The sequence below is a fragment of the Acinetobacter sp. YH12249 genome, assembly GCF_013417475.1.
GTDB lineage: Bacteria > Pseudomonadota > Gammaproteobacteria > Pseudomonadales > Moraxellaceae > Acinetobacter.
On record NZ_VPDX01000002.1, the window covers coordinates 173,015 to 220,156 of the forward strand.

The 47,142-nt window shown below is 41.6% G+C and carries 46 protein-coding genes, 1 rRNA gene and 1 riboswitch (1 of these 48 running past the window's edge); of the genes, 21 read left to right on the top strand and 26 right to left on the bottom strand.

Translation table 11 applies throughout. The annotated features are described in order from the left end of the window. From FTV25_RS02045 to FTV25_RS02065, 5 genes are all read right to left on the bottom strand, one after another. On the bottom strand, window positions 1-740 hold the 5' portion of the coding sequence (locus FTV25_RS02045; RefSeq protein ID WP_180002050.1) for a PilT/PilU family type 4a pilus ATPase. Its footprint begins 457 nt before the window's first position; the window shows 740 of its 1,197 coding nt (coding positions 1-740); it begins with the start codon at window positions 738-740; its stop codon lies beyond the left edge, outside the window. Between the two features lie 403 nt (window positions 741-1,143). Next, window positions 1,144-2,322, bottom strand: a complete 1,179-nt coding sequence (locus FTV25_RS02050) for a PilT/PilU family type 4a pilus ATPase (RefSeq protein WP_180002051.1) — start codon at window positions 2,320-2,322, stop codon at window positions 1,144-1,146. Between the two features lie 255 nt (window positions 2,323-2,577). Next, on the bottom strand, window positions 2,578-3,627 hold the full coding sequence (locus tag FTV25_RS02055) for a 3-deoxy-7-phosphoheptulonate synthase (protein WP_180002052.1): 1,050 nt from the start codon (window positions 3,625-3,627) through the stop codon (window positions 2,578-2,580). Between the two features lie 538 nt (window positions 3,628-4,165). Then, on the bottom strand, window positions 4,166-4,690 hold the full coding sequence (locus FTV25_RS02060; RefSeq protein ID WP_159122907.1) for a hypothetical protein: 525 nt from the start codon (window positions 4,688-4,690) through the stop codon (window positions 4,166-4,168). Between the two features lie 230 nt (window positions 4,691-4,920). After that, the gene (locus FTV25_RS02065) at window positions 4,921-6,033 is read right to left on the bottom strand and encodes an S-(hydroxymethyl)glutathione dehydrogenase/class III alcohol dehydrogenase (RefSeq protein WP_166138145.1); all 1,113 of its coding nucleotides are present in this window, start codon (window positions 6,031-6,033) and stop codon (window positions 4,921-4,923) included. A 120-nt stretch (window positions 6,034-6,153) separates the two neighbouring features. On the opposite strand from FTV25_RS02065, the gene FTV25_RS02070 reads away from it, so the two are divergent. The 3 genes from FTV25_RS02070 (at window position 6,154) to FTV25_RS02080 (ending at window position 9,072) form a co-directional block, all read left to right on the top strand. Beyond that, complete coding sequence (locus FTV25_RS02070) at window positions 6,154-7,707, top strand: phospholipase D family protein (protein WP_180002053.1); 1,554 nt, start codon at window positions 6,154-6,156, stop codon at window positions 7,705-7,707. Between the two features lie 263 nt (window positions 7,708-7,970). Further along, on the top strand, window positions 7,971-8,408 hold the full coding sequence (locus tag FTV25_RS02075) for a hypothetical protein (RefSeq protein ID WP_180002054.1): 438 nt from the start codon (window positions 7,971-7,973) through the stop codon (window positions 8,406-8,408). 172 nt (window positions 8,409-8,580) lie between these two features. Further along, window positions 8,581-9,072 carry a pyridoxamine 5'-phosphate oxidase family protein gene (locus FTV25_RS02080; protein WP_180002055.1) on the top strand — a complete coding sequence of 164 codons (492 nt, stop codon included), beginning with the start codon at window positions 8,581-8,583 and terminating at the stop codon, window positions 9,070-9,072. Between the two features lie 60 nt (window positions 9,073-9,132). Here FTV25_RS02080 and FTV25_RS02085 read toward each other — a convergent pair whose 3' ends face one another. From FTV25_RS02085 to FTV25_RS02115, 7 genes are all read right to left on the bottom strand, one after another. Continuing rightward, entirely contained in the window at window positions 9,133-9,717 is a 585-nt protein-coding gene (locus tag FTV25_RS02085; RefSeq protein WP_034704166.1) for a uracil-DNA glycosylase family protein, read from the bottom strand. Between the two features lie 32 nt (window positions 9,718-9,749). Next, on the bottom strand, window positions 9,750-10,460 hold the full coding sequence (locus FTV25_RS02090; RefSeq protein WP_180002056.1) for an SGNH/GDSL hydrolase family protein: 711 nt from the start codon (window positions 10,458-10,460) through the stop codon (window positions 9,750-9,752). A 158-nt stretch (window positions 10,461-10,618) separates the two neighbouring features. Further along, complete coding sequence (locus FTV25_RS02095) at window positions 10,619-11,677, bottom strand: fatty acid desaturase (RefSeq protein ID WP_125278627.1); 1,059 nt, start codon at window positions 11,675-11,677, stop codon at window positions 10,619-10,621. Between the two features lie 411 nt (window positions 11,678-12,088). After that, window positions 12,089-12,832, bottom strand: coding sequence for an SDR family oxidoreductase (locus tag FTV25_RS02100; RefSeq protein WP_004785546.1), 744 nt, complete (start codon window positions 12,830-12,832; stop codon window positions 12,089-12,091). Between the two features lie 52 nt (window positions 12,833-12,884). Further along, window positions 12,885-13,583 carry a histidine phosphatase family protein gene (locus tag FTV25_RS02105; protein WP_034702771.1) on the bottom strand — a complete coding sequence of 233 codons (699 nt, stop codon included), beginning with the start codon at window positions 13,581-13,583 and terminating at the stop codon, window positions 12,885-12,887. Continuing rightward, complete coding sequence (locus FTV25_RS02110) at window positions 13,580-14,701, bottom strand: phosphotransferase family protein (protein ID WP_180002057.1); 1,122 nt, start codon at window positions 14,699-14,701, stop codon at window positions 13,580-13,582. The genes FTV25_RS02105 and FTV25_RS02110 overlap by 4 nt, the downstream gene beginning before the upstream one ends. A 52-nt stretch (window positions 14,702-14,753) precedes the next feature. Next, on the bottom strand, window positions 14,754-15,995 hold the full coding sequence (locus tag FTV25_RS02115; protein ID WP_180002058.1) for an acyl-CoA dehydrogenase family protein: 1,242 nt from the start codon (window positions 15,993-15,995) through the stop codon (window positions 14,754-14,756). Between the two features lie 94 nt (window positions 15,996-16,089). On the opposite strand from FTV25_RS02115, the gene FTV25_RS02120 reads away from it, so the two are divergent. Both FTV25_RS02120 and FTV25_RS02125 read left to right on the top strand, forming a co-directional pair. After that, window positions 16,090-17,007 carry a LysR family transcriptional regulator gene (locus FTV25_RS02120; RefSeq protein WP_180002059.1) on the top strand — a complete coding sequence of 306 codons (918 nt, stop codon included), beginning with the start codon at window positions 16,090-16,092 and terminating at the stop codon, window positions 17,005-17,007. 161 nt (window positions 17,008-17,168) lie between these two features. Beyond that, window positions 17,169-17,786 (top strand): thermonuclease family protein, encoded by a 618-nt coding sequence (locus tag FTV25_RS02125; protein ID WP_004785537.1) that lies wholly within the window; start codon window positions 17,169-17,171, stop codon window positions 17,784-17,786. Between the two features lie 195 nt (window positions 17,787-17,981). Here FTV25_RS02125 and cydB read toward each other — a convergent pair whose 3' ends face one another. Together cydB and FTV25_RS02135 are read right to left on the bottom strand one after the other, a co-directional pair. Next, window positions 17,982-18,986 (bottom strand): cytochrome d ubiquinol oxidase subunit II, encoded by a 1,005-nt coding sequence (gene cydB, locus FTV25_RS02130; RefSeq protein ID WP_125278633.1) that lies wholly within the window; start codon window positions 18,984-18,986, stop codon window positions 17,982-17,984. Next, window positions 18,983-20,428, bottom strand: coding sequence for a cytochrome ubiquinol oxidase subunit I (locus tag FTV25_RS02135; protein WP_180002060.1), 1,446 nt, complete (start codon window positions 20,426-20,428; stop codon window positions 18,983-18,985). Before FTV25_RS02135 ends, cydB begins: the two co-directional genes overlap by 4 nt. Window positions 20,429-20,688: 260 nt before the next feature. Here FTV25_RS02135 and FTV25_RS02140 point away from each other — a divergent pair, with 260 nt between their 5' ends. The 4 genes from FTV25_RS02140 (at window position 20,689) to FTV25_RS02155 (ending at window position 23,010) form a co-directional block, all read left to right on the top strand. Further along, entirely contained in the window at window positions 20,689-21,132 is a 444-nt protein-coding gene (locus FTV25_RS02140) for a MarR family winged helix-turn-helix transcriptional regulator (protein WP_180002061.1), read from the top strand. Continuing rightward, a complete protein-coding gene (locus FTV25_RS02145) occupies window positions 21,129-22,328 on the top strand; it encodes an MFS transporter (protein ID WP_180002062.1) in 1,200 nt (399 codons plus the stop codon). Before FTV25_RS02140 ends, FTV25_RS02145 begins: the two co-directional genes overlap by 4 nt. Window positions 22,329-22,477: 149 nt before the next feature. After that, window positions 22,478-22,684 carry a helix-turn-helix transcriptional regulator gene (locus FTV25_RS02150; protein ID WP_034702754.1) on the top strand — a complete coding sequence of 69 codons (207 nt, stop codon included), beginning with the start codon at window positions 22,478-22,480 and terminating at the stop codon, window positions 22,682-22,684. Next, window positions 22,681-23,010: a hypothetical protein gene (locus FTV25_RS02155; protein WP_125278636.1), complete on the top strand. Its 330-nt coding sequence runs from the start codon at window positions 22,681-22,683 to the stop codon at window positions 23,008-23,010. Before FTV25_RS02150 ends, FTV25_RS02155 begins: the two co-directional genes overlap by 4 nt. Window positions 23,011-23,055: 45 nt before the next feature. Here the strand turns inward: FTV25_RS02155 and FTV25_RS02160 are convergent, their stop codons facing one another. After that, window positions 23,056-24,036 (bottom strand): GlxA family transcriptional regulator, encoded by a 981-nt coding sequence (locus tag FTV25_RS02160; protein WP_180002063.1) that lies wholly within the window; start codon window positions 24,034-24,036, stop codon window positions 23,056-23,058. Between the two features lie 78 nt (window positions 24,037-24,114). On the opposite strand from FTV25_RS02160, the gene FTV25_RS02165 reads away from it, so the two are divergent. Continuing rightward, complete coding sequence (locus FTV25_RS02165; protein WP_180002079.1) at window positions 24,115-25,938, top strand: acyl-CoA dehydrogenase; 1,824 nt, start codon at window positions 24,115-24,117, stop codon at window positions 25,936-25,938. A gap of 55 nt (window positions 25,939-25,993) precedes the next feature. Here the strand turns inward: FTV25_RS02165 and FTV25_RS02170 are convergent, their stop codons facing one another. Beyond that, complete coding sequence (locus FTV25_RS02170) at window positions 25,994-27,208, bottom strand: alkane 1-monooxygenase (RefSeq protein WP_180002064.1); 1,215 nt, start codon at window positions 27,206-27,208, stop codon at window positions 25,994-25,996. A 188-nt stretch (window positions 27,209-27,396) separates the two neighbouring features. Between FTV25_RS02170 and FTV25_RS02175 the strand changes: the two genes are divergently transcribed. Continuing rightward, window positions 27,397-28,347, top strand: coding sequence for an AraC family transcriptional regulator (locus tag FTV25_RS02175; RefSeq protein WP_180002065.1), 951 nt, complete (start codon window positions 27,397-27,399; stop codon window positions 28,345-28,347). On the opposite strand, the gene lpxB is transcribed toward FTV25_RS02175, so the two are convergent. Next, the gene (gene lpxB, locus FTV25_RS02180; protein ID WP_180002066.1) at window positions 28,336-29,508 is read right to left on the bottom strand and encodes a lipid-A-disaccharide synthase; all 1,173 of its coding nucleotides are present in this window, start codon (window positions 29,506-29,508) and stop codon (window positions 28,336-28,338) included. The genes FTV25_RS02175 and lpxB overlap by 12 nt on opposite strands. 408 nt (window positions 29,509-29,916) lie before the next feature. Between lpxB and FTV25_RS02185 the strand changes: the two genes are divergently transcribed. The 3 genes from FTV25_RS02185 (at window position 29,917) to FTV25_RS02195 (ending at window position 32,615) form a co-directional block, all read left to right on the top strand. After that, entirely contained in the window at window positions 29,917-30,807 is an 891-nt protein-coding gene (locus FTV25_RS02185; RefSeq protein ID WP_180002067.1) for a sulfite exporter TauE/SafE family protein, read from the top strand. 127 nt (window positions 30,808-30,934) lie between these two features. After that, window positions 30,935-32,026, top strand: a complete 1,092-nt coding sequence (locus FTV25_RS02190; RefSeq protein ID WP_125278643.1) for a 3-deoxy-7-phosphoheptulonate synthase — start codon at window positions 30,935-30,937, stop codon at window positions 32,024-32,026. Between the two features lie 64 nt (window positions 32,027-32,090). After that, window positions 32,091-32,615 (top strand): protein tyrosine phosphatase family protein, encoded by a 525-nt coding sequence (locus tag FTV25_RS02195; RefSeq protein WP_125278644.1) that lies wholly within the window; start codon window positions 32,091-32,093, stop codon window positions 32,613-32,615. A gap of 2 nt (window positions 32,616-32,617) precedes the next feature. Here the strand turns inward: FTV25_RS02195 and ispF are convergent, their stop codons facing one another. Beyond that, window positions 32,618-33,106 carry a 2-C-methyl-D-erythritol 2,4-cyclodiphosphate synthase gene (gene ispF, locus FTV25_RS02200; RefSeq protein WP_180002068.1) on the bottom strand — a complete coding sequence of 163 codons (489 nt, stop codon included), beginning with the start codon at window positions 33,104-33,106 and terminating at the stop codon, window positions 32,618-32,620. 99 nt (window positions 33,107-33,205) lie between these two features. Between ispF and FTV25_RS02205 the strand changes: the two genes are divergently transcribed. Continuing rightward, window positions 33,206-33,859 carry a hypothetical protein gene (locus FTV25_RS02205; protein ID WP_180002069.1) on the top strand — a complete coding sequence of 218 codons (654 nt, stop codon included), beginning with the start codon at window positions 33,206-33,208 and terminating at the stop codon, window positions 33,857-33,859. A 193-nt stretch (window positions 33,860-34,052) separates the two neighbouring features. On the opposite strand, the gene FTV25_RS02210 is transcribed toward FTV25_RS02205, so the two are convergent. From FTV25_RS02210 to FTV25_RS02240, 7 genes are all read right to left on the bottom strand, one after another. Next, on the bottom strand, window positions 34,053-35,297 hold the full coding sequence (locus FTV25_RS02210) for a D-amino acid dehydrogenase (RefSeq protein ID WP_180002070.1): 1,245 nt from the start codon (window positions 35,295-35,297) through the stop codon (window positions 34,053-34,055). 134 nt (window positions 35,298-35,431) lie between these two features. Continuing rightward, window positions 35,432-35,519, bottom strand: a riboswitch (glycine riboswitch). Between the two features lie 291 nt (window positions 35,520-35,810). Further along, window positions 35,811-36,719, bottom strand: a complete 909-nt coding sequence (locus tag FTV25_RS02215; RefSeq protein WP_159122882.1) for an AEC family transporter — start codon at window positions 36,717-36,719, stop codon at window positions 35,811-35,813. A 160-nt stretch (window positions 36,720-36,879) separates the two neighbouring features. Further along, window positions 36,880-37,314 carry an Imm44 family immunity protein gene (locus tag FTV25_RS02220; protein ID WP_180002071.1) on the bottom strand — a complete coding sequence of 145 codons (435 nt, stop codon included), beginning with the start codon at window positions 37,312-37,314 and terminating at the stop codon, window positions 36,880-36,882. Between the two features lie 52 nt (window positions 37,315-37,366). After that, window positions 37,367-37,897 carry a GNAT family N-acetyltransferase gene (locus tag FTV25_RS02225; RefSeq protein WP_180002072.1) on the bottom strand — a complete coding sequence of 177 codons (531 nt, stop codon included), beginning with the start codon at window positions 37,895-37,897 and terminating at the stop codon, window positions 37,367-37,369. Window positions 37,898-37,961: 64 nt separating this feature from the next. Beyond that, the gene (gene aroC / locus FTV25_RS02230) at window positions 37,962-39,056 is read right to left on the bottom strand and encodes a chorismate synthase (protein WP_180002073.1); all 1,095 of its coding nucleotides are present in this window, start codon (window positions 39,054-39,056) and stop codon (window positions 37,962-37,964) included. A 12-nt stretch (window positions 39,057-39,068) separates the two neighbouring features. Next, entirely contained in the window at window positions 39,069-40,079 is a 1,011-nt protein-coding gene (gene prmB, locus FTV25_RS02235; RefSeq protein WP_180002074.1) for a 50S ribosomal protein L3 N(5)-glutamine methyltransferase, read from the bottom strand. Between the two features lie 197 nt (window positions 40,080-40,276). Beyond that, entirely contained in the window at window positions 40,277-40,663 is a 387-nt protein-coding gene (locus FTV25_RS02240) for a DUF1311 domain-containing protein (protein WP_180002075.1), read from the bottom strand. 201 nt (window positions 40,664-40,864) lie between these two features. Here FTV25_RS02240 and FTV25_RS02245 point away from each other — a divergent pair, with 201 nt between their 5' ends. The 6 genes from FTV25_RS02245 to FTV25_RS02270 all read left to right on the top strand — a co-directional run bounded on the left by FTV25_RS02245 (window position 40,865) and on the right by FTV25_RS02270 (window position 46,852). Beyond that, on the top strand, window positions 40,865-41,173 hold the full coding sequence (locus tag FTV25_RS02245) for a hypothetical protein (protein WP_004785493.1): 309 nt from the start codon (window positions 40,865-40,867) through the stop codon (window positions 41,171-41,173). A gap of 156 nt (window positions 41,174-41,329) precedes the next feature. After that, window positions 41,330-42,703, top strand: a complete 1,374-nt coding sequence (locus FTV25_RS02250; RefSeq protein ID WP_005235905.1) for an AarF/ABC1/UbiB kinase family protein — start codon at window positions 41,330-41,332, stop codon at window positions 42,701-42,703. A gap of 252 nt (window positions 42,704-42,955) precedes the next feature. Beyond that, window positions 42,956-44,242: an acyl-CoA dehydrogenase family protein gene (locus tag FTV25_RS02255; protein WP_180002080.1), complete on the top strand. Its 1,287-nt coding sequence runs from the start codon at window positions 42,956-42,958 to the stop codon at window positions 44,240-44,242. 23 nt (window positions 44,243-44,265) lie between these two features. Beyond that, window positions 44,266-45,465 carry an acyl-CoA dehydrogenase family protein gene (locus FTV25_RS02260; protein WP_180002076.1) on the top strand — a complete coding sequence of 400 codons (1,200 nt, stop codon included), beginning with the start codon at window positions 44,266-44,268 and terminating at the stop codon, window positions 45,463-45,465. A 106-nt stretch (window positions 45,466-45,571) separates the two neighbouring features. After that, entirely contained in the window at window positions 45,572-46,060 is a 489-nt protein-coding gene (locus FTV25_RS02265; RefSeq protein ID WP_166138223.1) for a GNAT family N-acetyltransferase, read from the top strand. Between the two features lie 213 nt (window positions 46,061-46,273). Next, window positions 46,274-46,852: a lytic transglycosylase domain-containing protein gene (locus tag FTV25_RS02270; protein WP_166138226.1), complete on the top strand. Its 579-nt coding sequence runs from the start codon at window positions 46,274-46,276 to the stop codon at window positions 46,850-46,852. A 151-nt stretch (window positions 46,853-47,003) separates the two neighbouring features. Here FTV25_RS02270 and rrf read toward each other — a convergent pair. Next, window positions 47,004-47,118, bottom strand: a 5S ribosomal RNA gene (gene rrf, locus FTV25_RS02275). Window positions 47,119-47,142: the final 24 nt, after the last annotated feature.

The window sequence follows — 47,142 nt, forward strand, 5'->3', positions numbered from 1 at the left end:
GTCTGGTTAGCATTACTGGAATGCAGTGTACCCAGACATAAATGTCCGGTTTCAGCAAAGGCAATTGCGTGTTCCATGGTTTCGGTATCCCGAATCTCACCGATCAGAATTACATCGGGGGCCTGACGCAAGGTATTTTTCAGCGCATTGTGCCAGGAATGGCAATCGACTCCAACTTCACGGTGAGTAATCATGGATTTCTTGTGTTTATGTACATATTCCACCGGATCTTCCACGGTAATGATATGCCCCGCCGAATTTTCATTGCGGTAGTCAATCATCGCTGCCAGAGAGGTCGATTTACCTGAACCCGTTCCTCCTACAACCAGTACCAGACCGCGTTTTTCCATAATCACGTGTTTCAATGATTCTGGTAATTTCAGTTTCTGGAAATTTGGAATTTCTGCCGTAATGGTCCGGATTACCATCCCGACCTGAAGCTGTTGTACAAAAACATTTACCCGGAAGCGCGATACACCCGGTACAGTAATCGCGAAGTTACATTCTAGTTCAGCTTCAAACTCTTGACGCTGTTTATCATTCATCAAGCTATAAGCAAACAGTTTGGTTTTTTCAGCAGTAAGAATTTGTTGTCCAAAGGGCTTCATTAAGCCCTGATGTTTAATACTCGGTGGAAAATCTGCGGTAATAAATAAGTCTGAGCCCCCATATTCCACTACTTTGGTCAGCATGTGATGCATGAATTTTTTTGCTTCGTCCAACAGTTCTGCCGTGAACATTCTCTTCCCCTGGAAATACACAATTACATGAATTTAAATGCTTGATTCATGCCAATATCATTTGATTTTTATTGTGCAGCGTTTTTTTTAAAGCCTCAAACAGATTTGATTTATAAAGAAAATATTTTTGGAATATTATGTGATGTAGTTCAATTAAATATCAATTAAGTAGACATATATTGCCTTTTAAAACCTATTTCATTTTAAAAGAATATTACAATGAAAAAGATCATATTCAGGATAAATGCAAGACGGTGAAACTGAATTCACCAGGCAAGTAAGGATAAAATTAAAAAATTAGATAGGTGGCCTAAAACTGCCTTGCTTAAAAGCCACCATTAAAGAAGATTTATGACTCAGTTCTATTGAACTGAATAGTAGTCTGTTTATTAAAAAGCCAAGATTAATCAGGAGAAAGTGCACGCGATCTGGACTGTTCCAGAAGTGAAATCTGTGCATTTTCTGCCTGTAAAACAGGATTAATACGACTGCTCTTCAGCTTGATTTGCAAACGTAATTCATTGCTGGAGTCTGCATTACGCAAGGCTTCTTCATAAGAAATAATGCCTTGGTTATATAAATCAAATAATGCCTGATCAAAGGTTTGCATGCCCAGTTCCCGCGAACGAGCCATAATCGTTTTAAGTTCATGGAATTCACCTTTACGAATCAGGTCAGAAACTAAAGGAGTATTTTGCAGAATTTCTACCGCAGCCCGACGACCTTTACCATCTTCAGTGCGAATTAGCCGCTGAGAAATCACGGCTTTGATATTAGCTGATAAATCTAGCAGTAACTGATTACGGCGTTCTTCTGGAAAGAAGTTAATAATCCGGTCCAGTGCCTGATCGGCATTATTAGAATGGAGTGTTGCAAGACATAAATGGCCAGATTCAGCAAAGGCAATTGCATGCTCCATACTGTCTGTATCCCTGATTTCGCCAATCACGATAACGTCAGGTGCCTGCCGCATGGTATTAATCAGTGCATTGTGCCAGGAAACGCAATCTACACCAATTTCACGCTGGGTGATCATCGAGTTTTTATGCTGATAGACATATTCCACCGGGTCTTCGATCGTAATAATATGCCCTTCAGTATGCGTATTACGATAATCAATCATGGCTGCCAATGTAGTCGATTTCCCAACACCCGTTGCACCAACTACCAGCACCAAACCACGTTTCTGCATGATGACCTGTTGCAATGAAGCTGGTAAGCCTAACTGCTCAAAGCTTGGAATATCTGTCGTAATGATTCGAATCACCATGCCTACATTGTGCTGTTGCTGAAAGACATTAACCCGGAAGCGCGACACGCCCGGGATGCTAATACTAAAATTGCATTCCATCACCGATTCAAATTCCTGAATCTGTCGCTCATTCATCAAGGCATAAGCAAACAAACGGGTCTTATCGGCTGTGAGTTTCTGCTGACCAAATGGTTTCATCAACCCCTGCTGTTTGATACTGGGCGGGAAATCAGCTGTAATAAAAAGGTCGGAACTACCATATTCCACGACTTTGGTCAGCATATAGTGCATAAATTTACGTGCTTCATCGAGTAATTCAGTTGTATACATAGCAAGCTTCCCGGGATCATTACTCATCCGCTGTTTAAAAACAGTATCAGGCTGACCTCTAATAAATTATTGTTATTGTTTATTTTTTTAAATTAATTATTTTTTATGAATTTTTTAAAATCGTTTTAATACTCATTGTTTTAATTTTCAAAATATCGAATTGTTGCTTTCAGCATTTAGAAAAATACTTCTGAACAACCATATCCGATCATAATATCTTTCCTCAACGAATTGAGGAAAGATAAGATCGTGAGTTTAAGCGCTACGCTTTAAACTTTCGCATCGCAGTGAATCAGCCATATTTAACAATAATTGCTCGGTTTTTGTCCAGCCCAGACATCCATCAGTCACTGACTGGCCGTAAACCATATCTTCAGAGATTTTCTGATTACCATCAACCAAATGACTTTCGAGCATTACACCCCGCACATTGCTGTGCAAACGTTCAGCGACGATCTGCTCCAGCACTTCAGGTTGTAGCATTGGGTTTTTTGAACTATTGCCATGACTGCAATCAATAACCAGGGCCGGCAAATCGGTTGAGTGTTTCGCTTTAATTTTTTCAATTTCAGACAACTGGTAGTTCGGACCACTATTTGAACCACGCAGGATCAAATGTGCTTTTGGATTCCCTTTTGAGCTCAGGATACACGGCAGACCCGATTGGCTCATGCCCATGAACTGATGTGGATTGGAAGCTGACTGAATAGCATCAAGAGCAATTTGAATCGAACCATCTGTCCCATTTTTGAAACCGATGCTGTACGGCATATGGCTGGAAATTTCACGGTGAATTTGTGATTCACTGGTACGCGCGCCAATCGCACCCCATGCCAATAGATCATCGAAATACGCTGTCGCCATTGGACTTAATATCTCTGAGGCAATCGGCAGGCCCATGCCAATCAGTTTTAGGTACAGTGCACGAGATTTTTCCAGACCCAATTGAATATTGGATGAGCCATCGAGTTCTGGGTCATACAGGAAGCCTTTCCAGCCTACGGTGGTACGTGGTTTTTCAATATAGGCCCGCATAACCAGGAAAATTTGATCAGAAACCTGTTCCTGAAGCTGTTTTAATTTTTCTGCATATTCCAGTGCGGAAGCTTCATCATGAATGGAACATGGTCCGGTAATCACCATTAAACGGTGATCTTTACCCTCTAAAATATTTTGAATAATTTGACGCTGTTCAGCGATTTGTGCAGCCAATTGCGGAGACAGTGGCAATTGCTGCTTAAGCTGCTGTGGTAAAGCTAAAATGGTTTCTGTTTGATGTTGTTGTGATGTATGTGCAATATTCATGACTTTAAATCCTGGGACTGGCAATCAGTCCAAACTTTTATTTGAGCGTTATGGGTCTAATTGAAGATGTCGAAAGCGTCATTAGCTGGCTAAAGTAAGACCAATAAAAGTTGCTAAAGTATGAATAGTTAAAGTTTGTCATGGCTGTCTCCAAAAAATTGTTAAATCACATGCATAAAAAAACCTGATCAGGGTTGCCGATCAGGTATTAACTGGTGGGCAACCTTTTCATTGCCCAAACGCATTCAGGCAATTATCTAAACTGCCAGAAATAAAAATAAGCGTTTGAAATGATAGGTTGCTTTAACATGTTTATGTCTTTCATAAAAATGTGAATCTGAAATTAAAATACGCGCTCTATCCAGTTTTGACAAGTAGTAAATATAAAAAAATATTTATCAGTATTTATACTTTTACTTATCGCCCTAGAATTCTAACCTTTCAGATATTAATAATGGACAAAGTCGTGACGGTCAGCAGACTTTGCCCATTTCCTTAAAACCAAGAGCATATTAGATCTTGGTTTTGGCATTTGCAATTAACGGGTTACGCGATTCCATGCATCACGTACTGCAAATTTTGCCTGTTCCCAGTTCAGACGTGACTGGCCTTTTGCCTGTTCCCATTTTACTTTCAGATCGCTTTCTACATCTTCAAAACGGGTATTGGCATCATATGCTCCACGGTTTTCATAACCGACACGATAGGCCGCATCATAGTCACGATCGTAATCTAAATCGCTATACGTGGTACGGGCATCTGAATAATAAGGGGTTTCAACGGCATTATCTCGCCAGAATGCTGCTTCTTCAGTCGGGTTCACAGCTTCGCCTACGCCTTTACCTGCGAGACCACCGACCACTGCCCCCACAACACCGCCTACTGCTGCACCAACAGGACCGCCTGCTGCACCGACCGCTGCACCTGCAGCTGCGCCACCGGCAGCACCTACGCCTGTGCCAATAGGATGTGCACCTGGCTCGCCGCTAATTGGATCGGCATTTAAATCATCACGGACATCTTTAGGAGAATTTTTAATACGATCAAATCTATCATTCGACATAGAGCTTATCCTTATTCTTTAAAATGATTCTTAAACATGGTTTTAATCGCGTCTCTCAATACGCTTCTATTCACTATAAGCATCTGGCATGTAATGACCTTAGAAGCCTTGTGTTTTTTAGGTAAAGCTCTGTGGTGCTTTGATAGGCAAATGTATCTGATATATTTTAATTATTAAAATAAAAGGACGGTGTTTACCGGCCTTTATTAAGTTTAAATCGCTAAATCATTTTAATCAAAATGAATCACGCTACGGATTGACTTGCCTTCATGCATCAGATCAAAGGCTTCATTGATCTGTTCTAATGGCATCGTATGTGTCACAAATGGTTCTAACTGAATTTCACCTTTCATGGCCTGTTCAACCATGCCCGGTAATTGAGAACGACCTTTAACACCACCAAATGCCGTACCCATCCATTTACGGCCTGTGACTAGCTGGAATGGACGAGTTGAGATTTCTTTACCTGCACCTGCTACGCCAATAATCACAGACTGACCCCAGCCACGGTGTGCACATTCCAGTGCTGAACGCATTACGTCGACATTACCAATACATTCAAAAGAGTGGTCTACGCCCCAACCGGTCATTTCCACAATCACTTGCTGAATTGGCTTGTCATAGTCTTTTGGATTCACAAAATCAGTAGCGCCAAACTGTTTAGCCAGTTCGAATTTATCCGGATTGGTATCCACGGCAATAATACGACCGGCTTTGGCCTGACGAGCACCTTGTACAACTGCAAGACCGATACCGCCTAAACCAAATACAGCGACGCTATCGCCTTCCTGTACTTTAGCAGTGTTATGTACTGCACCAATACCTGTAGTCACGCCACAGCCTAATAAACACACTTGCTCATGGTTAGCTTCAGGATTAATTTTCGCCAGAGAAACTTCTGCAACGACTGTGTATTCAGAGAACGTTGAACATCCCATGTAATGATAAATCGGCTGACCATTATAAGAAAAACGGGTAGTTCCATCTGGCATTACACCTTTACCCTGAGTCGCACGAACAGCTACACACAGGTTGGTCTTACCCGATTTACAGAACAGACATTCACCACATTCTGCTGTGTAAAGTGGAATCACATGATCACCCGGTTTCAGACTCGTCACGCCTTCGCCTACCTCAACGACGACACCCGCACCTTCATGGCCTAAAATGGCTGGAAATACGCCTTCCGGATCATCACCAGACAAGGTAAATGCATCGGTATGACATACGCCAGTATGGCTAATTTTTACCAGTACTTCACCTGCTTTTGGTGGAGCAACATCTACTTCCACAATTTCTAATGGCTGACCTGGGCCAAATGCAACCGCTGCACGTGATTTCATGTAAAACGATCCTTTTATTACTGATTTACAGATGGTTAACAGTAACCTCTTTCTATTCGCAGATTCAACCATTAACATCACTAGTTGAGGAATAAAACCCCTATAACTAATGGAACATCAATGACTAAGCCCTCGTCAATTACATGTTTAAGTATTTTTGTTTTTAGTCTGACTATTTCTGGCTGTGAATTAGCTCCCAATACAGCAAAAGACGAAGCCATTACTCCGGTACAATCGGCCCACTGGATTAGAGAGGAACAACTGCCACAGATTCAGGAAGGGAAAACGGCTTATCTGCCTTTATATGACGGTTTTATGAGTATGGCAGCACGGTTATATCTGATTAATCAGGCCAAATACCATCTCGACCTGCAATATTACATCTGGAAAGATGACTATATTGGCAACATGATCCTCTCCCAATTATTAAAAGCCGCAGACCGTGGCGTGAAGGTTCGAGTTCAGATTGATGACCAGAACGGAACTCAACTGGATGATAAGCTGCTGGCCTTAGCCCAGCATCCTAATTTCGAAGTCAGACTATTTAATCCTTATAAATTCCGTCAATTGCGTGCCTTGGATTACGGATTCCGTATGAAATATGTTAACCCGCGTATGCATAACAAACTGATTATTGCGGATGGTACGGCAGCGGTAACGGGTGGTCGAAATATCAGTAGTGAATATTTTGATGCCAGTGAAGACTTTCAGTTTAGCGATGTCGATATTTTCTTTGCCGGTAAACCAGCACACGATGCAAATCAGACCTTTATCAAATTCTGGAACGATGATCTGAGCTATGACATCCGACAAGTTTTGAATGATTCAGGCAATCCACAACTTTTAAAACGGCTGAGAACCGAATTTAAAGAAGATGAAGTCGATAAAAATGAACTGAAACGTCGAGTCGGTATTGCGGAACAGCAGATTGATGAACAACTGAGAAAGCGCCCGATCAAATGGGGAAATGCCTATTTTGTTGCCGATGCCCCTTCCAAGGTTCGTCGTAGCGCCCAGAATGGCGATTATATTTATACTCATATGCTGGAACTCATGGGTGAACCCAAAGACCACCTGGAATTGGTTTCTTCTTATTTCATTCCTACTCAGGAAGGTGCGGATTATTTAAGTAAACGTTCCCAACAGGGTGTCAAAATCAGAATTTTAACCAATTCTTTCCAAGCAAATGATGTTGCTTTGGTTCATGCCTATTATCAGCAATACCGTAAACAGCTGCTCAAGAATGGAATCGAGCTCTGGGAATTCAAACCTTATATTGAACGGCCAAAACGGACCTGGTATGAAATTATGACCGGTAATATTATTCCGGCCAAAAATAAGAACAGTTCCAGTTTACATGCCAAATTCTTTGATCTGGATGGCATGGTATTTATTGGTTCCTTTAACTTTGATCCACGCTCTGCCTATTTAAACACTGAAGTCGGTCTGGTGATTGAATCCGATCAACTTCAAGATGAAATTACTAAGTCCTTAAACCAGTATTTACCCAGAATGGCTTATCAACTGAAGTTAGATAAAGAGGGTGAGATCATTTGGCTGGAACACCAAAAAAATGGTTCAGTCATTCAGCATAATCATGACCCTGAAACGACACAGTTCCAGCGTTATATGATGAATCTGGCAACAAAATTCCCGGGAGAATGGTTAATGTAATGACAGATACATTGCAATCAAATTACATTTAATGTGATTTTTCCTTAATTGATAGTTGGCTTTGGATATTTTAAATCTTTATTGGTGATAAGCTGAACAATATAAAATTGACTAAATCTCTAAATCGGGTTTTTATACTTATATTTTTCAGCTTATTTCTTATATATTAATCAGATCAATACCTACAAAGGTTTTACCTATTCCGTTGATTGCTCTAAAATTACACTTTTCCAGTATTTTGCGAATTTTCGCTTTCCACTCCCATGCAATTTTTTGATTTAAGTCGTCAGTTTAAACTCAGTGATATTCTCACCCCTGTTAAGACCTTGCAGGATCTGTCTCAACAAGAATGGTTTTTAGCCAAAATACGGGTTGAACATGACTGCCTGTCTGATTCGGACTTGGTCGAAGGTCAGGTCGTACTTAAATCTAATCAGAATATCCAGGTCGAACTGGAATGGCTGATTCAGGATACCGGTTATGAATTACAGGTGCTATTCAAAGGTGTTGAAACCGAAGCTTCTGAAGAAACACTGGTGATGGTTAAAGGCGCGCAACTGGTCGATGAAGAACAGCAACTGATTTCTGCACAAGCTTTAAGTTTATGGATTGACGGCACATTACTCCCGATGTTGCCGAATATCCGCAAAGAAATTAAAGCGCGCTTAAACCTGTGGGATTATGTGGAATATGATGGTTAATTCATTTTTCCATTTCTAAAATTTGAAAGAGCCATATCGGCTCTTTTTCGTTTACAGGGAATTTACCTAATATATTTAATTGGTTAAATTGCCCTTGCCTGAATATTTTTATGGCAATGCCTATTTTAGACATACAGATTAAGCTTGATTAAAATAATAAAGAGAAAACATCATGATTTCCCCTTCTGAATGGCAAAATATCCGTCAAGTTGTTGCAGATACGCAGCGTGCAGCAATGCATTGTTCGATCGCAACCGTCAATCCCCGAGGCTTTCCTAGTATTACTCCGATCGGAACTGTCTTTCTGGATCAGCAGTCTAGTACAGGTTTCTTTTTTGATACTTACTCCACCACCTTCTCTGAAAATTTACAGCATCAGCCACTTGCCTGCATTCAGGCTGTGAATAGCAGCAAACTGTTCTGGTTAAGTTCCATGTTCAAGGGAAAATTTAAGCATTATCCCGGTGTACGTTTATATGCAGAGATTGGCTCTTTACGTCCTGCAACAGCGGAAGAGATTGAGAAAGTTGAATCTCGTATCTCTACATTAAAATGGAGTAAAGGTAGCAAACTGATCTGGTCCAGCTTTCATCATGTTCGGGATATTAAAGTTAAGGATTATCGCTGGGTCGAATATCCCAATATGCAGGTAGAAAATACTTAAATACTTTCTAAAAGTAAGCTTATTTCATAAATATACTTAATATTTATATTTATTCATAACTCAAATTAGACCGACATGCTCGAACATCATCCGGTAACTATCTGCTTTCTTATCCAGAGCCAAAGGATAAGCCCGGGATGAAGATGGCATCCGGTATAGATACAGGTCACGGCCAAGAAAATGTGCCTGTGTTGGCTCACCTATACCGGGTTTCAACGTACCTTCAGGCATAGAGAGCATCAAAGTATCTGTGGCCTTGTCGCCTGTAGTCATGATGTGGTTGCAGTCTGGCATTTTCCCTAATAGATCCTGCAAATTGGTTGGCACTACAATTTCCAGAAATTTATCGGAAGCATTTCCCTTCAGGCGTCGGATCTGATAAGCACTGTCAAAAATCGCAATCCCCGTTTCAGTTAGAAACTCACGGATTAGATGTTCCTGAAATTTTTTATTAGGTAAGTCCAAAAAGTAATCTTTATTTTTAAAGAAAATTAATCCAAATATCCGCCACATATCATTTTGGTAATTCGGATAATAAAAATTCATTTTCCAGCGCGTTGCGGGTGGCGGAAAACTGCCCAACATCAGTAATTTGGCATTGGGCGGTAAAAATGGCGGTAATGGATGGGTTTCAATATCCGACATAAACTGTTCCAGATTCAGGTATTTCAGTTATTTTAGAATGCCTGACGGATCTTGCTAGCAACTTCTTGTCCCCAAAGTGTATAAACTTCCTTACTTGGATGAAAACCGTCTTTGGCCATTTGTAAATTCATGGCACGATATTTTTCAATATCATATTCAATCCATTGCATGTTGATCTGCTTGTTCACAAATTTTTCCAGCTGCTGGTTCATGTGTTTGGCATATTGACCAAATAACCAGGCCAAAGGATTCGGTAAAGCCGGGAACATATTCATTGGAGGAACACCGGCTGCAATGACCAGTTTTGGATTAAACTTTTGCTGGATTTTGCCATAAAACTGTTCCTGCTTCTTGATCCAGACATCGGCAGGCATGAGTTTAGTCACATCATTCACACCGACTGAAGTCACGACCACATCATAGGATTTAGCATCAATCTGGTCTAAAGTACGAATGACCTTTGAGGTGGTATCGCCCGTTTTTGCCTGTAACTTCCATTTAATTTCAAAGTCATTTTTTAGCTCATTCAGAATCGCGCCGAGTAAGGCATCATCCTGATGATCTACCCCGACCCCTGCTGCTGCTGAATCACCCACAATCAGTAATGAAAGTTTTTTGCCTGTTCCTGTTTGGCCTTCACGTGCACCCTCTGGTTCTGGAAGTTTTATCGTATTTTTTTTGACACGGTTACCCTGAATTACGAGCGCGGGAATTAAGGCGATAGTGGCAGCTTTGAGCAACATAATGGACTAATTTATATAAAGATATGATTAATTTTACTGCAATTTATGGATTACGAGTAATACCTCAGCAGTCATTTTTAATGAATATTCACGTAACTTTAACTAGCAAAATAAAAAAATCCCGGCGTTTAACGGGATTTTTTAATGTGGCTGATATATCAAACTTTATGATCATTCCAGCGGTTCATGCGCTTGAACGTCCCAATATCATTAAAGCGTACACCCACTTCTTTCATGACTTTATGCGCCGTTTTAGAGGTCAACTGACGTATATAAAAGGGTTCTTTGACCACAAAATGATGGATCGCATGAGTTGAACCGAAATTACAGCAAAATAACTGGAATGGCACCATCCACCATGGATTCAGTACCTGAGTCTGCTTGATGACATCGCGTGGATCAATATCACCATAATAATGCATATTGGAGCTAACGAATTGCAGGCTAAAAGAACGGATAAAATTCGGAATGATCCAAATTACTGCCAAGAAATTCACGAGCGGCATAGCTTCGATGATACTTTCCGACCAAAGCATTTCATAACCAAAGATTGGTGCAACGGCATTGCCTACATGAAAGACTACAAATAAATAGCACAGACCATAATAAATCAAGCTTAATGGCAAGAAGCCTAATAGCTGAGAAATCATGGCAACTTTACGTTCTTTTTCAGGCTGTTTTTCCATAAAAAGATGAATCATTTTAAACATCTGAAAAGGACGCAAATACACTGACATCAACTGGTCACTGATCACTAGTATGCGGCGAATCCCCCATGGCATACCATTACTGATGCCACGTTCTTCAAGATCATATTCAGTGCCTGAATATTTATGATGATGCAAATGCATGCGTCGGCGAGCCCATGGACTAATCGTATTTGGACGAGCCAGCCACACTAAAGCCAACATTAAATGATGTGCCCAAGGTGTTTTTTTGAAATACATATAATGAATCAGGTCATGTTCTAATTCATGTGTCAGTGAAGCAAAAATTGCAATTAGGGGAATGGTGAACCACGCAGAAAGATAACCATATCCATATGCCAATGCGCATGCGATCATCCCCGTCCAGGCAAAACCTAAAATACTCGCACCAATGAAATTCTGATGTTTAAGTATAGGATAACGGGTACGTATTTCTTCCCCGGCCTGTGTAACGATATTTCTGACCTTAGAGATTCGCTGTTGGTCAGTCATATCCGAAGATGTAGACATATGGACAACCTTTGATTTCTGAACAGTTGTACATTAAAGGAATTTATAAAAAAGAGAAGTTATCTTTCCACTTTCGCAGCGAGTATGTCCAAGTTTTGGGCAGTTTTAGTAATTTTTTTAAGATCAAGAATAAAGCAGAAAAATAAGGAGATATTTTCTATAAAATTTATCGTCTAAAAATTCTTTTCTTAAAAATTTAATCATCTCTATTCTAATAGAATTTTTATTTTTATAGAAAAATAAAATTTATTCATCATCAAAGTGTTAATGACTTTTAGAGATTTAACTAATTATCTTAATAATTTATAACGTTTTTAAATCCGATACCAGAATTATCCTACCTACTTTTATCCAAAATTTTGAATACTAAAAAGTAAAAAAGCCCCGAATGGAGCTTTTTAAATTGAGGTTTTAACCTAATTTATTGACTAATTTTAGCGGTAATACTTTCATTGCCAAACCGAGGGGCAACCAAGGCCATTTCGGCACATAAGCTTTGACTGGTGCTTTCTCAATTTCTTCTGCCAATAAGCGTGAACCCGTTTTCTCATCCACTTCAAATGGTAATTTTTTCGCGCCTTCATTAATTTCAGTACGAATATAGCCTGGGAAAATGGTCGTGACTTTAATTGGTGTATCAATTAGCTCAGCACGAATGCCTTCAGCCAGATGTGCAACCCCAGCCTTACTTGCGCCATAAGCGGTCAAGTGTTTTGGCATACCACGCATTGCGCTCATCGATGAAATCATTACCAGATGACCGGAGTTTTGTGCGCGGAAAATTTCCACTGCAGCTTCACATTGTGCCAATGCAGAAATAAAGTTGGTTTCGACAGTGGCTTTATTGATTGCAAAATTACCTTTACCAATCCGGCGGCCTTCACCTACACCGGCATTGACAATAATTCGGTCAATGGTGCCAAAGTCTTCTTTAAAGGCACGGAAAACCTCAAAAACCTGATCATAATTGGTCACATCCAGTGTTTTGGCAATGACTTTAATATCATATTGGCTTTCGAGTTCTTGCTTCAAAGTTTCCAGACGTTCCAGACGACGTGCACAAATCGCCAGGTTATACCCTTTTTTTGCAAATTCACGTGCCATACCGGCACCAATCCCTGAACTTGCACCAGTAATTAAAATCGTTTTAGCCATATTTTTACCCTATCCCTTTATTTTTTCTAAGGTGTTTTATCTTCAATAATTTTTAAATCCAGGTTAGCAGGTCTGGACGCTGTGCTTTAATAAAATGATGTTCATTCAAGCTGAGTAGCTGGGGTTCATTTCCGACCAGACGTAATGTAGTAATGCTGGTATTGGTAATTGCCCAGTTTAAAGCGAAAGTTTTCTCCGGACTCAGACCCAGGATTTTGCCTACCGCTACAGAGATGACGCCACCTGAGGTATACACGATTGCATAGCGCGGTTTAGTTTGCGCAAGCTGATCACATAAGTTCTGCAAACCGGTTTCTACGCGGCTTTTAAAATTTGGCCAGGATTCATCATATTCATGGTGATAATCATCACAGGTCCAGCGAGCAATCGCTCCACTAAAGATCTTGCTCAGATAATCTCGCGGATTGGCATGTTCTGAGACATCCTGCTTAAGCAGTTCAGGCTGATTAAAACGCGGTTCATAACGGGCAAAGACCTGCTGATGATTAAACTCATTCCAGGCACTATCGGTCAAAATCTCGCTTTCAGGAAAACATTCATCTAAAGATAACTGTGCCGTCTGTTGATGACGTTGCATAGAACCAGCCACTACATACGGTGCTTCTTTCAGAATTTCATCAAAATAACGACCGAGCAATTTTGCCTGTAGTTCCCCATTTGGCGAAAGCTGATCATAACTGGCTGCCCCGAAAGATGCCTGTCCATGCCGGATCAAGTAAATGGTGGTCATTTTGGCATTAACTCTTTAAATTTCAGGATATATTTTTGTGCAATGTCATTGGCTTCAAGCTTTTGTAGACCAATCAGTTTTAAGGCACGAATATGCAAGGCATGAATGACTACCCAAAAATCCTTAAAGGCTGGATTGTTGGTTTGTTTGTGGTAATAACGATAATAGATCTGCTGAGCAATTACCGAGAGACGGAAAATCCCAAACACTTCATAGAATGTCCAGTTTTCCGGTTGCAGACCGGTTTTCTCCAAATAGTAATCCACCACTTCTTTACGGGTAAACATACCTTTTAAATTGGTCGGCTGGCGACGTGTTGCTTTAAAAATGGCATTGTCCGTATCTTCTACCCAATAAGCCAAGGCAGAACCCAAGTCCATCAGCGGATCACCCAGGGTGGCCATTTCCCAGTCCAGCACCCCAATAACTTCAGTTGGATTTTCTGGATCCAGAATGACATTATCAAAACGCCAGTCATTGTGAATGACACAAGTTTTAGAATCAGATGGAATATTATCTTTCAGCCAGTTACGCACGTATTTAAAAGATGGAACATTTAATGTTTTGGCTTTTTCGTAACGTGCATCCCAGCCTTCTACCTGACGACGGCAATAGCCTTCACCTTTGCCTAACTTTTCCAGTTCTGTACCAGTGTAAGGAACCTGATGCAGTTCGATCAGTTTATCAATCACATTAATACATAAAGTATGGATATCTGATTCAGTCAGTTGCAGTTCAGATGGCAGTTTGGCACGCGGAATAATACCTTCAATGCGTTTCATTACATAGAAGTCACAGCCAATGACTGATTCGTCCTGACAAAGTGCCACCATTTCAGGTACGACTGGATAATGGCCAGCCAAGGCTTTTTGTACATGATATTCACGTGCCATGTCATGCGCAGATTTGGCTTTAGTCCCTTGAGGCGGACGACGTAAAATTAAATCGGCATTGGCATACTGCAAACGATAAGTCCAGTTTGAAGCTCCACCTGAATATTGAGTAAGCTCTAAAGGACCTTCTACATTTACTCCTTGTTGATTTAACCAATCTGTGATGGCCTGTACATCCAGTTCCTCACCTTCACGAACTGATCCACCTACATCAATGACCGCCATAATTTTTCCTTAAAATCTTCTAATACGTTGCAATGTTCTATATAAAGCCAGCTTATTTTTTACGACGTGTGCTATAACCGCGTTTTGCCAGTTCCAGTTTGGCAATCATGCCTTTATGCACTTCATCCGGGCCATCGGCCAGACGTAAGGCACGGGCTTGGGCAAAGAATCCGGTCAGCGGTGTATCACGAGAAACACCCGCACCACCGTGGATCTGAATCGCCATATCCACGACTTTTTCCAGCACACTTGGCGCAACGACTTTAATTGCAGAAATTTCAGTCAGTGCTGCCATATTCCCTAAAGTATCCATTTTATAGGCAGCATACAAGGTTAATAATCGAGCCTGATCAATGGCAACACGAGCTTCAGCCACACGTTCCAGGTTACCGCCCAGTTTTAAAATCTCTTTACCAAATGCGGTACGGCTCATACCACGGTCAATCATCAACTCTAATGATTTTTCAGCAGCACCGATGCAACGCATACAATGGTGAATACGGCCTGGCCCTAAACGGCCTTGGGCAATTTCAAAGCCTTGACCTGCACCGCCAATAAAATTCGAAACTGGAACACGAACATTATCAAAGCTGACTTCGCCGTGGCCATGTGGCGCATCATAGTCACCAAAGACTGGAAGCATCCGTTCGATTTTTACGCCTGCAGTATCGACTGGAACTAAAACCATGGAATGCTGATGATGACGGTCTTTGGTCTCATCCGGTGTATGTGCCATAAAGATAATGATTTTGGCATTTGGATCACCAAGGCCTGAAGACCACCATTTACGGCCATTCAAGACAATCTCATCACCTTCAACCACCGCCGTCGCCTGCATATTAGTAGCATCACTTGAAGCCACTGCAGGTTCAGTCATACAGAACACTGAACGGATTTTCCCTTCCAGAAGTGGCATCAACCATTGCTGTTTTTGTTCTTCAGAACCATAGCGCCACAATACTTCCATATTGCCACTATCTGGCGCATTACAGTTAAAGACGGTAGGTGCAATTAAGCTTCGTCCAGAAAGTTCAGCGATATGCGCATATTCCTGAACGGATAATCCCTGACCTAATTCTGGACAAGGCAAAAACATATTCCAGAGACCTGCCGCTTTGGCTTTATCTTTCAATGTTTCAAGTTCTGCCGGCCATTGCCATTTGGTCCAGTCACCGCCTTGATTCAGTTCATGCACCTGATGCCAGAAATCAGCCTCGACAGGTTCAATTTCATCAGTAATAAACTTTTTTGTTCTATTTAAATAATCCTGTGCACGTGCTGACAGCTCAAACATTGCTTTATCCCTCTGAATATTCTAATTCATACGCTTTACAACACCTTAACCCAAAACTTATTATGAATAAAATGATTTAATTCCATATAGTAGTATGCATAGTATTCATTCAAAAACCGTGATGGATCTACGAAATTTTCATCGTATTGATATTAATCTTTATCCACTTTTTATTGCCATTTACGAACAAAACAGTATTTCTAAAGCTGCGCAAATTCTATCGATAAGCCAGTCAGCGGCCAGTCATGCTTTACAACGTTTAAGACAGCATTTACAAGATGATTTATTTGTGCGAACTGGTAGCAAGATGCAACCTACGCCGTTTGCGGATCAGATCTATCCTGAAATTAAAAATGCACTTTTTGCGATTCAGAATATTTCGATGCAGCATCAGCAATTCAGACCGGAATCGATTCATAGCTTAAAAATTGCTGTACATGATGAAATTGAACCCATGATATTTCCAAAACTGGTTCAACATTTTCAAAAAATTAACTTGGATCTTCAGTTGAGTAGCATGAAACTCGACCGTAAAAATATTGCTGCAGATCTCGCCTCTCAACAGGTCGATTTTGTTATTGATCTGGAGCAAAGTATTAGTGAAAAAATTCAGTTTGAACGACTGGTACAGGATGAATTCGTGGTCTGTACACAACGAACAGAAATGAATGAACAGATTTATCTGGCCTCACCTCATATTGGCGTTTCCTCACGCCGTACGGGAGTTTTAGTTGAAGATATATATTTAAGTCGAAAACATTATTCCCGACAGATTTTTTTACGTTGTCAGCACTATTCCACAGCCCTGCAAATTCTGGAACAGCAAAAGACTGCCATGCTGACAATTCCTAAAAATGTTTTGACTCATCTACAGTTAGCAAACTGTCTGAATATTTTTGACGTTCCTGTACAACTGCCGAAAATTAATATGGGGATGTATTGGCATAAAGATTTGCAGGAGAATAAAAGACATCAATTTTTGAGAAATGAAATTTATAAAATTTTTGCTTAGGCTATTTATGAGATGATTTAAAATTGCTTAGGCTATTTTTACTATCAGGTTTTAGGATTAAGGTTGGCTTGGTTTTATACTGCTTAGGCTATTTTATCGGTACAAAACAAAACACCGATTGATGGCTTTTTAAGCCCTATGCGGAGTCGCTTTGATCTAAAATGGCTCAACTTTTAGCTGTGTTTATGCGGCTGTTTTTGCTGATTTGGATCTTACCCTTGTTACATCTCTCCACTACCTGGCAAATTGTGCTGGGCTTCGTACTTCTGTGTTTTTCCTATTATCTGCTGCATAAAATTACGGTGTATTTAAAGGACCTATTTCGCCCCTTTAAGAAAGGTAAGAAATATTGGTGCCGGGTAAGTGCGGTCAGTGATGGTGACACCCTCACCTGCTACCGTTTTAATATCCGTCGCTCTGAGACCAAATTACGTTTTGCCTATGTCGATGCACCTGAATCTTCACAGGCCTATGGTAAGGAATCACTACGCCTGGTTCAAAGTATGGTTAAAAATAAAATGATTCGGGTACAAATTACGGATATTGACCGTTATGGTCGCTGTGTCGGTGTGGTCTATCGTTATCGCAAGAATATCAATGAAGAGATTGTGAAACGTGGTGCGGCATGGGTTTATGAGGAATATATCCGGGATAAAAACCATTTACGCTATATGATGGAACTACAGAATAAAGCCAAAAAGCAGAAAAAAGGATTATGGAAAAATAGCCGCCCTGTCCGTCCAAGTGTTTATCGTAAACAGATCAAAGCCTCATCTTGATATTTTAAAAATCAAAAATTTAGCCTATAAAAAGGGATTTGTACTAACAAATCCCTTTTCTTTGTTCATTTAATATACCTAATAGGCCAAATGCACCAGAAAGCGGAATGCCCCTGCAATAAGTGCTAGTGTCAAAAAACCTGCAAGCCATAAGCCGACAAACCATACTATCTGTTTGCGTGTCATAACTGCTCCTTAATGATAACCATCATCTCCAACACGTACCTTGTGTCGGAATACCCAATAGGACATACAGGTATAAATCACGATAATCGGAATCAGAATCAAGGCACCAATCAAGGCAAATAACTGACTATTTTCATGTGCCGCTGCCTGCCAGATCGTGACTGATGGCGGAATAATATATGGCCACAGACTAATCAGAAAACCGGTATATGCCAGGAATACCAGCACCAGCATATAGGAAAATGGACCTAGTTCACTGCGTCTTTTACAGGCGCGTAAGGCCAGCCAGGTAAACAATATGACCAAGATCGGTACGGGCATAAAGTAGGTAAATTGTGGCTGGCTGAACCAACGCTCCGCAATTTGCGGATGGGTCAACGGCGTATAAACGCTGACAGCACCTAAAATAATCAGTAAGGCTATAATCAGCTTCGGCATCAGTTTAAACATGCGATCCTGTAAATCATCACCGGTTTTATAAATGAGCCAGCCACAGCCTAATGCTGCATATAGCACCACGACACTGATTCCTGTAAAGATACTGAAGGGGCTAAGCCAGTCCAAACCACCACCCACATAGACACCATTTCGCGTTTCAATTCCCTGAATATATGCACCCAGAATCATTCCCTGTAAGAAACTGGTGACGATCGATCCCCCAATAAAGGCTTTATCCCACCAGTGTTTGCTTTTATTCGCCTTAAAACGGAACTCAAAAGCAACACCACGAAAAATCAAGGCGATCACCATCAGGATAATGGGCATATATAGCGCTGAGAGTACCGTCGAATAAGCCAATGGAAAGGCAGCAAATAATCCAGCGCCCCCTAGAACCATCCAGGTTTCATTACCATCCCAGACCGGAGCGACCGTATTCATCATGACATCGCGTTCATCCTGATGCGGGAAGAATGGAAATAGAATGCCAATGCCCAGATCGAAACCATCCAGAATGGTATAGACCAGTACACCCAGTCCAATAATCGCAATCCAAATTAATGATAAATCAATCATTTTTTATCCTCCTGATCCGGATGTTCAGGAACCTCTTCAATACGTTCGCGAATACTGCTCAATGGTCGACGAGAAGCCTGAACCACATCGCTATCCGATTCATGGTGTGGTCTGGAATGAATAAATTCTGGACCTCTATGCATTAGGCGCAACATGTAGAAAATTCCTATGCCAAAAACAACGCAGTACACCACCACAAAGATAATCAGGGTCAAACCAACCTGTTCAGCAGACACTGGCGATAATGCATCCTTGGTCCGCATAATGCCGTAAACGACCCAAGGCTGACGGCCGACTTCTGTGGTAAACCATCCTGCCAGCATGGCAAGAAATCCGGATGGCCCCATGATGAGTGCAAAACGATGCAGACCACGTGACTCATAAAAACGTCCTCGGGTACGTGACCATAACCCCCATAATGCAAGCAGGAGCATCAACATACCCAGCCCGACCATAATCCGGAAACTCCAGAACACGACCAGTGAATTGGGTCGATCTTCAGGCGCAAAATCTTTAAGCCCCGTGACTTTTCCATCCATAGAGTGCGTCAGAATCAGGCTACCCAATTTAGGAATACCAATTGCATATTTGGTTTCTTCAGCTTGCATGTCTGGAATCCCAAACAGGTATAAAGGCATTCCTTCATCATGATTGGTTTCCCAATGGCCTTCCATCGCGGCCAGTTTGGCTGGCTGATGTTCAAGCGTATTCAGACCATGCATATCCCCCACAAAAATCTGTAAAGGTGCAAGTGCCAGAATCAGCCACATGGCCATGGAAAATGAAGTTTTGACTAAAGGATCTCGACGGCCCTTGATCAGATGCCATGCCGCTGTTGAGGCTACAAGTAAGGCCGAAACCAGAAAGGCGGCCATTGCCATATGGGCCAGACGATAAGGAAAAGACGGGTTAAATACGATCGCTACCCAGTCCTGCGGGACGATCAGGCCATTTTCAATCGCAAAACCTTGTGGGGTCTGCATCCAGCTATTGGAAGATAAAATCCAGAACATGGAAATACAGGTGCCGATTGCGACCATTAAAGTGGAGAAAAAGTGCGCTCGTGGGCCAACCCGATCCCAGCCAAAGAGCATGATGCCCAGGAATCCGGCTTCTAAAAAGAACGCAGTTAAAACTTCATAAGCCAGCAAGGGTCCGGTCACACTTCCAGCGACCCGGGAAAACTCACTCCAGTTGGTTCCGAACTGATAGCTCATTACCACACCGGATACGACGCCCATACCAAATGCGACGGCGAAAATTTTGACCCAAAACTTGAACAGATCCTGAAAAATCGGATTTTTAGTCTTTAACCAGCGCCATTCCAGAATAGCCAAAAAACTTGCTAATCCGATTGAAATTGCAGGAAAGATAATATGAAAAGATACAGTAAAGGCGAACTGTATTCGTGCTAACTCTAATGCAGTTAAACCCAGAGTCATAAACTTCACCTATGCAGTGTTATTTGGCATATCTGCCCTTCAGTTATTAAGTGATGGATTTTTCTAGTGCTTAGGTAGCTTAGGCTGAATCATTCTTAAAAGTATGTAGTCTTTTGTTGATTGTTTTTTAATCAGGTTAAAGACTTGTAATAACTTAGTCAAAAAGACGTTAACCATGCAAAAATTTTCAAAATTTCCCTCTTGTCTAATTGAATAAAGAGGCGTAAATTAGGCACAATTTAGTTAGCCAGGTTAACTATATGTTTCAATCCTCTTCCAGATTTCGTTCACTGTTGCTGCGTTGCGCACGACTCATGAGTGATGAAATCAATACGATTTTATTATCCTCCCAACTTAATTATTCCTTATGGCAAGTGCTCTATACCATTCAATCCCAACAGCAATGCACGCTGGTTGATATTTCAAGCTATTTAAATGTTTCAAAACCAAGCATTACCAAACGTATCCAGCATTTAAGTGAACTCGACTTAATCTGCCAGATCGAAACCGAAGATAAACGTCAAAAATTATTTAAACTCAGCGAGCAAGGGGTTAAAACCTTTAACCTGTGTTCCAAACAGATTGATGCTTTTGAAGATCACTTACTGCAACAGATTGATGCAGATGATCTGCAAAGCAGTAAAAACACTTTGGTACAGCTGATTCAGCAATTACATCCTTCATCTCAGGAAACACCACAATGAGCCAAGATCAAGCCCGCTTATGGACCCCTAATTTCGTCCTGGTCAGTCTGGTTAATTTCCAGCTCGTTCTGGTGTTTTACCTGCTGGTGATTGTGATTGTCGGTTTCTCGGTCGCTGAACTGGGAGCATCGACTGCACAAGCCGGTCTGGTATCCGGTCTGTTTATTGTCGGAACACTAATTGGACGCTTATTTATTGGGAAATTGCTGAATCGTCTAGGACTGAAAAATACCCTGGTGATTGGCCTGACTGGCTTTTTGTTATTTTCCGGACTTTATATGATTCCGGCCAAACTAGAAGTGTTATTGGGTATTCGTCTGATCCACGGCTTTATGATGGGTATGGCCTCTACCGTACTCGGCACAGTAATTGCGCAAACCATTCCGGCAACACGACGTGGTGAAGGTATCGGTTATTTCAGTATGAGCAGTACGCTTGGTACGGCGATTGGTCCTTTTGTCGGGATTTGGCTGATGACGAATTTTAATTATCAGGTGATTTTTATCTTCACCACTATCGTTGCGCTCAGCTGCCTGATCTGCGGTCTGTTAATCCAGCCGCCGCGCCTTAAAGCGAGTGGTACATCAATTTCCTCTGTTCCACAATCTGCCAGTAAACTCGCTCAATATGTAGAGCCCAATGCCTTGCCGATTGCAGTGATTGTCCTGCTGGTGGCTACCTGTTATTCAGGCGTACTATCCTTTATTCACTTCTATGCCAAGGACATCAATCTGGTCGAAGCAGCCTCATTCTTCTTCCTGATGTATGCCTTTGCTATTCTGCTGTCGCGTCCTTTTACTGGCCCATTAATGGACCGTAAAGGTGAAAACATCATTATCTACCCCGCAATCGTGATTATGGCAGTAGGTATTCTGATGCTGAGTCAGACACAAAACTCTGTGATGTTACTGGCGAGTGCCGCGTTATTAGGTTTTGGTTTCGGGAATATCCAGTCCGTGTGTCAAACCATTGCTGTGAAAAGTACCACCTTGCAACGGATGGGTCTCGCCACCTCAACCTTCTTTATTGCACTGGATGCAGGTCTTGGTTTCGGCCCTTATTTCCTCGGTATGCTGCTGGATCAGGTGGGTTATCGTCAGCTTTATTTGTTTTCCGCAGTGCTTACCTTTAGTTGTCTGATCTGGTATTACCTGCTGCATGGCCGCAAGGTTAAATCGACCTCAGTCAAAGCTTAAACCAGCTGATTCAAAAATTTTTAAACGGGCATTTAGCCCATTTTTTATATCTCAATCTTTTAAATGACACTTATTTTTATCATTATAAAATATATAGTTTACATAATGTTAAATATATATTACATTTTGAATGATGTTGGAGTAAAGACATGTTAAAGAATGACATCATCGTGTTCCGTGCTAAAAAACGTTGGACACAACAACAGCTTGCTGATGCAGTGGCAGTCAGCCGCCAAACGATTGCCGCATTAGAAAAAGAGAAGTACAACCCTTCCTTGATTCTGGCATTCAAGTTAGCAAATGCACTTGAAACGACGATTGAGGAACTGTTTAGTTATGCCGAGGAAGTAACATGACACTATATTGGGTATTGATGGCTAGTATCTTAAGTATTGTGGTGGCTGTGATTTGCTGTGAAATATATAAAATACGCTTTGAATGCTCACAGGAAGCCAAAGACGAAAGAGGAACAATGATTTTATTAAAGCAGAAGTCATTATCCTATAACATTTTATTTTTGGGGATTAGTTCAGCCTTTTTGATCATCATCGGATTTGAAGGCTTCGGACTAAAATGGTTAGAACGTGAAGTTTTTATTTACTGGATTATGTTCACCGGCTTCTTGCAAAGCATCGCTTCAACCATTTATACGCATTATTTACGTAAAGATATCTTTAGCTAATATGTATGCCAAGAGAGCTTTTCGAATCTCTCTTTTTGTCAAAATCTAGAAACGTCGACTAAAACGACGGCGATATTCTAAAGGTGTTAACCCTGTTTTCTTATAAAATAAACGCCGAAATGAACTTGGATCCTGATAGCCGACATTTTGCATAATCAGATCTATGGCCTGATCGGTTTCCTCAAGCCGTTTGCGTGCCGCTTCAATACGAATGGCTTGCAGATACTGATTCGGTGCAATATTTAGCGCCTGCTTAAAATGCCGGATTAAAGTACGAGTGGTGACATTAAAACGTTCTGCCAGCGCATTTAAAGTAAATTCTTCATGAAAATGCTGCTCTAACCAGTCCTGAACTTTTTGCACCAGTTCATCATGATGAGGTTGACCAATCTTCATTAATGAATAAGACAATTGGCTATCACGTCGATAATCAATTACAAAGGATTTGGCAGATTGCATGGCAACTTCAAAACCATAGAAACGTTCAATCAGATGCAAGCCTAAGTCAAACCAGGCCAAGCCTCCACCTGCACAGTAAATATTCTGATCCCGGCTAATCATCAGATCGGCATTGAGTTTGACCTGAGAATAACGTGCACGAAACATGTCCTGAAAGCCCCAATGCGTTGTCGCCACACGACCATCTAAAATACCAGCTTCTGCCAGAAAGAAATTCCCGGTGCAGTTTCCAGCGATTAAGGTGGATTGTGCATGAGCAGAAGTTAAAAACTGAATCAGGTCTGGATTTTCATCCAGTACCTCTTGTATAGGTGCGGCGATGGTCGGCACTACCAGAATATTTGCTGTTTGAATTTCTTGATATGAACAATGAGCTGGTAATTCCAGGCCGTTAATACAACGAATTGGTTGTCCATCTGGACTGGCGATCCTGACTTTAAACAGGCGTTGCACATTTTGCTGCTGAATCCGATTCCAGCTGACGCCAGCCATGGCGAATAAGTCGACGACACCTGTAATTGCTGAAGCCAAAGCACCATCAAAGCCTAAAATCACTACCTGTTGCATATTGTTCTATTTGTCGCTTTTCACCCGTTTCATGTCATTATTGACAATCCTCCTTGATAAATGCAACTGTTAGTCTTGATGCTATCTCAAGGATTGCACATTCAGGACTATACCGTGACTCAGCTGATTAATGATAAAGACCTCAATTTTCTGCTTTATGATGTTTTCAAACTCGAAGCCTTAACTGAACTGGAACGCTATCAGGACCATGACAAAAATACTTTTGATAGCATCCTAGAAACGGCAAAAGGCATCGCGACCGATTATTTTGCGCCGCATAATACCAAGGCTGATCATCATGAACCGAGCTTTGATGGCAAACAGGTGAAGACCATTGATGAAGTAAAAATAGCATGGCAACAATTTGCTGATGCTGGTCTACTCTGCGCCCAGCATGATTACGCAGACGGCGGCATGCAATTGCCGACTTTGGTGAATATGGCCTGCAATGCCTATTTCATGTCAGCGAATCCTTCGACTGTTGCCTACTCTTTTCTGACAGCCGCTGCAGCAAATCTGATTCAAGCCTTTGCCTCTCCAGAACAAAAACAAATGTTCTTGCCGCATATGCTTAGTGGCCGCTTTGCCGGAACTATGGCGATGACCGAACCGAACGTGGGTTCCTCTTTGGGTGATCTGACCACTAAAGCGATTCCTCAGTCAGATGGAAGCTACAAAATTAAAGGCCAGAAAATGTTTATTTCTGGCGGTGATCAGGACATTACTGAAAATATTGTGCATCTGGTTCTGGCTCGTATCCAGGATGCTCCACAAGGCGTAAAAGGCATTTCCCTATTCATCGTGCCGAAATTCAAAACCAATACAGATGGAACTGTAGGTGAATCCAATGATGTACAGTTAGCTGGCCTGCTACACAAAATGGGCTATCGTGGTACCACTTCCACAGTTCTAAGCTTTGGGGAAAACGATAATTGCTTAGGCTATTTAATTGGTGAAGCGGGGCATGGCTTAAAATACATGTTCAAGATGATGAATGAAGCGCGCGTTGGTGTTGGCCTCGGTGCAGCCATGATCGGTTATCGTGGTTATCTGGAGTCTCTGGACTATGCTAAAAACCGTCCTCAAGGCCGTCCGGTTCATGAAAAAACACCTGACGCTAAACCTGTGAATATCATTGAGCATACGGATGTCAAACGTATGCTACTGGCACAAAAATCTTATGTTGAAGGTGCTTTGGCGCTGTGCTTATTTGCAGCTCGTTTAATTGATGAACATCAGGCTGCACAAGATGAAGAGAGTGCCATTTTACTCGATCTCATTATACCAGTGGTCAAGTCCTTCCCTTCCGCCTATGGTCCTAAAGCCAATGATCTAGCGATTCAGGTCTTGGGTGGTGCGGGCTATACGCGTGAATATCCGGTTGAGCAATGCTATCGGGATAACCGTCTTAATCCGATTCATGAAGGCACTTATGGGATTCAGTCTCTGGATCTATTAGGCCGTAAACTCTGGCAGCACAATGGCAAAGGCCTGACCCTGCTCATGCAACGCATCCAGAAAACCTTGTCTGAAATTCAGGATGGCAAGTTAACAGAACTGGCAGATGTCTATAAACAGCATCTTGTCACTGTGCAAAAAACCACACAGGTTTTAGGTCAGGCTCTGCATCAAGACAAAGTTAGTGAAGCTTTGGCCAATTCTGGGCTATATCTGGATATGATGGGCAAAACTATTATCGCGTGGTTGTGGCTGGAAATGGCCAATCAGGCTCAACTTAAATTTGGCACATCTTCTCAACAGGAAGATCAAGCCTTTCTGGCCGGTAAAATTCAGGCAGCTCAATATTTTATTCATTGGGAACTGCCTGAAATTGAACATCAGGCCAAATTACTGATGAACTTCGATGACACCTGTTTGAAGATGCAGAGTGATTGGTTCTAAATAAAACTCAATAAAAAATGCGCCTCGAATGGCGCATTTTTATTTGTTTACATCATCAAGCTGCAGCGTCTTTTAGACCAAATCTCTTAAGCAGCTTGGCACGCTTCGAAGGCAGAATATTTGCTTTAGTTAAATCGCCTTGATAATGTTGATACACACGTTGATCCATCATCTTGTACCACAATGGTGGAATCAGTGCCGGTATCAGCATGGTGGCATAACCACTTGGTAATTCTGGTGCTTCATTAAAATGTCGCAATGCCTGAAATGGTCGGCTTGGATAGGCATGATGATCCGAATGGCGTTGTAACTGGTACAGGAACAGGTTGGTCACAATGTTGTTATTGTTCCAGCTATGTTCGGGCAAGGTTCGCTCATAGGTACCATCTGCTTTTTGCCCGCGTTTTAATCCATAGTGTTCGATATAATTCACGATTTCAAACAGGCTGATGCCATAGAGGGCCTGGGTCAGCGTATAAGGAATAATTTTCTTGCCATACATTTTCAGCATCAAGGCATGATAGCCCGCACTCATCGCCCAGCCATGAAACAGCTCATTTTCCTGACTAAAGAATTTTAAGCCTTTACGTTCCAAACGTCTTTTTTCTATCTCAATTGCTGATTTCAAGCCACCCAATACAGTACGTGGCCAGAAACGGTAGAAGGATTCACCCATTTTCGAAGATGCCGGGTCTTCTGGCGTCGCCACCCGTTTATGATGTCCATAAGGATGCTCAATCCGGAAATGGTTATAAGCCAGCGGCATCAGGCTGGCATGTGACCAGTAGTGATCTTTTTTCTGAGGACGGTGGCTTAGCTCGTGCGCAGTATTCACGCCGATTCCATTAATCGCCCCCATAGATATGCCAAGTAGAACCTGATCGACCAGAGAAACATTAGGACGGGATACGACATAGCCTGCAAAAGCATTGGCAGCCATTTGCAATGGGATAAACATCTTCACGATCCGGTCATAATAAGGATCTTTGACCAATGCCTGAATCTGCTCATCATTTGGATTATTGGCATCATCACCAATTAAAGCATCTAATGTTGGGATAATCACATGTAATAATAAAGGCCCACCCATCGCAAAGACTTTTTTAGTGGCTTTGGGACCAAAATGATAGCCAGCCAGAATTCCCATACCGATCACAGGCAAACCGGGACTGAGCAGCCAGCCAAAACGTTTTTTATCCAGTTGGACACCTTTCAGCGCTGACGCATCCTGCGTGAACTGAGCTTTGCTAATTTGTGCAGGGGCATTCATTGCGACCCTCCTTTTTTATGTTACTCTGCACATATAGTTGAATATTTCAGCATTAGCGAACAGTATTGAACGTCCAGAAAAACTATGTCAGCGTCTTTGGCGCATTAGGCCAAATCTTGGCCTTAAATCACAGGACTGGGCTATTTAAATTTAATTAAATGAATTAAAACAAAAGAATAGAGTCAGGCATGGATGCTTTAAGTAAAATTTTTGATGATATTCATCTGGAAAAATCCGAATATCTCTACCTCAATGTGTTTCATCCAGGCGGGTTTGATTATCAGTATGAACCGTCCATGCTGGCTTATGTATTATTACAGGGTCAAGCGCAATTAATATTCAAAGATGGCGATCTGCTTGAGCTGCAACAAGGCGATCTGGTGTTATTGCCTGCTGGTTCTGCCCATCGGATTTCTAGTCCCGGTAATGCGGATTTTTCTGAACATCATTCGATCAACTCTTATTTTCAGACTCATGCACAGCAATGTGTGGATCTCAATATCACCCATTCAGCAGAACGCAGTTTTATCCTGGCGATTCGTTCCAATCTGGATATCCAGATGGCGAAACCGCTACTGAGTGCTTTACCTAAATTTCTGCACATTCAGCATATTCTGGGAGATACAGCACCAGAGTGGTTACAGGTTGGTTTGCAATTTCTGGCATTGGAAACCCAGCAACTTCGTCCGGGACGGGACAAGATTCTGGATCATCTGGTCAGTATTTTACTGATTGAATGCGTGCGAAATTATATTTTGAATCTGGAAAATGCTTCGAGCTGGCTGAATGCTCTTTCGCATCCTGAACTATCTAATGCCTTGGCAGCAATTCATGGCAAACCCGAACAGCCTTGGACCGTAGAAAGCCTGGCTGAACAATGCCATATGTCGCGTTCCAAATTTGCCCAGCTGTTTGCCCAGATTGTTGGTGAGCCACCATTGGCTTATCTGCAACAGCATCGACTTCGCCTGGCAGCACAATATCTCAGAAATAGCGGATTTAGCATTCAGCAGATCGCCTATCTGGTGGGCTATTCTTCGGAAACGGCGTTTAGTCAAAGCTTTAAAAAACAGTTTGAACAAACCCCGACCCGATACCGTATTGCCTGTCAAAAAAGCAAGACGCCTTTATTGGACTAAGGCTAGTACCGCTTTGACAGGATCTTCACTGTTGCCGGAAAGCAGCTGCTTGTGCATGGTGAGATGCTGCATCACCTGAATTTGAGCTGCTTCAATATCCATCAATTTTTCAATTTCAGCAGCCAGGTTTTCAGGCGTTGCTTCTGACTGGATTAATTCTTGAATGACTTTTTTACCAGCAATGATATTTGGCAACGAGAAATAAGGAATTTTGACCAGCAATTTGGCAATCTGATAAGTCAGCCAGTGCAATTTATAAAAGGTCACCATCGGACGATGCAATAACATGGCTTCCAGTGTCGCAGTGCCTGAAGCTAACGCAATGATATTAGATGCATTCATCACCTGACGGCCAATTTTTGATTCACTACTGGTATTTTCCATCAGGCGGATATGTGCTTTTAAACTGTCCGGATATTGTGCCAGCAAGTTTTCAATCTGCTGTTTACGCATCTCATTAATGGCGGGAATCAGAAACGTATAATCCGGATATTTCTGATGCAGAATTTTGGCTGCATCCAGTACCAATGGTCCTAAGCGTTCAATTTCACCACGGCGGCTACCTGGCAGCAGTGCAATATATTTTTGTGCAGGATCTAAGCCCAGTTCTGCCTGCGCTTCAGCCAGATTATTGTCTAGGGGTAACTGACTTGCCAATGGATGACCGACAAAAGCTGCCGGAACATCCCATTTTTTGAAAAATGCTTTTTCAAATGGAAACAGGCACAGTACCAGATTAATGCTGGCCTTGATGCCATGCACACGTCCCTGACGCCATGCCCAGACCGAAGGACTGACATATTGCACGGTCTTAATCGGTAACTGTTTTTGCTTCAGGGTCTTGGAAAGTCGCAAATTAAAATCAGGCGCATCAATTCCAATGAAAACATCGACGGGATCTTTCGTCCAGGTCTCGACCAGACCATCACGAACCGCGAACAGTTTTTTAATATCTATCAGGACTTCAACAATGCCCATGACCGAGAGAATATCCATTGGATAGTAGCTCTTGAAGCCTTCAGCCAGCATTTGCGGCCCGCCAATCCCTTCAAATTCTGCATCAATACCCTGCTCTCGAAAACTACGGATGAGCTTCGCACCAAGCGTATCTCCCGATACCTCTCCCACCACGATTCCGATTTTAAGCTTCCGATTTTGCAAGTGTATTCCCTCAAATGAGACAAATTAATTCCGTTCAGATTCTATCATAAAGCATGATTTGAGCATGCCTAAGTGTTGAACTCACAAATCTTGGCTACCTCAAATAATTAAACTACTGGAATCTGGACAATGCGCGCGCCTTAGCCCAGCTTAAAAATTAAAATAAATTTAAAGCGGCTGATCTTTAAACAAATAAATAAAAAGGCATTTTGCAGAAGCTTTATCAATTTTCATACTTAGCAATAGAAAGGTATGCTAGATGATTCAAATTAAAATATAAATCGGGATGAATTACTTTAAATTTTACGGTCTTTATCTCTTTTTAGAATAAGCAAATCAATAATCAAGACAACGACTTATATTTAAAAGTCATAAGATATGCTCGTTTTTTGATTTTGGCATATATGCATGTTTGGTCCGATTGAATTTATTTTAGCAGGTGTATTGGTTGGTTTCTGTGTTGGGATTACCGGTGTCGGTGGCGGTTCGTTGATGACCCCAATCCTGATTACACTGCTTCGGGTTGAACCGCATATCGCGATTGGTACAGACCTTCTTTATGCCGCAATTTCTAAATTCTGTGGTTCACTGGTTCATGCCAAGAAAATGAATATTGTCTGGCCTATTGTGATCTGGCTGGCGATCGGCAGTATCCCTGCCTCATTTGTGACCCACTGGGTACTAGAGAATTATCTCAGTCAATCGACACATTATAAAGCAACGCTGACCATGGTATTGGGCTTTATGCTGACCCTTACTGGTGCATCTATTGTATTCCGCAATTCTATTGAAAAGTTCTTTAATAAATACCGCAAACAAGAACTACCTGACATGACTCAGGATTTAGACAAAGTTGACTTTAAATCTGGCAATAAACGTGTCTTGATCGTGATTATGGGGATTGTACTGGGCGTGTTTGTGACCCTGTCATCTGTCGGTGCCGGTGCTTTCGGTATTATGGCCTTGATCCTCATGTTTCCGAATTTACCCATGATCCGCATTATCGGTTCGGATGTAGTACATGCCGTACTTCTAACTTTAGTCGCAGGTCTGGGCCATATGAGTGCAGGTAATGTAGACTTTACTTTATTAGGCTGGTTACTTTGCGGTTCGATTCCAGCGATTGTAATTGGTACGTTGATCAGTTCACGTATGCCAGAGAAAATTATCCGTAAAATTCTTGGGATTACCCTGTTCTGTCTTGGCGTGAATTTCATTGTGAATCCAGTCAAGTCAAAACCGGTGCAACCCGCCCAACCTGAATTGGTAACAACAGCAGAAAAAGCTCCTGCTGTTTAAACTAAATCATGGATTCATCACTTTTTTTTCAAAGAAGTATTCATCTTTTTTATAACAAAGTGACACATCATTCATGTTATATTCAGGCTATTAAACAACCTTTTGTATGATCAAACCAGTGACGGCAATGAATACACTACAGTCAAAACCTATTTCAGCATCAGATATTGATGACGTGAATATCCAAAGCATGATTCCTTTGGTAACACCTGCTCAGTTGAAAGCAGAGTTACCTTTGACTGAAACTGCTTATCAAACCGTACTGCATGGTCGTGAAACGATTCGTAATATCCTGGATGGCAAGGATAAGCGTATTTTTGTAGTAATTGGTCCATGTTCAATTCATGATCCAGCGGCTGCGCATGAATATGCTGAACGTTTAAAAGCTTTAAGCGAAAAAGTAAAAGATAGCCTGTATATCGTAATGCGTGTTTATTTTGAAAAACCGCGTACAACTGTAGGCTGGAAAGGTCTGATCAATGACCCTGATATGAATGACTCTTTCAATATTGAGAAAGGTCTGCGTATCGGTCGTAAACTGTTACTGGAGCTGAATGAACTTGGCCTGCCATGTGCAACAGAAGCACTGGATCCAAACTCTCCACAGTACTATCAGGATCTAATTTCATGGTCAGCGATCGGTGCACGTACTACCGAGAGCCAAACTCACCGTGAAATGTCTTCTGGCCTGTCTTCACCAGTCGGCTTCAAAAATGGTACAGACGGCGGCTTAACTGTTGCGACCAATGCAATGCAATCTGTTAAACATGGTCACAGCTTCCTGGGTCTAAATGACCAAGGTCAGGTTGCGGTGATTCGTACTTCAGGGAATCCATATGCACACGTGGTTCTACGTGGCGGTAATGGCAAACCTAACTACGATGCAGGTTCAGTTGCAGATGCTGAGGCAGCTCTTGCGAAAGCCAAAGTCAGCGGCAAGATCATGATTGATGCCAGCCACGCAAACTCAAATAAAGACCCGTACTTACAACCGCTTGTCTTAAAAAATATTACTGAACAAATTCTTGATGGAAACAAGTCAATTGTTGGTATTATGGTAGAAAGTCACCTGAAAGGTGGCCGTCAGGATATCCCTGCCAATCTTTGTGATCTGGAATATGGAAAATCAGTGACTGATGGCTGTATCGATTGGGAGACCACAGAAAAAGTGTTGCTTGACATGCATGAGGCATTGAAGGACGTTTTACCTAATCGTTAAACGAACTGACAAACGCCATCGACAAGATGGCGTTTTCATTTCTGAACAAGGAAAATTTTATCTGATGAATGAAATTGAAACTGCATTAAGTCAAATTGAAAATTTTCAGTTCATCCATGACCATCTGTTCAGCTCTGGTCAGCCGACAACTGAACAACTGAGGTTGATTAAAGAATACGGCGTATCCACCGTAATCAATGTGGCATTAACAGATAGCGATCATCATCTGTTACATGAAGATAAAATTTGTCTTGATCTTGGCCTGAACTATATCCAGTTGCCGATCTCCTGGGAAACCCCTTCGGATAGCCAATGCCTGCTGGTACTGGATCTGATTGATCATCTGGTCAAAGAACAAATGGTCTGGGTACATTGTACGCAGAATTATCATGTCAGCTGCCTGATGTATTTATATCGACAATACTATATGGATATGGACATGCCGACTGCACAGGAATATCTGCATCAGCTCTGGGAACCGAATGAAACCTGGACCGGTTTAATTCATGCGGTTGCCCTACAGCTGCAAGGCCGTAAAGCAACACAGGAACTGGAATTATCCCTGATTCATCCCAATAACTTCGGTTGATGTTATTTGTAGTGACTGATCAGAACAGTTGCCATAGACAGAATACCTTCCTGACGGCCAGTAAATCCTAATTTTTCAGTGGTTGTGGCTTTAAGACTGATTTGAATCACATCCACATCCAGCACATTGGCAATGCTCTGACGCATTTCCAGGTTATGTTTAGCCAGCTTTGGACGTTCACAAGCTACAGTGATGTCAGCATTATTCAGGCGATAACCACGATCCAAAATTAGCTGATAGACATGCTTTAATAAAACCTTGCTGTCTGCACCTTTAAACTGCGGATCGGTATCTGGAAAATGCTGGCCAATATCGCCTAGCGCCAAGGCACCTAGCAAAGCATCACAAAGTGCATGTAAAACCACATCACCATCAGAGTGTGCTTTCAAGCCATGCGTATGTGGAATCTGAATACCTGCCAGAGTGACAAAATCACCTTCTTCAAATGCATGTACATCCAGTCCCTGACCAATACGAATTTGTGCAATCACTTTTATATCCTTTAGAAATAACTGATTGAAATCTTGTACACGACGTTTCTATTTCGCTATAGTTAGACCTAGCGTAACACAGTGAAAGTATAAGCGATCATGCTACTGAAAACTGATATAAATATGATGAAAATAATGGGACTTTTACTCGGGACAGGCCTTTTTGCTAGCTGTATTCATGCTGAATCGCTGGACTGTAGCAGTCATCATAACAATAACGCAGCCATGAAAAAGATCTGCTCAGCCTCTCTAGATGAACCGCGTGAAAAACTGACTGATCAATATTTTACTGCTTTTCTGATTACAGATGCGCCTGTTCGCTTGTTGCAAGATACCCAGCAGCTATGGAGCACACGTTTACAGCAATGTAAAACGCTGGACTGCTTTAAACAGCAATTTGACCAGCGTCTGGATGACCTCAATATTTATATTTCCTTGAATCAGAGCCTGACTCAACACTATCTGAAGTTTGAACAGGGCCAAATGGCCAAACAGCCGATTCATCTCAAAATTCATCAGCTGACAAAAGACCGCATCAAGATTGAAGGGATCGCTTACCGCAATCCGAATAATCGTGCAGAAACCCAGACCATTCCTTTTCTAGCTTATACCACGACCGAAACTAAAAGCCAGATTACGGATAATGAGCATGACTGCAAATATAACTTTAACTATAGCAAGGCAATTTTGACGGTCAGTACCGAACAAAAAGGCTGTGAGCGCTTTAGTGGTATTTATCGTTTATATGATTAAACAGCTGACTTTTTTTATCTATTGATGTCCTGAATATATATTTAAAAATTTAAACTAGAAATTCCCTCTCCTTAAAGGAGAGGTTTTTATAAAGATTCCCTTTATCCTAACCTTCTTTCTCAGGTAGAAGAAGCTTAATGAATAAATAATTATTTTTTGATCTTTAAAAATAGCCCGTAAGCGGGCTATTTACTTAGGCCGGGTAATGCTGAGCTATTTCCTGACTGATCATCGCTGCGGTTGCCGCTGATAATGTCCAGCCCAAGTGTCCATGACCGGTGTTGTAAAAGACACGTTCCTGTCTACCACGGCGCACCACTGGCATCATGTTCGGCATCATGGGACGCAGACCTGCCCACGGCACCACATGTTCAGTACACAGATCGAAATTGCGTTGTGTCCAGTCAATTAAAGGCTGAATTCGGTCAACACGAATATCCCGATTATAACCATTAAATTCCGCGGTTCCTGCAACACGTAAGCGGTCTTTACCTAAACGTGACAAGACGATCTTGGCGCTCTCATCTAGCAGACTGACCCAAGGAGCATTTTGCTGACTTTGCTCATCATTCAGCTGTACGGTAATTGAATAGCCTTTTACCGGATAGACATTCACTCGCTCACCCAACAGATCTGCCAACTGATAACTGCTTACGCCTGCACATACCACAATGGCATCCGCCTGAATCTCGAGCACATCTTCAGTATTGGCATGCACATTTTCAGGGCTTGGTCTGCATTTAACCGTAATATGCTGTGCTTGGTGATCGACCGCAAATACATCCTGACCAAATTCGAAGTTCACCCCTTTTTTCATACAGGCATTTGCCAGTCCAGTACTGAATTTATGAATATCTCCAGTCGCATCACTCTGGCAATAAAACCCGGCATAATAATCTCCAGTTAATGCAGGTTCAATCTGCTTGATTTCCTCATTGGTAATTGCATTACGTTCTAGACCACCACTACATAGGAGATCATTAACCTTAATCGCGACATCATAATCAGCTTTATTATGGTAGAAATGTAGAATTCCACGTTTTTCCAGATCAAAATCAATCTGCTCAATTTCGGCAATTTCAAACAGGCGTTTTCTGGCCAGTAACGCGAGTCTTACCGTTTCCCGGGTATTGGCTTCATAATTTTTAATATGACCTAGAAATTCCATCAACCAGCTATATTTATGCAGACTAAAAGAAGGATTGAGCAATAGCGGTGCGGTTTTTTGTGACATCCATTTGATGCCTTTCAACACAGTGGCTTTTTGATTCCAGACTTCTGCATTACAGGCAGAAAGTTGCCCGCCATTAGCAAAGGATGTTTCCATCGCGGGATAAAGATGACGGTCAACCACCGTGACCTGATAACCGAGTAAGGTGAGCTCATAAGCTGTTGTTACACCGGTAATGCCTGCCCCCACCACAATAACATGACGCATAGACACCTCTCCTCAATATGTGATGTCTTTCCCATCTGTCATGTGTACCTGAGAGCTTCGGTGACTGCATCATAGCTGTATACAGCAACCTTCCCCCTTCGGTGAGTGATTCAACACTTCTCTCCAGAGTTTAATATATTATTGCAGTCCTTTTGCCTGAGAGTTTCCTGGGACCTTGCTCCTTCGGCGAATGCAGTAGCATTTCTCTCCTGCAATAATATTTTTATTATCCTGAGCAATTTATATACCATCTTATCGGAGACTACAGTTTTTTATTTATGTTAATTCACGTGATTTAAGTGGTAACGATACTTTCAATAAATTTAGAAGAAATAACACTATCTATTTCAAACGAATTTTAAGATTTTAATTTGGTTTTTTGCCTCATTTTCCTACGTCATGCTGCAATGCAAGGCATTTAAGAAAAGCAATAATGTTAATAATTGCTTAGGCTATTTATAGGATTGATTTAATATTAGACTTTAATATATGACCGACTTTTAGGTACTAAAATTAAATTAACCAGGAAAGAATCAACATGAGAGATCCAGCCGCGACTACCGTTTGCATACTGATAATACTGGCCATGAACTGGCTATCTCCGCCATAGACACGCGTCAGTACATAGGAAGCTGAAGCAGTAGGTAAAGCAAAAAACAACACCAGTACCTGGGTGGTTAAAGGATCAATATCAAATAATTGGCAGACAAAGAAAGCAGCAAGTGGCATTCCTAATAAACGTCCAAAAGTCGCCAGACCTAATGGGAAGATATCTCGCTGGAAGCCTTGGAACTGTAAGGCAGCCCCCACACACATCAAGCCAAGCGGCAAACTGCATAAGGCAATCTGTTTTAAGAATAATTCAAACCCAGCCCAGAGTGATAAGCCTGAAAGATTAAATAGGCCTCCAACAAGAGAACCTAGAATTAAAGGGTTCTTTAACAGATCAATCAGGATTTTGAAGATCTGCATATCTGAACTACGGGTAAATGCCAGTACAGATAAGATATTGACCAGTGGAATACATAACACCATCACTACGGCGAAAATGGTCATGCCCTGCTGATGAAATAAAGCATTCACTGCTGCAAGTCCGATATAGGTATTAAAACGCAGGAGTGCCTGCACATAGACCCCAAAACGTGCATAGCCAATCTGATAAATCTTGCGCAGCACATATAGAGCAATACTGACCACTGCCATAAGGCTAAAGACCACCAGAACCACATCTTTAATGACTGCCATTTCAATCTTGGCTACGGCCAGATTTAAAAACAGCATGACTGGAAACAGGACAAAATAATTAAGTTTTTCTGCCCCACGCCAGAAACTATCTTCCAGCCATTTCCTTTGTTTTAATACATAGCCCAAAGTAATCAGGCCAATAAGCGGAAACAGTACAGTGAAGATAGTCTGAAACATTGAACAACTCATGATATGGGTTTTGCGGCAATCGCATCCAATTCAATTGCCTGTCAATGAGCAAGGATACAACAACCGACTCGTTTCAGGATAAAAATAGTGGAAAATTCAATGGATAATAAATAAAAAACACTCTCGCTGGCTTTAATTAAAATACGCTTTAAATCCAACTTTCATCTTTTGCAACATTTAGTGCATCATTTTTTAGTCTTTCAAGCTCCTCATAAACCTTTGCATCAAGCTTCGGACGGACTTTTTCAAACTTAACTTTTAACAAATCCAGGCTTCTTAAGAGCATCCTAAAAATGAGTCTCTCACGGCCTAAATCATCTGTTGCCTTAAAAGTTGTTGGATCAATCCTTAAACGGAAATCCATATTTCTACGTTTAAATGAATAAAAAATACGTTCATCAAAACTATCATTTCCCATCATAATTTCAATGCACTTCCATTTATCTATCGGAATATCATACGACTTATTTTGTAGTTGAGCATTTAAGGCATTTTCTACTGCGTTACGTGCTTTATTTTCGAGATCAAGATGATCTTCTGTTAACACTTCCCTACTTAATTCAGCACTTAACCATACTTCCATTCATACATCCTGTCATTATTCTTATTAAACACACTTAGAATCAAAAATAGATTCAAATAACTTCATCAATCTTTTCGAGACTCTTTTCTAAAATCACCAGATTTAAATCTACTAAAGGCTGTCCAACATCTGCATCCAGTGGATAACTCTCTGTTTTGCCGGTTTGGTGATAACCACGACGCTCATAATACGCGATTAATTCAATGCGAACATTAAGAACAGACATTCTAAGTTTTTTGAAAGGTATTTTTTCTCTAGAGTATTGCTCAGCGAAATCTAACAATATTCGGCCATAACCTGAATTTTGCCGGACTGGGTCAATAGCAAAACTGCCGATTTCAAAACAATCTGGGAAGTGTGTCAAACCAATACAACCCACCAGTTGATCATTATTTTCCAAGACATAAAGTTCAACATCAGGCCGTGCTAAAAGCTCACTTAACTGAGCCTCATTAATTCGATCGCCTGAAACAATGCCATATTCATGCGTCCAACCTAAAGTAGATCGATAAGCTGTATTGATCAACTTAACAATGCTTTGAATGTCCGTAGCTTGGGCTAAACGAATATTGTTATTTTTCATTTTATAAATATAAAAAAGCCAGACCGAAGCCTGACTTTAATTTCATTTGCTTCTATAAAGCAAATTATTTAGGTTCAATTGGCTCAAACGGCGCAACGACATCGGCATTTTGTGCACGATGGCGCATGAAGTGATCCATCAAAACAATTGCTAGCATCGCTTCAGCAATTGGGGTTGCACGTACACCCACGCAAGGATCATGACGGCCTTTGGTCAGGACATCCGTATCTTCACGATTAATGGTAATGGTTTTACCCGGAGTTGTGATGGAAGCCGTTGGTTTCAACGCAATCGAAACACGAATATCCTGACCGCTAGAAATACCACCCAAGATACCGCCAGCATGGTTCGCCAGGAAGCCATCTGTTGTGAGTTCATCACGGGTTTCATGACCGAACTGCTCAGCGACACTAAACCCATCACCAATTTCCACGCCTTTCACGGCATTGATTGACATCATGGCATGGGCAATATCAGCATCTAAACGATCAAATACTGGTTCACCCCAACCCACTGGCACTTTAGAAGCAATGATCTCAAGGCGTGCGCCACAGCTTGTGCCTTGCTCACGTAATGAAGTCACGAGTGCTTCAAAACGTGGAACGGCATCGACATCACCACAGAAGAACGGGTTATTTGGAACTTCATTCCAGTCCAGTTTTTCTGCTTTTTCAGTACCGATCTGAGTCACATGACCACGGATTTCAATACCGAATTTTTCAAACAGGAATTTCTTGGCAATCGCGCCCGCTGCAACACGCATCGCAGTTTCTCGCGCACTTGAACGCCCACCACCACGATAGTCACGAAAACCATACTTCTGGGTATAGGTATAGTCTGCATGACCCGGGCGGAAAGTTTGCGCGATATTGCCATAATCTTTCGATTTTTGATCCGTATTACGGATTAAAAGACCGATTGAAGTACCGGTAGTTTTACCCTCAAACACACCTGAAATAATTTCAACTTCATCTGGCTCTTTACGCTGTGTTGCAAATTTTGAAGTACCCGGCTTACGACGGTCCAGATCCTTTTGCAAATCGGCTTCAGACAGTTCAATCCCGGGTGGAACCCCATCAATAATGGCCATTAAGCCAACACCATGAGATTCACCACAAGTCGTTACACGGAAGAGTTGCCCTATACTATTACCTGCCATGTCAACGACTCCTTATGAATTAACAGATTGAATGAATAAATCACGATATTGACGGCATTGGGCTGCAGTCAGTGCAAAGATACCTGAACCACCACGTTGGAACTGCAACCAGTGGAAATCAACGGTATTGAAGTTTTGCTTCATCGCCCATTCAGAATTACCCACTTCAATCACGATCAGGCCGTCTTCAGTCAGGTAATCAGCTGCTTGAGCCAGCATCTTACGTACTAGATCCAGACCGTCTTGACCAGCAGCCAATGCCAGCTCTGGCTCATGATGGAATTCATCAGGAAGATCAGCCATATCCTCTGCATCGACATATGGAGGATTAGATACGATTAGATCATATTGGTTTTCAGCTGGAATTTTAGCGAACAGATCAGATTCAAGTAATGCTACTTGGTACTGCTTACTGTGATGTTCACAGTTAATCTGAGCCACTTCCAAAGCTTCTTTAGAAATATCAGTTGCATCCACTTCTGAATCCGGGAAAGCATAGGCCAATGCAATCGCAATACAGCCAGAACCGGTACACATATCCAGAATGCGTTGTGGAGTTTTTGGATTCGGGTTTTCTGGCAGGTTATTTACTGCTGTGCCCATTTCACCATTTTCAGTCAGGCAATAAGGAGCAAAGCGGTTTTCAATCAGCTCGACAATTGGCGAACGTGGAATCAGAACACGCTCATCGACATAGAATGGCTTACCGAAGAAATAGGCCAGATTCAATAAGTAAGAGGTTGGAACACGTTCATTAATGCGGCGTTCCAGCAAGCTCAAGAACTCAGCGACTTCACTCGGCAATAATTTAGAATCCAGAATTTCAGGGTCTGCATTCCAGTCCAGTGACAAGGTTTGCAGAACCAGCGCTGAACTTTCAGCAAAATAATCTTCTGTACCTTGACCTAAGTGCGCATCGTATTGACGTAATGCTGTAACTCCAAAACGAATAAAATCACGAATGGTAGTTAAATTTTCAGCGGCTTCCTGCAAATGTTCAGGGCTAATAGTCGGTCGATCCACTTAAGGCGTCTCCAAGGTCATTTTTTAAAACGCCTTATGATACCTTGTTTTGAGGTCTTTTATAATGCCAAAACCATGAAAAACCCGAATTCTCCATGGTTTATCAATTACAGCTCTTCTGGATTTCAGACAGATTAGAATCCTGCTTTTTAAGATTTATCGCTATTTCCGGAAGGATTTATTAACTTAAAACCAGTTTAAGCACCGGCACGATAAGAACGCGATTGATACAAATTCGCCTGATCTTTTACCATCTCTAGCGCACATTGACCCTGTTTAATCTGGGCATATTGGGTATTCATGGTCAGCTTGCATTGCTGTGATAGTTTACGTTGCCACAACGTATGCTGATCACGAATATTATTACGATAGCCCGCATTCAATTTCAGATAAGTCTTATAGTTTTTCTTCAGACGTTTATTCTGTGCTTTTAATTCTTTTTTCACACATTTCTGCAGTTTAGCTGTATTGCCATAACTAAAGTTCATGCACTGGGTATATTCCTGAGAATAACCTGTGGCAGCCTGAACCTGTAATGCCACCGTCCCCAAACAACCTGCCATTAACAAACATGCAAAACGCATAATAACCCCTTCACCAAAACTGGCTTGTTTCCAATCAATATTGAATAATGAATCTTGTTTAAATTATTGCCTGATACTAACTTAGTCCTCGATAAAATCCTATATTTTTCTCGCTTAAAAAGATATCACAGTTCTTTGGTTGAAACTTGATTTTATGGCCGCATATAATTCGGCAATGATGTCCAAACGAGCCCAGATCTTATGAGCTATAAGCACAACAATCTTATGGCCATGCGCCAGAACTACTGGAATGACCAGTTATCCAGTCAGGTGCAGCAGGAAAAGGTATTTTTACAAACCACATTAATGCAGCAAGGCGTATTTAGTAGCGCGACTCTGGAAGATGCCAAATACCTGTTTTTTAGCCTGCCAAGCATCATTATTGTGAAGGGTTATGCGCTGGGTTTTATGCATGAAACAGTCCAGAACCTAATTCATCAACATATTCAAACAAATAAACAACAGTTACAACAACGATCTGAATTAAAAATTCAATTTCAAATGTCATAATATTCACCCTACACTGGTCAAAACGGCAAGCGATATGCTCTTGCCGAGATTTTCACCGTGAATTCAGCGGCTTAAACTTTTTTAATACGTGCAGACACGGTAATATCCACTACAATGATTTATTCCGCTTTATGCTGATAAAAGGATTGAGTTTACATGTCAGATCAGAACGATAAGCTTAAACAATTGAAAACTTCCTCAATGGATCGACGCTTATCGATCGCAAAGGCATCTTTGCTGGCAGGTACGCGCTGGGCAGCATCCAGTGCGGGTTCTATGTTCTCGAGTGAAGAAGAAAAAGAAAGAAGACGCAAAAAAGCCATGAAAGAACAGGCCGATTATCTGGTTGCAGAAATTGGCAAGCTTAAAGGTTCAATTGTCAAAATTGGCCAGATGATGGCACTGTATGGCGAGCATTTTCTGCCAGAAGAAGTTACTCAAGCCTTAAATACCTTAAATAATAAAACAGTCGCTTTGGCTTGGCCGGCGATCAAAGCCCAATTACAGCAGCAATTAGGTTCCAAGCTAGATGATCTGACGGTTGATCATGAGCCCTTAGGTACCGCCTCTTTGGCTCAGGTTCACCGTGCTGTACGCAAGTCAGATGGCATGGAACTGGTGCTTAAAATCCAGTACCCGGGTGTAGCTGAGGCTATTGATTCTGATATGAGCCTGTTTAAGAACATGCTCAAATTGACCCGTATGGTGCCGCAAACCCGTGAATTTGATCAATGGTTCGATGAAGTTCGTGAGATGATGCATCGTGAGGTCAATTATAAAATTGAGGCGGATACGACCCGTCGTTTCTGTAAACGTCTGCAAAATGATCCACGATATATCGTACCGACCATCATCGATAACTATTGTACTGACCGTGTTCTGTGTATGACCTTTGAACGTGGTGTACCCATCAATAGTCCAGTAATGCTGTCTCTACCACAGGAACGTCGTAATAAACTGGGTGAGGCTTCCCTTGAAATCGCAGTACGTGAGATTTTTGAATGGGGTGAGATGCAGACTGACCCGAATTTCGGCAATTATCTGGTACGTCTAGGGGATGGCGAAAATATTCAGGACAAGATTGTGCTTCTCGACTTCGGTGCAATCCGTCAATTTGACCAGCATCTACTCAATGTAGCGCGTAACCTGATCCAGGCCGGTTATCATCATGATTCAGACATGATGGTGAAAGCCATGACCGGTTATGAATTCTTTGATTCTATTCCGCCTAGCATCAAACCGGATATGGCGAAAGTCTTCCTGTTAGCCACAGAAGCCTTCAGCTCGCCAATGAACAATAAAGACCTGCCTCCAGGCGTGATGGATGAACATGACCGCTATAACTGGAAAAAAAGCCAGCTTCATAGCCGGGTAATGCAGCAAGCTTCTAAATCCATGGCTTCACGTTATTTCAGTGTACCGCCTAAAGAATTTATGTTTATCAGCCGTAAGTTCATTGGCGCTTATACCTTCATGACGGTGATTGATGCGAAAACTAATGTACGCGCAATGATTAAACGTCATCTCTAAACGACTAAGTTATTATTAGCCTTATATAAGACCCGGATGATTTTGTCATTCGGGTCAATTTTTGATAAAAACCAAATTTTTCTTATTTTATTTTTCTATTTATTTTCAATATCTTAAATTTTTAAATCCCCTCTTTATTTTAATTATAAATTGACAATGAATCATGTCATTGATGACATGGTTTTTTCTAGAGCTGCATGTCAACATCAGGCAGATAAGATAACACCCCGTAGGATAATTAGAATGAACAATATGGTGAACAAAGCACAAGGGTTTGGCTTGTCCATCCTGACCAAAGTGGCAGGAAGTGATTTACTCGACCAATTAAAGCTGCGTAAATTTTTAGAAAAATCGCTTTATCAAAGCTCCAAAGCAGGTTTTAAAACACTCAGCCAGACTCAGAAAATTCTGAAATCTGGTCAGAAAATTCAAAGACAACGTTTGCCACATCAGTCCAAATCCCTGTTTGATCTGAATCTGACTGAAGAACAGCAAATGACCTGTGAGGCGATGCAGCAGTTTGCCAGTGAAGTCCTTTATCCTTTGGCACATGATGCAGATCATCATGAAATCTTCCCAAAGGAACTCTGGCAATATTCAACTGATCTGGGTCTTAATTTTTATGCGCTGCCTGAAGCTTTAGGTGGTGTAGCTGCAGAACAGAATATCGTCAGCAATGTCCTGATGGCTCAACAGTTGGCTCAAGGTGATTTCAGTCTAACTGCTGGTCTGCTTTCTACCTTTAGTGTGATTAATGCGATTACCCGTTGGGGTTCAGAACAGGTTCAGACTGAGTATTTGACTGCATTTGCCGATGATCCGCATCTTAAAGCCACCTTCGCAGTACAGGAAGCAACAGCTGCCTTTAATCCTTATCAGTTAAAAACTCAAGCAACGTCGAATGGAGATCACTATTTAATTAATGGTGAAAAAACCTTGGTGATGCTCGGAGAAACTGCTGATATCTATCTGGTCAGTGCAGATCTGAATGGCAAAACCGAAGTATTTATTGTGCAACGCAATAATACCATTACTGCACAAAAATCTCCGGCTATGGGCTTGAAAGCCACTCAAACTGTGAATCTCAAATTTAATAACACACCGGCACAACGCTTGGGAGATGACGATTTTGATTACACCGCTTTTCTTGATCTAGGCAATTTAATGTGGTGTGCCATGGCGGTCAGTACCTGTGAAGCGGTTAAAAAATACTGTGTGCAATATGCCAATGAACGGACAGCCTTTGGTGAACCAATTTCCCATCGGCAAAGTGTAGCTTTTATGATTGCAGATATGGCGATTGAAATTGATGCCATGCAAATGCTGATCCTGAATGCCGCCAGTCTTGCAGAATCTGGTCAAGACTTTCATCGAGAAGCTTATCTGGCCCGTCTGCTCTGTGCAGAAAAATCCATGAAAATTGGCACAGATGGCGTACAGATTCTCGGCGGACATGGCTTCACCAAAGAACATCCGGTAGAACGCTGGTATCGGGACTTAAGAGCAACAGCAATCGTACATTCTGGCCTTCATGCCTGAGCAAAGAATAAGGATAAAAATAAATGAACTTGCAAAATCCTAAAAAATTCAAATTGCTGATTGATCAGGCACATGAAGTTGCCCTGAATGTACTCCGCCCTATTTCACGCAAGTATGACAAAGCTGAACATGCTTATCCGAAAGAGTTGGATATGCTTGCCTCTGTCGTCGATGGTATGAACCAAGGCAGCGAAGGCATGAATGCAGGAGCTGCGGTCAATAAACGCGGTGATAGCGATGAAAGCAATAAAAATGGCGTCAATATGTCGACAGCACTTAGTATTGTCGAAATGTGTTATGGTGATACTGGACTGCTTTTATCCATGCCGCGTCAAGGGTTAGGAAATTCAGCCATTGCTGCCGTTGCTAATGACGAACAGTTGCAACGCTTTCATGGTATATGGGCAGCGATGGCGATTACTGAACCAGGCTGTGGTTCGGATTCAGCTGCCATTCGTACCACTGCCACTAAAGATGGTGATGACTATATCCTCAATGGTGAAAAAATCTTTGTCACCTCTGGCGAACGTGCAGATGCGGTTGTCGTCTGGGCGACTTTAGATAAAAAACTTGGCCGTGCTGCAATTAAATCCTTTGTCGTACCCAAAGGCACACCCGGCATGAAAATCGAGCGTCTGGAACATAAGCTAGGCATTAAAGCCTCGGATACGGCTGCAATTAGTTTTATTGATTGTCGTATACCTGCTGCTAATTTGCTTGGACATGCTGAAATTGATGTGGCCAAGGGTTTTGCTGGGGTCATGGAAACTTTTGATAATACCCGCCCACTCGTTGCAGCGATGGCAATTGGTTGCTCTAAAGCTTCTTTAGAGAGAACCAAGGAAATTTTTAAGGATCAGCTAGATTCTGAGTACCATACACCTTACTTACAAACATCGAATATTGCAGCGCAGATTTATCGTATGGAAGCCGAATGGGAATCTGCCCGTTTATTAATGTTAAAAGCTGCGTGGATGGCGGATAATCGTAAGCCTAATTCCCGTGAAGCTTCTATTGCTAAAGCCAAGGCGGGTCGTATCGCGAATGAAATCACTTTGAAATGTGTCGAATTAGCAGCATCTATAGGCTATAACGAGGCAGAACTTTTAGAAAAATGGGCACGTGACTCCAAGATTCTGGATATTTTTGAAGGAACTCAACAGATCCAGCAACTGATTATTGCTCGACGTGAACTAGGTAAATCTTCAAGTGAATTAAAATAATCAAAAACTGGAAATACCGCTTCATTAAAGAATGAATCAACAAAAAGGATGGATTTTTTATGGTTTTCGGACTATAAAATTTCCATCCTTTTTTATGTCATAACCTATGTATTCTATTCGTCCTCTACAACCTCAAGATAATGCTCAAATTGCCAAGATTATTCGTGAAGTTTCCGTAGAATTCGGACTTGCAGCAGAATCCGGTTTTGCTGTCGGTGATTCAATCCTGGATAACCTGTATGAAGTATATCAGCAGCCAAATGCAGCTTATTGGGTCATTATCGATGAGCAGGATCAAGTCTTTGGTGGCGGAGGTATTGCGCCATTACAGGGTGATCAGAGTATTCTAGAAATACAGAAAATGTATTTCTTACCCATTATTCGTCGTTATGGATTTGCAAAAAAGATTTTAAATCTGACCTTTGACTTTGCTCATGAGCAGAACTTTAAACGAATCTATCTTGAGACTACTGCAAGTCTTTGGCAGGCAGTGAAGCTTTACGAAAAATTAGGTTTTGAACATCTCGATCATCCCGAAGGCAATACAGGTCATAGTGCAGCTTGTGAAATCTGGATGCTAAAAACTTTAGACTAAGCTTTCTTGTGCATCTAAACACATACACTTTAAAGAAAAGCCTGAGATACAAATTCGACTGTTAATTGGCTTTTCTTTAAACAATTCTTCATAAAAAATTCATTATTCAATAAAATCTAATTTGTCTTTGTAAACAAATCATCTAATTTCTTGACGATTTTCATACATCTTCCTAAGATCAATCTAATTTTAAAAATACAGGGAAGCTGAAAGTTGTTGGGCAAATTTTCTGGCAAAAACTATTCATTATTAAAGGTCTTAAATCCTACTACTTTAAAAATTGGGATACTTGGTTTAAGTACAATATTAATAAGTGCTTGCTCCTCACTAGGAGGTAATTCCTTAGAAAAACGCTCTGCTAAACTGTCTCAAGGAATTCAGACTGCATATGCTGTGCCTGCGATAACTGCTACTCGCGTTTCACCTTTAATTATTCAAAATGCCGAAAGACATAGTCTAGATCCCTTGCTAGTAGCAGCCGTGATTCGACAGGAATCTACCTATCGCAGTCAGGTCGCTTCACCTGCAGGTGCTGTGGGTCTTATGCAAATTGTTCCGCGTTATTGGCAATCTACATGTGGACCTGATTTATTTAATGAAGCAATAAATATTGGATGTGGGAGTTATATTCTGTCACGTTATCAGGAATCTAGTGGCAGCCTAGAAAAAGCGCTGGGCTATTATAATGTAGGCCCTACTGCCTATGAGAAAGATCGGAAAATGCGTAAACAAGGCAAAAAATATGCAAAAGAAGTTTTAACGCACCAGAAGCAACTTAAAAAATCGATGTAATTAGAACGTACTAATGATTAATTAAATGCATTCCAGAAATATTAATCCATAAATAAAAAGGCTTAAATTTATTTAAGCCTTTTTCTATTTCATCTTTATTTTTTCTATAAAAAAAGCCCCCCTGCGTGAGCAGAGGGCTTTTGGAATAATGAGCTGGCGATGCCTTACTCTCACATGGGAGACCCCACACTACCATCAGCGCTAAGAGGTTTCACTTCTGAGTTCGGGAAGGGATCAGGTGGTTCACTCTTGCTATGGTCGCCAGCACAACTGGTATGCTTACTCGCTAT

What these genes read in the sequence shown, in the direction of transcription:
- FTV25_RS02050 (WP_180002051.1), bottom strand. Translation starts at nt 2,322, where the DNA reads ATGTATACAACTGAATTACTCGATGAAGCACGTAAATTTATGCACTAT.
- FTV25_RS02055 (WP_180002052.1), bottom strand. Translation starts at nt 3,627, where the DNA reads ATGAATATTGCACATACATCACAACAACATCAAACAGAAACCATTTTA.
- FTV25_RS02060 (WP_159122907.1), bottom strand. Translation starts at nt 4,690, where the DNA reads ATGTCGAATGATAGATTTGATCGTATTAAAAATTCTCCTAAAGATGTC.
- FTV25_RS02065 (WP_166138145.1), bottom strand. Translation starts at nt 6,033, where the DNA reads ATGAAATCACGTGCAGCGGTTGCATTTGGCCCAGGTCAGCCATTAGAA.
- FTV25_RS02070 (WP_180002053.1), top strand. Translation starts at nt 6,154, where the DNA reads ATGACTAAGCCCTCGTCAATTACATGTTTAAGTATTTTTGTTTTTAGT.
- FTV25_RS02075 (WP_180002054.1), top strand. Translation starts at nt 7,971, where the DNA reads ATGCAATTTTTTGATTTAAGTCGTCAGTTTAAACTCAGTGATATTCTC.
- FTV25_RS02080 (WP_180002055.1), top strand. Translation starts at nt 8,581, where the DNA reads ATGATTTCCCCTTCTGAATGGCAAAATATCCGTCAAGTTGTTGCAGAT.
- FTV25_RS02085 (WP_034704166.1), bottom strand. Translation starts at nt 9,717, where the DNA reads ATGTCGGATATTGAAACCCATCCATTACCGCCATTTTTACCGCCCAAT.
- FTV25_RS02090 (WP_180002056.1), bottom strand. Translation starts at nt 10,460, where the DNA reads ATGTTGCTCAAAGCTGCCACTATCGCCTTAATTCCCGCGCTCGTAATT.
- FTV25_RS02095 (WP_125278627.1), bottom strand. Translation starts at nt 11,677, where the DNA reads ATGTCTACATCTTCGGATATGACTGACCAACAGCGAATCTCTAAGGTC.
- FTV25_RS02100 (WP_004785546.1), bottom strand. Translation starts at nt 12,832, where the DNA reads ATGGCTAAAACGATTTTAATTACTGGTGCAAGTTCAGGGATTGGTGCC.
- FTV25_RS02105 (WP_034702771.1), bottom strand. Translation starts at nt 13,583, where the DNA reads ATGACCACCATTTACTTGATCCGGCATGGACAGGCATCTTTCGGGGCA.
- FTV25_RS02110 (WP_180002057.1), bottom strand. Translation starts at nt 14,701, where the DNA reads ATGGCGGTCATTGATGTAGGTGGATCAGTTCGTGAAGGTGAGGAACTG.
- FTV25_RS02115 (WP_180002058.1), bottom strand. Translation starts at nt 15,995, where the DNA reads ATGTTTGAGCTGTCAGCACGTGCACAGGATTATTTAAATAGAACAAAA.
- FTV25_RS02120 (WP_180002059.1), top strand. Translation starts at nt 16,090, where the DNA reads ATGCATAGTATTCATTCAAAAACCGTGATGGATCTACGAAATTTTCAT.
- FTV25_RS02125 (WP_004785537.1), top strand. Translation starts at nt 17,169, where the DNA reads ATGGCTCAACTTTTAGCTGTGTTTATGCGGCTGTTTTTGCTGATTTGG.
- cydB (WP_125278633.1), bottom strand. Translation starts at nt 18,986, where the DNA reads ATGATTGATTTATCATTAATTTGGATTGCGATTATTGGACTGGGTGTA.
- FTV25_RS02135 (WP_180002060.1), bottom strand. Translation starts at nt 20,428, where the DNA reads ATGACTCTGGGTTTAACTGCATTAGAGTTAGCACGAATACAGTTCGCC.
- FTV25_RS02140 (WP_180002061.1), top strand. Translation starts at nt 20,689, where the DNA reads ATGTTTCAATCCTCTTCCAGATTTCGTTCACTGTTGCTGCGTTGCGCA.
- FTV25_RS02145 (WP_180002062.1), top strand. Translation starts at nt 21,129, where the DNA reads ATGAGCCAAGATCAAGCCCGCTTATGGACCCCTAATTTCGTCCTGGTC.
- FTV25_RS02150 (WP_034702754.1), top strand. Translation starts at nt 22,478, where the DNA reads ATGTTAAAGAATGACATCATCGTGTTCCGTGCTAAAAAACGTTGGACA.
- FTV25_RS02155 (WP_125278636.1), top strand. Translation starts at nt 22,681, where the DNA reads ATGACACTATATTGGGTATTGATGGCTAGTATCTTAAGTATTGTGGTG.
- FTV25_RS02160 (WP_180002063.1), bottom strand. Translation starts at nt 24,036, where the DNA reads ATGCAACAGGTAGTGATTTTAGGCTTTGATGGTGCTTTGGCTTCAGCA.
- FTV25_RS02165 (WP_180002079.1), top strand. Translation starts at nt 24,115, where the DNA reads ATGCTATCTCAAGGATTGCACATTCAGGACTATACCGTGACTCAGCTG.
- FTV25_RS02170 (WP_180002064.1), bottom strand. Translation starts at nt 27,208, where the DNA reads ATGAATGCCCCTGCACAAATTAGCAAAGCTCAGTTCACGCAGGATGCG.
- FTV25_RS02175 (WP_180002065.1), top strand. Translation starts at nt 27,397, where the DNA reads ATGGATGCTTTAAGTAAAATTTTTGATGATATTCATCTGGAAAAATCC.
- FTV25_RS02185 (WP_180002067.1), top strand. Translation starts at nt 29,917, where the DNA reads ATGTTTGGTCCGATTGAATTTATTTTAGCAGGTGTATTGGTTGGTTTC.
- FTV25_RS02190 (WP_125278643.1), top strand. Translation starts at nt 30,935, where the DNA reads ATGAATACACTACAGTCAAAACCTATTTCAGCATCAGATATTGATGAC.
- FTV25_RS02195 (WP_125278644.1), top strand. Translation starts at nt 32,091, where the DNA reads ATGAATGAAATTGAAACTGCATTAAGTCAAATTGAAAATTTTCAGTTC.
- FTV25_RS02205 (WP_180002069.1), top strand. Translation starts at nt 33,206, where the DNA reads ATGCTACTGAAAACTGATATAAATATGATGAAAATAATGGGACTTTTA.
- FTV25_RS02210 (WP_180002070.1), bottom strand. Translation starts at nt 35,297, where the DNA reads ATGCGTCATGTTATTGTGGTGGGGGCAGGCATTACCGGTGTAACAACA.
- FTV25_RS02215 (WP_159122882.1), bottom strand. Translation starts at nt 36,719, where the DNA reads ATGTTTCAGACTATCTTCACTGTACTGTTTCCGCTTATTGGCCTGATT.
- FTV25_RS02220 (WP_180002071.1), bottom strand. Translation starts at nt 37,314, where the DNA reads ATGGAAGTATGGTTAAGTGCTGAATTAAGTAGGGAAGTGTTAACAGAA.
- FTV25_RS02225 (WP_180002072.1), bottom strand. Translation starts at nt 37,897, where the DNA reads ATGAAAAATAACAATATTCGTTTAGCCCAAGCTACGGACATTCAAAGC.
- aroC (WP_180002073.1), bottom strand. Translation starts at nt 39,056, where the DNA reads ATGGCAGGTAATAGTATAGGGCAACTCTTCCGTGTAACGACTTGTGGT.
- FTV25_RS02240 (WP_180002075.1), bottom strand. Translation starts at nt 40,663, where the DNA reads ATGCGTTTTGCATGTTTGTTAATGGCAGGTTGTTTGGGGACGGTGGCA.
- FTV25_RS02245 (WP_004785493.1), top strand. Translation starts at nt 40,865, where the DNA reads ATGAGCTATAAGCACAACAATCTTATGGCCATGCGCCAGAACTACTGG.
- FTV25_RS02250 (WP_005235905.1), top strand. Translation starts at nt 41,330, where the DNA reads ATGTCAGATCAGAACGATAAGCTTAAACAATTGAAAACTTCCTCAATG.
- FTV25_RS02255 (WP_180002080.1), top strand. Translation starts at nt 42,956, where the DNA reads ATGGTGAACAAAGCACAAGGGTTTGGCTTGTCCATCCTGACCAAAGTG.
- FTV25_RS02260 (WP_180002076.1), top strand. Translation starts at nt 44,266, where the DNA reads ATGAACTTGCAAAATCCTAAAAAATTCAAATTGCTGATTGATCAGGCA.
- FTV25_RS02265 (WP_166138223.1), top strand. Translation starts at nt 45,572, where the DNA reads ATGTATTCTATTCGTCCTCTACAACCTCAAGATAATGCTCAAATTGCC.